The sequence below is a fragment of the Bacillus sp. PK6-025 genome (genome assembly GCF_056530265.1).
Map to the genome: position 1 here is coordinate 562,536 of NZ_CP096509.1, position 57,303 is coordinate 619,838.

Consider the following 57,303-nt stretch of genomic DNA (forward strand, 5'->3'; position numbering starts at 1 on the left):
TAGAGGAAGGCCTGATCAATAAGAAAAAAAGGTATATTCCGATCGAACGGATTCAAACGATCAACACGAGCGCTGGCCTCATTCAGCAAATATTCAAGCTGGTGAAGCTTCAAGTCGAAACGGCAAGCGGAGGAACGGAAGCGGAAGTTTCCTTGGTCGCCATTACCCAGGCAGAAGCCGAACGTATTCAGCAAGCGCTTTTCGAAAGGAAAAAAGCGGTGGAAGGCACTGAAGCCGCTGTCACGGATCCCCAGGAAGAGACTGCTGCAGAGGCGGAGGAAACAGCGGAAGAACCGCAAATGATGTACAAAATGACCGGGCAGGAGCTTTTAACTGCAGCGTCAACATCAAGCGGGATCGGCGTCATTATTTCAGGAGTATTCGCTTTTTTCACTCAAGTCGACGACTTCTTTGATTTGGACTGGCTGTATGACCGTTTTGCTTTTTTGAATAGCGCTGGAGCGACTGTCATCGCCTTAGCTGCTTTTGTTGCCCTTTTCATTGCATGGCTTCTCAGCATTGTCGGGATGCTTTTGAAATACGCGAATTTTACAGTCGTGCGTAAAGAGAAAGAAATCGTTATTTCCAGAGGGCTGATTGAAAAGCATCAAATCACGATTCCGCTGCAGCGGATTCAAGCGATTAAAATTAAGGAGAGTCTGATCAGGCAGCCTTTTGGACTTGCAGCCGTCACGATCGTCAGCGCAGGCGGAAACGTTTTGGAAGAAGATAAATCAGCCGTCCTATTTCCGATTATCAGCAAAAAAATGATCAAACAGCACCTCGGAGAACTCATTCCGGATTATGCGCCGGAAGACGATTTGAACCGCTTGCCGAAACGCGCACTGCGCCGTTATATCCTGCGCGCATCCTGGCCGGTCCTCGCCGTCGTTCCGCTTTCTATTCTGTTTCCGCCGTGGGGCTATTTGTCCGCTGTATTGATTCCTTTTTACTGGATCATCGGCTACTTATCATACCGCGATGCCGGCTGGAAGATCAGCGGCAGCAAAATCATCATGTCATCGCGTTTCATCGGCAGAACAACCGCTGTCATTCAGCGCAGGCGCATGCAGGTGTTCGAAGTCAGCCGCTCGTATTTCCAGCGCAGAAGACAGCTTGTTTCGATCCATACATCAACAAAATCATCTGCTTTAATGGAGAAGTTTTCGGTGGCTGATGTCGAGGAGAAAGATTCGGACGATATTTTTGCATGGTATTCTTATGAAAAAAGAGTGAACGGTTAAAAGCCGTTCACTCTTTTATTTAACAACGGGGGAGCCAGAGCGAGTCCGCCCAGCAGTCCGAAGATGTGCGCCATGATATTGATATTTTGGTTGACAAACGTCATCAAAACCGAAATGGCGAGGATGGTGACGATGATTTGGGAATTGGCGCTTCCCATCAGCTCTTTTCTAAACAGCACGATGTACAGGTACACACCGAACAATCCGAATATCGCTCCTGAAGCACCGACATGCATATACTCCAGCGGTTCGATGAAATACGTGCCGATATTGCCGATCACTCCTGTCCCAATATAAACGATGAGAAACTTGAGTTTCCCGAGCATTCGTTCCAGCCCGGGGGCAAATAAAAAGATCGACATCGAATTAAAGAGCAGATGGCCGAACCCGGCGTGAATAAAGATCGGTGTCACAAACCTCCACCATTCTCCATTCGCTATCCCCCAGTTAAATCCAATCAATAAATCAGACCACATCTGTACGGCCGTCAACGGAAGTAAAAAAAGAATCCAGATGGCAAGCTGCAGGGCCAGTATGGCGGATGTGACCGGGTAGAGCCTGATAAACGTCTGAAAATTTTCTGTTCTGATAAACATGCTTATGATTTAAGCCCCTTTACAATGATCTCGTACATATATAGTAACACGTTTATGAACAGGCAGCGGTGATTAGTACGGAGGAGAAAAATGATTTTGAAAGGTTGTCATGCTAGTCTGCATATTGTCTGAGACACGCTCATATATTGGGTAGTGCAATAAGGGAGACGAGTCGTTGCAGGCTTTTATGGTACGCACGCCGATACAGCCGGCCCTGTTCTTATGGCGTACCGTTAAAGTCGAACAAGCGGTTTCTTCCTTTTTACATCAATGATTAAAAAGGGGTTGAAAAAAGGTGAGAAAAAGCTTTGTTTTGCTTTTAACGGGGCTGCTTGTAATCCTTATGCTTTCTGCCTGCGGCCAAAAATCGCAAGAAGATGTTGTGACGGGGCTCGATAAGAAGGCAAAAGAATACACGTCCTATAAGGCAAAAGCGAAAATGACGATTGAAACGGGAAATGAACCGCAGGAGTACAATGTGGAAATCTGGCATAAAAAACCTTCTCTTTACCGGGTCTATTTGGAAAACCCGAAAAAAGACCAGAGCCAGGTGATCTTGCGCAATGAAAACGGCGTGTTTGTTTTGACTCCGTCGCTGAATAAAAGCTTCCGCTTCCACAGCGACTGGCCTAATAACAGCAGCCAAGTATACTTATTCGAATCGCTCGTAAAAGATGTCAAAAATGATGGGGAAGCTTCTTTTTCCGCAAAGGATTCAAAATACATTTTTGAAACGAAAACGAATTATCAGCATAATCAGATGCTGCCGACCCAGGAAATCGTTTTCCATAAAAAAAACATGGCTCCTTCATCGGTTAAGGTGATGGACACGGACCGCAAACCGATGGTAAAGGTTGAGTTTACAAGCTTTGAATTCGATAAGCCGCTCGATAAAGACGCATTTGATGAAAAGAAAAATATGACGCTGTCTCAAATTGACGTAGCGACAAGCGCGGACGTGTCAGACTCTTTCGCCGTCAAAACGCCGCTCGATGTGCCTCAGGGCGTGAAAAAACTTGAGGAGAAAGAAATGGCGACTGAAGACGGCAAACGAATCGTCATCACATACGGCGGTGAAAAGTCCTTTACATTGATTCAGGAAAAAGCCCGCGTCGCCAAAACATCTACTTCTGTGTCCATGAACGGAGAGCCGGTTGACCTCGGCTTCACGGTCGGCGCACTGACGGATAAATCGTTGTCATGGACTTATGACGGAGTCGACTATTTCATCTCATCAGAAGACCTTTCTCAAGATGAACTTCTGATGGTTGCCAAAAGCATGCAAGGCCAGTCTTCAAAATAGACTGTGCCTATCCAGCAGCCTGTTTTCCGCCCTGAAGCGGAAAGCAGGCTGTTTTTATATTTCCGGCGCAAGCGTATGTTTTCGACAGTTTTTCCGTAAAATGTATAGCGTGCCAGCAATTTTTCTCTTGTTCTGGGCAGTTGTTCCCGTACAAAATTTCCCTTTCTCCGAACTTTTTAGTATGATGGGAAGGACGATTGAAACAAGGAACAGGAAGTGTCATGATGAGCTTAAAACCATTCTATAGAAAGACATGGGCCGAAATCGATTTAACGGCTTTAAAAGAAAACGTGCGCAATATGAAGCGGCACATCGGCGAGCATGTCCACTTGATGGCCGTCGTTAAAGCGAATGCCTACGGACACGGGGATGCACAGGTAGCGAAGGCGGCTCTTGCAGAAGGGGCGTCCATTCTTGCTGTGGCTTTACTGGATGAAGCGCTTTCGCTGAGAGCGCAGGGGATTGAAGAACCGATTCTTGTCCTCGGCGCAGTGCCGCCCGAATATGCCGGCATTGCCGCGGAAAAGCGCATTACCGTGACGGGCTACTCAGCCGGCTGGCTGAAAGACGTGCTCGGTTTTCTCGGTGAGACCGAAGCTTCTCTTGAATATCATTTGAAGATCGACACGGGCATGGGCCGCCTTGGCTGCAAAACGGAAGAAGAGATCAAAGAAATGATGGAGATGACCGAATCGAGCGATAAACTCAATTGTACGGGCGTGTTCACTCATTTCGCGACGGCGGACGAAAAGGACACCGATTATTTCGACATGCAGCTTGACCGCTTTAAAGAATTGATCAGCCCTCTCCCGCTTGACCGTTTAATGGTGCATTCGTCAAACAGCGCCGCGGGTCTGCGCTTCAGGGAACAGCTCTTTAATGCCGTCCGCTTCGGCATCGGCATGTACGGTTTGGCGCCGTCAACCGAAATAAAAGACGAGCTGCCGTTTCGTCTGCGGGAAGTGTTTTCGCTTCATACCGAACTCACCCATGTGAAAAAAATTAAAAAAGGCGAGAGCGTCAGCTACGGGGCGACATATACGGCCAAACGTGACGAATGGATCGGGACAGTTCCCGTCGGGTATGCTGATGGATGGCTGAGGCGCCTGGCCGGGACGGAAGTGCTGATCGACGGAAAACGCCAAAAAATAGCAGGGAGAATCTGCATGGACCAGTTCATGATTTCCCTCGCCGAAGAATACCCTGTCGGCACAAAGGTTACCTTGATCGGGAAGCAAAAAGACGAATGGATTTCAGTCGACGAAATCGCCCAACATTTGCAGACGATCAATTATGAAATTACCTGTATGATAAGTTCAAGGGTGCCCCGTATGTTTTTGGAAAATGGGAGTATAATGGAAATAAGGAATCCGATCTTGCCTGATCAATCCTGAAAATTGATGAATTAGCGGAAAAACAACTTTGCTTGCGAAAAGAATAATGATATCATTATGGATGGAATGGATAGAGTGTTGTATCCGTAAGTTTGGTGGAGGTGTATGTTTTTGTCTGAATCCAGCGCAACAACTGAAATATTGATTCGCTTGCCAGAAGCTTTAGTATCAGAACTGGATGGTGTCGTCATGCAAGATAACGGGAGCAGAAATGAACTGATTTACCAAGCCACAAAAATGTATTTGCGCGAGCGCAAAAATCGACAAATTCGGGAATCGATGAGACGCGGTTATATGGAGATGGCCAAGATTAATTTGAACATCTCTTCTGAGGCTCAATTTGCAGAGTATGAGGCTGAAAACACAGTAGAGCGCTTAGTAAGCGGAGGATAATCATTTGATTGTTAAACGCGGCGATGTTTATTTTGCTGACCTATCTCCTGTTGTTGGCTCAGAACAAGGCGGGGTGCGCCCGGTTTTAGTGATTCAAAACAACATCGGCAATCGCTTCAGCCCAACTGCTATTGTTGCAGCCATAACAGCCCAAATACAGAAAGCAAAATTACCTACCCACGTCGAAATTGATGCGAAACGCTACGGTTTTGAAAGAGATTCCGTTATATTGCTCGAACAAATTCGGACGATTGACAAGCAAAGATTAACGGACAAAATCACCCATCTCGATGATGAAATGATGGAAAAGGTCAACGAAGCCTTACAAATCAGTTTGGCACTCATTGATTTTTAATATTGATGAAAGTTGCTCGAGGCGAAAGAGCAACTTTTTTTGTGTTCAAAAATAACAAACGATATAATGGAACTGTTAGTCCAAAAAATGTTATCAGATGTAGTTAGGGGGATGAACATGTCGAATCAAGCAGTGTTAAAATTTATCTCGGAGAACCAAAATGTACTCGCCGTGAATTTGGCGGATATTCTGAAAGAACTAAACAGCAACATGACAAACGTGAAGCTGACTGAACACATGTATGAGACGATCAGCAATGAATACATTCATATCCTTATGAATGAGTCCGGGGACGGGAATGAAAAATCGATCGACACCATCTACCAGTTTTCTTCAAAAGCCGTACAGCTCGGCGTTCCGCTGAAGCTTCTGTCGTCGGGATTATCAGCTTTTTGGAAGCACCTGTACTATGAAATGAACAAGGACGTCCCGGAAGATCAGCAATGCTATGATCTGATATGGGAAATCGATAAATTTATCGAACCGATCAACAGCGAAATCTTGAATCAGTATGCGATCTCCTGGGAGAAAACCGTCGCTCTTCAAAAGGTCGCATTACAGGAGCTCTCGGCGCCGCTGATCCCGGTTTTTGAAAATATTACGGTGATGCCTCTCGTCGGCACGATCGACACGGAGCGGGCCAAAAAGATTATGGAAAACCTGTTGAGCGGCGTCGTCAAACACCGGTCCGAAGTCGTCCTCATTGACATTACGGGCGTGCCTGTCGTCGATACGATGGTCGCACACCACATCATGCAGGCTTCCGAAGCTGTCAGACTGGTCGGCGCAAAATGCCTGCTCGTTGGAATCCGCCCGGAAATCGCGCAGACGATTGTGAATTTGGGAATCGATTTAACTCAGGTTATTACAAAAAATACCCTGCAAAAAGGAATTCAAACCGCATTAGAAATGACAGACAGAAAAATTGTTTCATTGGAGGAATAAGTTTTGAGGATACCTAACATTCCAATTTTGAAGCTATATAACTGTTTATTGGTATCCATTCAAGTGGAGCTCGATGACCAAACCGCTCTGAAATTTCAAGAGGACCTGCTGAACAAAATATATGAAACCGGTTCGAACGGAGTGGTGATCGATCTGACTTCGGTGGACATCATCGATTCATTCATCGCCAAAGTACTTGGCGATGTTATTACAATGTCAAAACTGATGGGCGCCAAAGTCGTTCTGACTGGCATCCAGCCGGCTGTTGCGGTGACATTGATTGAACTCGGCATTTCTTTGGACGAGATCGAGACGGCGCTCGATCTCGAAAAGGGGCTCGAGACATTGCAGCGGGAATTGGGGGAATAAATATGGCAGACCAATCCTGTGTGAAGATTTTGACAGAATGGGACATAGTGGCCGCCAGACAGCTCGGGCGAAATGTCGCCAAAGAACTGGGGTTCGGCACAGTGGACCAGGCCAGAATCACAACAGCCATCTCAGAGCTGGCGCGTAATATTTATTTGTATGCCGGAAAAGGCCGAATCTGCATCGAACAGGTTCAGGAAGAAGGTAAAAAGGGGTTGAAAGTCATAGCGGAGGATGAGGGGCCGGGAATCGCTGACATCAAAAAAGTGATGGAAGACGGTTTTTCAACCTCAGGCGGCCTCGGAGCGGGCCTGCCGGGGGTAAAGCGTCTGATGGACCAATTTGAATTGCATTCGGACGCGGAAAATGGAACGGATATACAAGCCATAAAGTGGCTGCGGTAGGAGGGAAGGAATGGATTTCAGGGAAGTGATTGAGCAGCGCTATCGACAGCTGCTTAGCCGTTATATATCTGAATTAACAGAGACATCCCTTTATCAGGGGCAGAAATTCAGCAGAAAAACGATTGAACATCAAGTGCCGCCGGAAGAGATTATCAGCATACACCGAAAAGTTCTGTCTGAATTATATCCGGATCTTCCGGACCATGTGTTCCATTCTCTCGATTTTTTAATTGAAGTGATGATTGGATACGGTTTGGCCTATCAAGAACATCAGACATTAAGAGGAATTCAGCAGGAAATTAAATCGGAAATCGAAATTGCCGCAAATGTCCAGCAAACGCTGCTCGAGACGAAGATCCCGAAAGTTGAAGCGCTCGAAATCGGGGCGGTCAGCGTTCCGGCTAAGCAAATGAGCGGTGATTATTATCATTTTGTACGGGACAAGGAATCGATTAACATCGCCATTGCAGATGTGATCGGAAAAGGAATACCGGCCGCGTTATGCATGTCGATGATCAAATATGCGATGGACTCTCTTCCGGATTCGGGCACATCTCCTTCACAGGTGCTGAAAAACCTGAACAGGGTCGTCGAACAAAATGTGGACCCTAGCATGTTTATTACAATGTTTTACGGTAATTATCATCTTCAAAAACACCTATTTACGTTTTCATCTGCCGGTCATGAACCTGGCTTTTATTATTCTTGCAGGGAAAATAAATTTTACGATTTAAACGCAAAAGGCCTCGTTCTTGGCATTTCATCACAATACGACTATGAGCAGTACGAGCAAAAACTGGATATTGGCGATATGATCGTTCTTTTTTCAGATGGTGTAACCGAATGCCGGACAGACAGCGGATTTTTGGAGCGGTCTGACTTGCAGAACCTGATCACTGTACATATGGAGAAACCGGCTCAGCAAATGGTTGACTGTATATACGAACATCTGCTCAAGCTTCAGGATTTTCAGCTTCATGACGATTTTACTCTCATTGTTTTCAAAAGAAAGGTTTAAAGTTTCTCTTCGCTGGGTAATAAACCAGTAGCTCATTAAGAGAACCAGAGGTGATATTGTGAATTTGGCAGTTGATACGAAAAAAAATGATCATGTGATAGAAGTAAAAGTGGCGGGCGAAATTGATGTGCATACGGCTCCGGCATTGCGGGATGAGCTGATGCCGCTCGCGGAAGAAGGAAAAGATCTCAAAGTTTCTCTGAAAGACGTTTCATATATGGACAGTACAGGGCTGGGTGTATTTGTCGGCATTTACAAAGCGGTAAACAGAACTGGGGGTTCTTTAGTGCTTGAAAATCTGTCAGAGCGTTTGATCCGTTTGTTTGATATTACAGGCTTAAAGGACATCATTGATATTTCTGGAAAGTCAGAGGGTGGATTATAATGAAGAGAGCAGCTGATTACATTGAAATGAAGTCACCTGCCAAACCTGAATACGTAGGAATCATTCGTTTAACCCTGTCGGGGATTGCAAGCAAGATGGGGTATTCTTATGATGACATCGAAGATTTGAAAATTGCGGTCAGCGAAGCGTGCACAAACGCTGTGCAGCATGCTTATAAAGCAGACAAAACTGGAGAGGTCTCCGTCAGATTCGGCGTGTTTGAAGACCGCCTCGAAATCATCGTCGCAGATCAGGGAGACAGTTTTGACATTCACGATAAACAGAAAGGGCTGGGGCCATATTCCCCTGAACATACGGTAGATCAATTGTCAGAAGGAGGGCTCGGTTTATATTTAATGGAGACGCTCATGGATGAAGTGCGTGTCCAGATTGACTCAGGCGTAACCGTCTCGATGACAAAGTTCTTAAACAGGGAGCGAGTTGATGATGGCACAACCGTCCAAAACTACGAAACTAACTAAAACCGAAGTCGACACGCTGATCAAAAAATATCAGGATCGCCAGGATGAAGACGCTCAGCTGACCCTTGTTCAGACATATAAAAATCTGGTGGAAACACTCGCCAAAAAATACTCAAAAGGAAAAAGCTTTCATGAAGATTTATGCCAGGTTGGGATGCTCGGATTGCTTGGAGCCATCAAACGCTATGATCCCGATGTTGGAAAATCGTTTGAAGCGTTTGCGATTCCGACCATTATCGGAGAAATCAAACGGTTTCTCCGTGATAAAACCTGGAGCGTCCACGTCCCGAGAAGGATCAAGGAGCTCGGGCCGAGAATTAAAATGGCGGTGGATCATTTAACGAATGAAACGCAAAGGTCCCCAAAAGTCGATGAGATTGCCGAGTTTCTTGACGTCACAGAAGAAGAAGTGCTGGAAACAATGGAGATGGGCAAAAGCTATCAGGCGCTTTCCGTCGACCACAGCATTGAAGCGGATGCAGACGGCAGCACGGTGACGATCCTCGACATCGTCGGCTCGCAGGAGGAAGGCTATGAAAAGGTGAACCAAAAGCTGATGCTTGAAAGCGTATTGCACGTACTGTCCGACCGCGAAAAGCAAATCATTGAGCTGACTTACATTCAAAACAAAAGCCAAAAAGAAACCGGTGACATGCTGGGCATATCGCAAATGCACGTCTCACGTCTGCAGCGCAAAGCTGTCAAAAAGCTGCGGGAAGCGTTGGCTGAAGATCCGTTTATGGAGCTTAAACCATGATTTGGACTGAGTCGAATGAACATATGCAAGCGCTTGTTTATCAGCTTCCTAAAGAAGGAAAAGCCGTCTGCGGAGACAGTTTTTATTTCCATGCGACTGACGAAACTATGGTGTGCGCGCTGGCCGACGGGCTTGGCAGCGGTGCGATGGCACAAGAATCCTCCGCGGTTATCAGCGAAGTTGTCGAAGAGCACGGTCATGAAGAAGTCGCAAGCTTGATGGAACGGTGCAATCAAGAGCTGAAACATAAGCGCGGCGCAACTGTGGCGATTTTAAAAGCCGACTTTCGAACAAGAACGATTGCTTACAGCTCTGTAGGCAATATCCGCTTTATCTTGTACGCTCCTTCGGACAAATATATCCACCCTCTCCCTGTGACGGGATACATGTCGGGAAAGCCGCAAACATACAAAACATTCACCTACACGTATGAAAAAGGGTCAAGATTCATCATTTATTCAGACGGATTGGAAGTACCCGCTCTCCGGTCTTATTTAAAACAGCACCACACACCTGGAGATATATCGAATCAGCTTGAATCATACACACTAATGGGAAAAGACGATCTCACCTATATCATCGGACAGCTTTTTTAAAGAAGCTGCCCTTTGATATAGGTGTTTTTCTGTTTGTTTTGGTACACTAAGAAGACAACATTCTTTTGGAGGCTACAATGGATACTTTAGCGTTAATCGTCAAACAAATCGCAAAAGAAACAGAGCTTGCGTCAAAGCATGTCGAGAGTGTCATTCAATTGTTAGAGGACGGAAACACCGTTCCCTTTATCGCGAGATACCGCAAAGAACAAACGGGCTCCATGGATGAAGTCCAAATTCAAACAATCTCCGAACGCTGGGGATACATCCAGCATTTAAATCAGCGGAAAGACGAAGTCATCCGGCTGATCGACGAACAGGGTAAGCTGACCGGACAGCTGAAGCTCGATATCGAAAAAGCGGACAAGCTCCAGGAAGTTGAAGACTTATACAGACCATTTAAACAAAAACGAAAAACGAAGGCGACGATCGCCAAAAGCAAAGGCCTTGAACCTTTGGCTGATTTCATCATCGCGCTCCCGCGCAACGAAGACGTAATAGCCGAAGCACGCAAGTACATAAATGAAGAAAAGGAAGTCATGAGCGCCGAAGAAGCGCTTGAAGGAGCAAAAAACATACTGGCTGAACGGATCTCAGACGAACCGGAATACAGAAAGTGGATCCGGCAGGAGACTTTTAAAAGAGGAACGCTGAAATCCGCGGTGAAAGACGCCGAAGCCGATGAGAAGAAAATCTATGAAATGTATTATGAATATGAAGAGCCGATTCAAAAAATCGTTCCTCATCGCGTGCTTGCGGTTAACCGCGGCGAAAAAGAGGAGATTTTGAGAGTGTCGGTCGAGCCGCCGGCAGACCGCATTCAAGCTTACTTGGAAAAACGAATTTTACAACACAAGCAAACAAGTGCTCAAGATGTGCTGAAAAGCGCAATCGAAGACGGCTATAAGCGCCTCATTCAGCCGTCCATCGAAAGAGAAATCAGAAAAGAATTGACGGAAAAGGCGGAAGATCAAGCGATTCACATTTTTGCCGAGAATCTGCGCAAGCTGCTGCTGCAGCCGCCGATGAAAGGAAAGCTCGTTCTCGGCGTCGATCCGGCATTCCGCACAGGCTGCAAGCTTGCAGTTGTCGATGAGACGGGAAAGATGCTCAAGATCGATGTCATATATCCGCACCCTCCCGTCAATAAAAAAAGCGCGGCCATTGAAAAAGTGAAACGCATCATCGAAGATTTTCAAATTGAGGTCATCGCCATCGGGAACGGAACGGCATCAAGAGAGACGGAACAATTTATCGCCGATCTTTTGAAGGACATCGACAGAAAGGTGTACTATCTGATCGTCAATGAAGCGGGAGCCAGCGTCTACTCGGCATCAGAGCTTGCGAGGGAAGAATTCCCGGATCTGCAGGTTGAAGAACGGAGCGCCGTGTCGATCGCACGCAGACTCCAGGACCCGCTCGCCGAACTTGTCAAAATCGATCCCAAGTCGGTCGGTGTCGGCCAGTACCAGCACGATGTCAGCCAGAAAAAACTAAACGACTCGCTCCGCTTCGTGGTGGAAACCGTCGTCAACCAAGTCGGCGTCAACGTGAATACGGCGTCAGCCGCGCTCTTGCAATATGTAGCCGGACTATCGAAAACAGTCGCGGCCAACATCGTCAAAAAGCGGGATGAAATCGGAAAATTCACGAGCAGGAAAGAGCTGAAAGACATTCCACGCCTGGGCGCGAAAACGTATGAGCAATGCATCGGCTTTTTAAGGGTGCCTGACGGCGGTGAACCGCTCGACCGCACAGGCATCCACCCTGAGAGCTATAAGGAGACGAGAGAGCTTCTGAAAAAGCTCGGCCTATCAACAGCCGACATCGGTACAAGAGAGCTTCAGGACAAAATCAACGAACTGAATATTTCCGAAGCAGCAGAACAGCTTGGAATCGGGGAAATCACTCTGAAAGACATTTGCGCCCAGCTGACAAGGCCTGAGCGCGATCCGAGGGATGAAGTCCCTAAACCGCTCTTAAAAACCGATGTGCTTCAATTGGAGGACTTAAAAGAAGGGATGGAACTGCAGGGGACAGTGCGGAACGTCGTTGACTTCGGGGCATTTGTCGACATCGGCGTGAAACAGGACGGGCTCGTCCACATTTCCAAGCTCAGCCATTCCTTCGTCAAGCATCCGCTTGACGTGGTATCGGTCGGGGACATTGTTACCGTATGGGTGGAAGATGTCGATGCTGCAAAAGGAAGGGTATCCTTATCAATGGTGAGGGATCGATAGTCCAGCTTGCCGGAGCTTTGTTTCTCCGGCGGGCTGATCTTTTACACTCCGATTTTTAACAGAATGCGGTGGATGACGCCAGCCACATGAGCCGGCGTCTGAACCATCCCTTCATTGATCCATTCCTCCAAAACGCCGACTACTCCTGAGACGACAAATGATATTTCCATTTCATCGCATGTAACCTCGTTTTCCGATTGCTCTATCATGCTCAATTCTTCAAAAATTTTCCTCTGGAAAAAGTCTTTAAATTTATTGATGGTCAAAATGTTTCCTTTCGGTTTCGTCAATAAAGTGAAAATCGCAGCGTTTTGATAAATATATTCGGTCGTTTTTTCGATGAAGGTGAGCAAATTGTGCGGATCTTCGCTCGGAAAATAATCATCGTAAAATCTCCCCAGCTGATCAAACAATTCATTTTCTATTTGTTCATACAAGTCAAAAATATCTTTATAATGAAGATAAAAGGTTCCGCGTCCTAAATCCGCGCGCCTCGATAAATCAGAAACGGTGATTTTATTGATTTCTTTCTCATGGAGCAGTTTTAAAAAAGCCTCTTTTATCGCTCTTTTCGTCTTGATTGATCTTCTGTCCTCCATCGTTTTGCCCTCCGTTTATAGACAAATTTTCATGTGTTGTTCATTATTGAACAGCTTAATCACGATTGCCGATTGAACATTGCTTTTGCTTCAAATTATAATGAACATGTGTTTATTAATCAATAGCTGTTCATATTTTCGAGGAGGTTTTCAATGATTCAATATCGTCTGGCTTCAGCTGATCACTTGGACGAGGTGGCACAACTGTTTCATGAGTCTTTTGACAACTATCCGTTTATGGATTTGCTTGTAAGACCCGAAAAGAAAAACCCCGAATTCTTTTATGAACTGCATAAAGTCATCACTCAGGCATATATAAATAGGCGGGGGTGCTTTATCGGTGTTGTGAATGGTGAGATCGTCACCGCGGCCCTCTTAAAACATCGGGATGATCCAGACGTTGGAGTGATGGATTATATATCAGCTGGAGGAATAAAGTTGTTTATAAAAGGGGGCCTTTCCGCGGTATGGAATATGGTGAATGTGGCGGAAGAGGCGAAAAGATCGTACAAGGGCATCAAACAGCAGAAATGGTATTTGGAGGCGTTGGGGGTCTCCTGCTTCCATCAGGGCAAAAGTTTCGGCAGCAAGATGATCAATGACTGCCTGGTCCCTTTCATCCGAAGAAACGGAGGCGGGATCCTCGCTTTAATCACCAACACGAATTTAAATCGATCGTTTTACAAAAAGAACGGATTCGATGAATTTAGTGCATTTCCCCTTAAGCGATTCGGCCGTGAAATAGGAAATTGGAGTTTCAAAAGAACAATTTACTAATGTATTAGAAAGCCGATATAAAAAGTACGACGGCTTTCATGTTGATCAGCAAAACACGAATGTTTTGTCTGACGGCAGCAACCAGCCGTCTTTTTTTAATGAAAAACCCGCACAGCTCATAGAGGAGGAATAAAACGTCAATGAGAACGATTATAAAGGCGAGATGGATTATTGCGGCGCTCTGGATTGCAATGGCCGCCGTCTTATTCATCACGGCGCCCGATATGGGGCAATTAACAAAGGAGAAGGGCCAGATCGCGGTCCCTGAAGGCTATCCGTCTTCTTACGCGAACAAGCTTCTCGAACAAATGTCAAAAGACGGGGATACGGACAAATCGGTTGTCGTCGTATTTCAGGACAAACAGCTCCTGCCGAACCGGGAGGCGGCTTTAAAAAAAGCGATCACCATTTTAGAAAAGGATTCCTCCCTTCACGTCTCAGATATTACATCATACTTTGACGCGGAGGAGGATATTCAAAAGCAGCTGTTGTCAAAGGATCGAACGACGCTGCTTGTACCTGTCACATTTGATGCGAACAAAATCAGTGCGGCCGATTTTAAAGCAAAGGTAAATGAAAAGCTCAAACCTTTAAAGCTTGACTACGAGATGACCGGACAGCCGCTCATTGATGATGATGTTATAACAAGTTCACAGGAAGGCCTGAAGAAGACCGAATATATCACGGTCGGTTTTATTTTAATCGTATTGATTCTCGTCTTCCGTTCTGCGGTTGCGCCTTTTGTCCCGCTTTTGGCGGTCGCGTTTTCCTACCTTGTGAGCCAGTCCGTCGTCGCCTATCTTGTCGAATACGCTGATTTTCCGCTGTCCACGTTTACGCAAATTTTCATGGTGGCGATCATGTTCGGAATCGGGACGGATTACTGCATTCTTCTTTTAAGCCGTTTTAAGGAAGAGCTTGCCCACGGGAAAGACAAGATTGAAGCTATCCTGACAACGTATAAAACGGCGGGAAAAACCGTTCTGTTCAGCGGATTCGCCGTTTTGATCGGTTTTACTTGCATCGGCTTCGCCGAATTCCAGCTTTACAAATCTGCGGTCGCAGTAGCGGTTGGTGTCGCAGTCTTGATTTTGGCGCTTTTGACGATCGTGCCGTTTTTTATGGCTGTTTTGGGAAAAGTGCTGTTTTGGCCCGTCAGAGGGAATATCGGGCATCCGCAGTCAAAACTATGGGAAACCGCCGGCCGTTTCGCATTCAGTAAGCCGCTGATCAGTCTGTTGATCGTAGCGGCCGTGGCCGTTCCGCCGATCTTAATGTATAAAGGAACGCTTTCCTACAACAGCCTTGATGAAATCGGAGATCAATACGAATCCGTCAGTGCATTCAACACCATCTCCGACAAGTTCGGGCCTGGGGAATCTTTACCGGTAACGGTCGTCCTCAAAACATCGGATGCGCTCGATACCAATGACGGGCTGATCGCAATTGAAAAAATCAGCCGCGCCATTGAACAGACAAATGGCGTCAGCAAAGTTCGCAGTGCGACCCGTCCGGTCGGAAAAGGACTGAGCGACCTGTATGTCAAAACACAGGCAAACGAACTGAATAAAGGGCTTGAGAGCGGCAATAAAGGTCTGAAAAAGATCAAAGACGGGCTTGCCGAGGCGAGCAAGTCGATCGCGGATCAGAAGCCGCAAATCGAAGCGTCCGGAAAAGGAATCAATCAGCTGATCAAAGGAACCGAATCGATTAAAGCCGGCATCAGCGACGTTGAAGCCAATATGAGAAAGCTGAAGGACGGTACAGACCAAAGCAAAGAAGGCGTCGCCCGGGCGAAAAAAGAAATTCAAGCTGCGAAAAAACAGCTGACGGCGCAGGTCGATCAATTAAATGGACAAATCGAAAACTACAAAGAAATATCGAAAGTCTTGAAAGCAGCATTGTCACAAGCAGAAAGTGCCCAAGGCATAACGGCTGACGTGCAAAAGATGATCGAGCAGACAAATCAAAATTTCAAAAATCTTGAAAACGAAATTCCCGAAGTGAAGGAGAATCCTTCTTATTTAGCGATCAAAGGCTCTTACACAGAGCTTGCATCGGCAATCAAGCAGGGATCGCAGAAAGCGGCCGTTTACACGAAGCAGGCGGCAAACGCGAAAAAGCAGCTTGAAGCAGCAGATGCATTTATCGCAAAAGCGCAGGAAGAGCAAAAAGTGTACACAAGCAAAATCGATGCTCTGATCAACGGCCTCGGCCAAATCGAAAAAGGACTTGAAGAGACATCGAAGGGGCAGGGACAGCTCGCCGATTCGCTGCCTAAGCTCGAATCAGGAGCGGGCGATGTCGCTGAAGGCCAAAAGCAGATGAAGGAAAAAGTCGGAGAATTCGCCGGCCAGCTCGATCAATTAACAAAAGGTTTGAATTCAAGCGTGGACGGCCTCGAAAAAATTTCAAGCGGTCTGATGGGGGCAGGCGACTACCTGGATCAGCTGAAAAACGCATCGGATCAAGAAATGTCCGGCTGGTTTGTCCCTAAAGAAGTCCTGAAAAACAAGCAGTTTCAGCAGGTATTTAATTCCTATATGTCAGACGACCGCCATATCACGACGATCGATGTGATATTGGAAGGCAATCCGTACGGAAACGGAGCAATTGCTAATGTTAAAGATATTGAAGCGTCCGTAAAACGGGCTCTTCCCGATACGCATTTGAACGATGCATCATTTGGCGTCGGCGGCGTTTCCAGCATCAATGCCGATCTGAAGCAGCTGTCAGACCAGGATTTCAGCAACACGGTGATCTATATGATGATCGGAATTTTCCTGATCCTCGTCCTGCTGTTCCGTTCTATTGTCATGCCGGTGTATTTGGTCGGATCGTTGATCTTGACGTACTTTGCATCCATCGGTATAACCGAGTTTATTTTCACGGCGTTTTTCGGCTATCCCGGCCTCAACTGGGCGGTGCCTTTCTTTGGATTCGTGATTTTAATGGCGCTTGGTGTGGACTATTCGATCTTCCTGATGGAACGCTTTAACGAATATCGGGGAACGGATATTAAAACGGCGATGATTAAATCGATGAAAAATATGGGGTCCGTTATTATTTCAGCTGCTGTCATTTTGGCGGGAACCTTCGCGGCGATGCTGCCGTCCGGCGTTTTATCGCTTCTGCAAATCGCCACCCTAATACTGACGGGTCTCTTGCTGTATGCATTCGTCATGCTGCCGCTGTTCGTCCCTGTGATGGTTCGGATCTTCGGCTCAGCCAACTGGTTTCCGTTCAAAAGAAAAGAATAAACGGCTCGTCCATCCACAGAAGAATCATTCGCCCATGCTCCCCGAAATCGGGCGGTCAGCTCCATTTGGGGAGTAACGGGCGCCATTGTGTGAGATGATAAAAGGACCGGTGAAGATGATGAGGAAACAGAAGAAATTCCGTTCGGGCTCCGATGAACACTGTCTATCAGCAGTGTTTTTTTCTGTAAAAATACCAGCACTGATTCAGCAATTTAATCTGGTAATGATCTTTTTCATAAAAAGCTCTCTGCATCTGGCTTTTGAGCCAATTCGGCATTGCTCATCCCTCCTCAGGCTCTTATCATAAGAGTATGGGTGTTGTGTATTAGTTTATGCCGCCCGGAATTTGTCCTGTTCAATGTTTTTAAAAATGAGGTGGACCGAAGCAATGGACGAACAACAACTGCAGCAGCTGACAGAACAGCTATCGCTCACATATTTTAAAAAACCGTTCCGGCACCGCGCTTACTTCAACAACCGCCTGAAAACGACCGGAGGCAGGTATTTGCTGAATTCCCACAATATCGAACTGAATAAAAAATACCTGACAGAGCACGGGCAAAATGAGCTTGAAGGCATCATCAAGCATGAATTGTGCCATTACCACCTCCATCTTGAAGGAAAAGGCTACAAGCACCGCGACAAAGATTTTAGAACGCTATTAAAGGAAGTCGGTGCGCCGCGATTCTGCACGCCGCTCGCAGGAGAGAAAAAGCCGCAAAGAAAAGTACGCACATACAAGTGCGAAGCATGCGGACAAACGTTTCTCCGAAAGCGGAAAATGGATACAAGCCGTTACGTTTGCGGCAAGTGCGGAGGGAAAATAAAAGAAATCATAAAAAAGGGTTGACTGATCAGGCTTGTCTATGATAAATTATAAAAGCCGTCGCAAGACGAGACACAAAGACAAATTGTTCTTCTTGACACATTTTGTCGACATATTTATAATAAAATGAGTCTGATCATTCCACAGTAGCTCAGTGGTAGAGCTATCGGCTGTTAACCGATCGGTCGCAGGTTCGAATCCTGCCTGTGGAGCCAATGGAGAAGTACTCAAGTGGCTGAAGAGGCGCCCCTGCTAAGGGTGTAGGTCGCGTAAGCGGCGCGAGGGTTCAAATCCCTCCTTCTCCGCCATTAGGAAAATATGATGCTGACTTCATATGGCCCGTTGGTCAAGTGGTTAAGACACCGCCCTTTCACGGCGGTAACACGGGTTCGAATCCCGTACGGGTCATTTCTCATATGTTGGGCTATAGCCAAGCGGTAAGGCAACGGACTTTGACTCCGTCATGCGTTGGTTCGAATCCAGCTAGCCCAGCCATTATATTTGAGCCATTAGCTCAGTTGGTAGAGCATCTGACTTTTAATCAGAGGGTCGAAGGTTCGAGTCCTTCATGGCTCACCATTGTTTTTTCACGCGGGTGTGGCGGAATTGGCAGACGCGCTAGACTTAGGATCTAGTGTCTTTACGGCGTGGGGGTTCGAGTCCCTTCACCCGCACTTTAAAAACAACATATCATGCGGTCGTGGCGGAATGGCAGACGCGCTAGGTTGAGGGCCTAGTGGGTGAATAACCCGTGGAGGTTCAAGTCCTCTCGGCCGCATTATAGGAATACCAAGGGTTTAAGCGCCCTTGGTATTTTTTATATTCATCTAGTTTTTTGTCTCCTGTGCCCACACCGTGCCCACTTACTTAAAATAAGTCGTCTAACTTGTCCGTCATTTCTTTCTGTTTATTGGGATATAGGTGTCCGTATACATCTATTGTTGTTTTTACAGAAGTATTTAATTTTACGACTGAAAATGTCCTTTGATGATGGAGTGTCTTTATATTGAAAAATATAGGACTCATCTGAATGAAGAATATTGAGTTTTTTAAATAAATCCTCTTGTTTCTCTCTCCAATAGTCTAGGAGAGAGAAAAGTTTTCTATTAATGCTTATGCGCCGAATAGAATTTTTTGTTTTGGGTAACGTCACTATAAACTCTTTGTTTAAATATGTTGCAGATTTGCGAACATCTATTTCCATTAATATTCGGTCTATGTCTTTCCATTGGAGGGCTAACATTTCACCGCACCTCATTCCGGTGAAAAAGGCTAGTGCATAAAATGTTTTAAAAATGACTTGATCATCAGGAATTAAGTTGATAAATTTTTTAAATTCCTCCGGTCTCCAAAATTTCATCTTTTTTCGATCAAGAGGGAGTTGTTTGATTTTGCTGCATGGATTGTTTTGAATAAATTTTTCATTTTGGGCTGTCTCGAATATTTTATTTAAAGTGGATATGATATTATTTACGGATTTATTGCTCAGTTTCTTATCGAGTAAGTGATTTCTAAAATCGATGATATGGGTGTGCGAGATCTTTTGTAGATCAGCATTTTTGAAATATTCTCGAATGTGTTTATTTATTGTGTATTGCTGAATTTAGTAATAATTTGGCTTGCTGTCGACCTTGCAGTTTTTTAAATGCTGATAAACTCTCTGTTCCTATAGCTGTAGCATTATAATGAAATTTTGAAAATCCAAAACAAAGATTATGTTGCATTTATTGATGCTGAGGAAGGAACATGTCACTTTAAAGACAGGATTTTTTTGATTCAATAAAACCTATTTATCTTGAGCAGAATGGAAACACCATCCACGCAATACTTGATTACTTAAAGTAAAATTAGCTGTTGATTTTCATACCATATATTGATATATTTGGAATAAAAATAATTAACTAGGAGGTCAAATATGGCGAAAAAGTTTATTAAAACTATTGTCTCACTTTTGGTCTTTGTGTTGGTTATGGGTGTTCTAAGTCCATTATCTCAAGCAATTGAAGAGGGGAAAGAGGATGAAAGCATTGATTTCAACTCAACTCTCAATACATTGAATGAGATTTTTCCAAAAAACATTGATGGAATATCATCAATTTCAACAATCAATAAAAAGGACATTCAAAGTTTGGATAATGAAAAGTTTGAAAAAGAGTTTGATTTTTTAATAGAAGACCCAGTATTTCAGCAGTTAGAACAGGTGCTTGCCAAACAAGAGATTAAGGACGCTGAAATAAAGCCGATGTGGGTGCCAATTGTTGCTACAGCTTTAAGGGTCTTAATTAGCAAAGTTGGCAGGTCTGGAATGAAAAAAGGTTGGGCAATCGCGAGACCATATGTTGAAAAAGCTTTAAAGGCGCCGAGTAAATATAAGATTGATGGCCCCGGTGGTGGTGGCAGAATTATTCAAGTTCGTTTAAAATCTACCGGAAAACCAATTTTCAGATTAGATTATTATCCAGTTAAGACGGGAGGCCCCTATAAACTTCATTACCATGTGCCGCCTAACATGAAAAAACATCATATCATTTTCTAAAGGGAGGGTTTCCTAATGAATTATGATGAAACGCAACATCTACATATTAGTTACGATAAAAATGGATTAGATCTTGAAGCAGTAGGATTAAAGAGACTAGATGTTGATGTTTGGGACGTGTATTTTAACTTTCAGGATCATGCAATGGATGAGCCGTCTTTGAAGTTTTCAAAAATCGATCCATTCGGTTGTAAGATATTCTCGATAACAAGTAAAGATTTAAGTGAAGATGAAGCTACTCAATACTTCGAACTTTGGATTAAACATGAGTTAAATAAAGCTCTCTAATTTAAGCTCCTTTGCTACGAGGGAGCTTTATTGTACGCTAAGAAAGAATAAGCACAGCATAGCAATATGTATCTTGAGCAGAAGGGAAGAGGTAGCGCTTATTCTTTATTCAATGCCTCAACAAAACGCCACCCGTACAATTCTTTTCTCATTTCAAGGTCATCAGTACCATCACCACCTTGGCTTAAAAGAATCAATTCAGCAGAAAACCACTCTTCAAGAACCTCTTCAAATATTTCACAATAGTTTTTCGAGGACTTTTCACCTATTCTTTGGTGTATTAATTCTTGTTCATGAAAAAAAAAGGGGGGATTTATTCTATGCAGGATGCGCTCTATTTGCTTGATGAAGCAGAACAGGCTTTAGAGGATACATGATAAAGCTTTAACTTCTGAAGATTTGCAACATACCTTCGCCTTTAAAATTAAAAAATCTTTAGCTGCTTTAAACATGGATAGACCTTGTTAAATAAAGAGGGAATAGAGAACCACTTTGGTAAGTTCGTACTCCATTTTTACTCCATAATTAATAAAAAACAATCAAATTTTGTGTAATCAACGATGTAATGAAAATAAGCTTTCATAAGCAGTGATAAGCTTCCACTTTATTGAGGGCCTAGTGGGTGAATAACCCGTGAGGTTCAAGTCCTCTCGGCCGCATCATAGGAATACCAAGAGTTTTGACACCCTTGGTATTTTTTGTTTTGTTGTTGTATTTTTACTTTAATGAAAAATAGGCTCAATAAATACATATTCATCAGATTCAGACTTTACTTGTTTCATAGAGTGGAACTTACTTCGTTCTGCATGTGGCATGAATTCCATAAACCCAGCTGCAGTTCTATCGGGATGGGGAAAATTTTATATCCGTTTTGGTGTGCCGGTAATAACGACTTCGGTGTAATGATAATTGATCACTTTCAGCCAATAATGAGAACGTGTATTAATTTCATCAGGCGAGTCAGCTTTCTTGAGCACGATTCCCTCTGAAATTTTTTCTTTGACCAAGGCAAAGTAAGCTAGTCCGTTTCCTTGAATTCCTTCGATAGGATGATTCAGTTCAAGTGAATTCAGAACTGTCTTACGCCACAGTGAGCGGCTTGTTGGCGATTGACCGACTGTCTTTGTAGAAACATCGAAAACACAGTAAACAATCTGATGAGCTGACTTTTTGGACATGAAACGTTCCATTACAGCTTCAAAGTCAGGAGCACCACCTGGGGCAGCTACAATGACTTCACAATCTCTCATGTATATCTCCTTTATACGAAATGGTATAAATAGTTATTAATTACAAATATTAATCCGTCAGATTTATGATTCTGCGAAAAGAGGATAAGGCTATAGTTTTACAAGAACACTTATAATGTGATTTTTTAGGTCTTTGTAATTAAATTACATTTATTTATGATATTCACTCATGAATTCATGGTATTATATTGAAGAGAACGATCAAAAACTTTGGCATTAGTAATTAATAATGTTTTAAATCTATACGGGTGCTACCTCATGTCAAAGTCAGAATAATTATTATAGGAGGTAACATATGTTTAAGTTTAAAAGGAATTTCTTAGTTGGATTAACGGCAGCTTTAATGAGTATTAGCTTGTTTTCGGCAACCGCCTCTGCAGCTAGTCCAGACTACTGGCAAAATTGGACTGATGGCGGCGGAACAGTAAACGCTGTTAATGGGCCTGGCGGGAATTACAGCGTTAATTGGTCTAATACCGGAAATTTCGTTGTTGGTAAAGGTTGGACTACAGGTTCGCCATCTAGGACAATAAACTATAATGCCGGAGTTTGGGCGCCGAATGGCAATGGATATTTGGCTTTATATGGTTGGACGAGAGCACCGCTCATAGAATATTATGTAGTGGATTCATGGGGTACTTATAGACCTACTGGAACGTATAAAGGTACTGTAAAAAGTGATGGCGGCACATATGACATATATACAACTACACGTTATAATGCACCTTCCATTGATGGCGAAAAAACTACTTTCACGCAGTACTGGAGTGTTCGCCAGACGAAGAGACCAACTGGAAGCAACGCTAAAATCACTTTCAGCAATCATGTTAGAGCATGGAAGAGTCATGGAATGAATCTGGGTAGTATTTGGTCTTATCAAGTCTTAGCGACAGAGGGATATCAAAGTAGTGGAAGTTCTAACGTAACAGTGTGGTAACAGATCATCTTTAATCAGGGGTAGCGGCTGTTGATCGTTCCTTGAGACATTTTATAATCATTGTTAATGTGAGTGACTAAGAGGCGATGGTCTTTTAGTTGGGATTCCAATGTATTCCTCGGAGTGGGGAAAACGATTGTTTAGGCCTTGATAGGAAAACACTGGATTAAAGGGAAAGCAAGGTTATAGAATTTGAACCAGTATAAATTTTAAAGCAGGCATATGCCTGCTTTATTTTAATGCGCTATTAATGATTTTTGCATGTATTCCATCTAATTTGTACCCTAAAAGTATTTCCTCAGTTGCTTCATTCGTAAAGTGAGGAATTCCTTTTATTTCGGCTAATTTTTCTCTGAAATTTCAACCGAAGAGCAAATTGAAAAATACAAAGAACGAGCAAGAAGAACAGAATATGATCATTGGAAGGATTGAATTATATTTAGACTTTTCTGTTGTGAAGGCACGAGCTTTTACAACAAATATAAAAGGGTTCAATCGAGGATTCCGTCAAATAAAAATAACTCCAGGATATTGGTCGAGGGTCCGAATTAACGAAAAAAAAAGACAATAGTGAAACCTTTTTTTTGTTATCAATCTCATGGATAGACCATTTTAAAAAACAAAAAAATCTTAAGAACCACTTTGGTAAGCTTTACGAAATTCGTTTGAAAAGCTTACTCCATTTTTACTTCATCATTCTTAAAAACAATGAAGTTTTATGTAATTGGTGTAAAGAGATACCATGAAAACAAGCTTTCATAAATCGTGATAAGCTTCCACTTTATCGAGGGCCTAGTGGAGGCAACCCCGTGAGGGTCAAGTCCTCTCGGCCGCATACCAATCATACCGAGGGTTTAACTACCTTTAGTATTATTTTTTTGCAGAAAATACGGCAATAAATGTACCGTGTGGTGAAGTATGCAAGTATATTTGGCACTAAAAAAGTGCTGACCTCTGCACAAAACCGTTGTGCGAGTCTGCACTTTTATTTTGCAAGATACACTGCCTGCTATCATCGATTATGGGGAGTTGTTTAATCCGTTCTTAGGTGTGCTGATATTTGGTTTTTAGAAGCTTTTTTTAAGTGGCTAAAACCAACAAATTTTTTGCTTTCTTCATCCCACAGGCGGAACTTTAATGACTTAAGACTTGTTGCCAGTGTAATGGTCGGAACGTTTTGCAATGGTTTAATGTTGTTATGCACTTCTTCAAGCTTATAGTTTGGGACTCTCGGGCTTAAATGATGAACATGATGGAAACCGATATTGCCTGTTAGCCATTGCATGACTTTTGGAAGCTTATAAAAAGAGCTTCCTTCAACTGCTGCTTTTACATATTCCCAATGCTCATCTTCTTCAAAATAAGAATCCTCAAACGTATGCTGAATATAAAACATCCAAATTCCGAGAGATCCCGATATCATAAAAATTGGCGCCTGAACCAGCAGGAAGTTTTGCCAGCCAATAGCCCAGCATAAAAGTGCTGTCAAAGCGACGATTCCCACGTTCGTTACATACGTATTCATCCGTTCTTTGCGTTTTGCCCCTTTACGATTAAAACGATTGGTAATCCCGAAGACGTAAATCGGCCCAATCATAAACATAACAAACGGATTTCTGTACAAACGGTACATTATTTTTGTCTTAGTTGAGGCTTCCTTATATTCTTCAACGGTCAGTACCCAAATATCGCCTGTACCGCGTTTGTCCAAGTTGCTGCTTGTCGCATGGTGGACAGAATGGTCGCGTCCCCAGTGATCAAAAGGATGCAAAGTCAGAATTCCTGTAATTGTTCCAAGGATTCGATTCGCCATTTTGTTTTTAAAAAAGGAGTAGTGGCAGCAATCATGAAAGATTATGAAGGTTCTCACTAAAAAACCTGCCGCAACAACAGAAATCGCTAATGTAAGGAAATAAGAAATCGACAAGCTCTTATATGCCAAACACCATAACAGGAAAAATGGCACCAATGTGTTAATGATTTGAGAAATACTTTTTTGTAAATCGGACTTTTCATAAGGTGTAACCAGTTTTCTCAAAGTCCTTAGGTTTTGCTCATTCATTTTTTAATGTTTCCCTCCTATGATGATCTAGAAAACGTTTTATTGCCTTTGAAGTCCCTGCGTCATCCACTATAAATGACAAGTATCTTTCCTATTCTTCTATAAAATCATTGGAAATGAGAAGCTGATTTCCAGCTCGATTAAATGTTTATTAGCAGAGCCAGCCGGGATACAAATGCGTATGAAAATTATACCCGGCTCTTTATCGGGCCAAACGCTCTCCCTGCTCCCCTAGGGAATCGGTTTATTTAGTCCGTGAGCATTGATTGTTTGAGGACATTACTAGTAAGGTTTGAAGACACTCTGATTCATTTTCACGGTGTTTTTAAACCATGGTTATTAGACCTGTTAGACATGTTATAAATTCAATGCAGAATTATTGAGACTCCGCTTCTGCACTGACATCCACATTTAGGAAATAATGCCATGAATAAAACAAAAATATGAATTGCAATTATTTCCGTTTCCTGCTATGATAAAGAAGAATTATTTTTGTTCGGTGTAAAGGATAGTATGAATATCGACTTTTCGTCTTGATGATACTTTGGGCAAGGATAGTAATACAATGTGTGGTAACGCACTAGGAGGCAACAAAAATGGAACAAGGTACAGTTAAATGGTTTAATGCAGAAAAAGGTTTTGGCTTTATCGAACGTGAAAATGGAGACGATGTATTCGTACACTTTTCTTCAATCCAAGGTGACGGATTCAAATCACTAGACGAAGGTCAAAAAGTAACATTTGACGTTGAGCAAGGTGCTCGTGGAGCTCAAGCTGCTAACGTTCAAAAAGTTGCTTAATTTTCAATCGTTTATACAAGCAGGCTCTTTATATAGGGCCTGTTTTTTTTATGTTCTCTGTATAATGCTTAATAAAAAACCCTACTCAACGTTCGAGTAGGGAGGTAGTAAAAGGTAATAGAAAAAGATTTAACGCTTCAAAGGTTGTTTACAGTATAACATACTGGATTGACAATATGCGGAATGTATATAAAATATTTATTTTTTTTTCGAATGCAATTACTTTTTATTTTTTTTCACTAACTTGCTCGTTAATTTAAGTACAAGACTTCGCAATCTAAGTCCTACAAATCACTGGCATCAAACATCAAACAAAAAGGATCATCCCTTTTCGTAAAGAATCATCCTTTTCTTCGTTCATTCAACAATTTTTAGATATTTTGGATCAATGAAAATAACAGCTGGTCCATCTACAAGAATTCTGCCAACTTCAATTTTTACATAAGACTCAATCTTAATAGAAGTAATCTAGTTATAGAAATTCCATCATTTTTTATTGTTGTCCATATATTTAGATGTTACCAACTCGCGTATCTCTTTTATGAAAGGAAGATAAACGATTCACTGCCGAAGTGAATAAAAAAAATTCTTAAAGATAAAGGTGAGATTGATTGTTCTTTCTTCTAGAAATCATCACTTAGATATACCTAAAACAATGGAAGCCCTGCCTCTCTTCCATCCTTACGGCTCCTTGTCCGTGCCAGTGTGAATCAGGATTACAAAAATCAAGTGACGATTTAATCGAGTTTTTTGATAAACTGTAAATGTTCTGTAGAAGAAATTTAAGTTATAAAAATGGATTAATTGTAGGAATAACAAAAGAGGTTAATGTTCTAAAAATAAGTTGAAGAAGTTAAACGTCTTTGAAATGATTTACTTTTAATTATCATAATGTTACCGGAAATTACAGGATGTTTTTTTGGATGCAATATATTATCTATAATGAACTTTAACTGAAACTTTTTATTTGATTTTCAGTGATTCCTTTAATTACTTCCAGTTCACTAATCAAAAATTCATATGCATTATCCAACATTTTTTTTTCGCTTGCATTAAGTGCTTTTTCTTTATTCATACGCATTAAATCACGTACAACTTCAGCGCCTTCTTGTATTTTACCCGTTTTTATTTTGTTCGTGTTTACTTTAAACCTTTGTTTCCACGGCAGTAACCGATCTGATTCTCCATGCTGGAAAATGTGTATAATGTGTTTTAATGCAAGTATATCAGTAACAGGTCGTATACCTGAACTCAATATTTTACCCGTTGGAATCATAACTTGCATATTACTGATTGACATTTTTATGACATAATACTGTTGTTTTTCCCCTAAGAATTCTTTTTCTTCTATGGCTTCAATTATACCTGCTCCTTGCATTGGATAAATAATGTTGTCGCCAATTTGAAACATATCATCCACCTCCATATATGGTATCCTTCTTAAGATTACCATATATTCGATTTTTCATCAAATATTTAATAATAACATGATCATATTTTTGATGTCAATAAATTTCTTTAAAAAATCAGATTAAGCAAAAACAACAAAGCAATAGTGAACGTGTCGTATCGCAAAAAGGAAAGGTCACCTCGTTCTTTTCTCTATTTGCTTGTCTATTTTTATATTTTTCGCCTGTATATCTTCTACAGTTTCTTTTTTAACCTCATTACGAAGTTTAAATTTATCAGCAGAAACCTCTACCTGCGATAAAATTGGTGAAATTTTTGTCAGCTTTTTTACATAACGTGACTGGTGGCAAGTCTATTAAAATAACCAACTTTAATTAGCTTTTTGTTCCTTTATGAAAGAATAGTTGCCACCTTTCACTTTCGGTACTTCCATATTAAGCTATGCAATGTTTCTGTTTTCTTGAGTCATCATTGATCATATGTAGTCAGATCAACGTCAGGAGCTAACATATGCGCAGTCATCTCCTTCACCGAGGAAGAAGTACACAGTATCCCGTTCGGAATTGACCTCGGATTTGTATTTATGGAACTGTATTTTGTTGAGCTCGATCGACAAAAGGAATGGGGCAATTGCATTTTCTCCTCCCACATCTCGAATTTGTTAATGAAAATCAATCAAGTGTTACATCTTCTTCTTCACTGCAAAGTTCAACAGTATTTTTCCATTCAAACCCGGCTGTTCATAATGCTTCAACGCATCATAAAAATCTTCAAAATCATATATTTTTTCTGGGGCATTGATGACCATTCTTCCGCTCTCAACGAGCTTAATCACCTCCGAGAAGCGATTGCGGTATTCAGAAACGGAATGTCTCTCATTCCAAAGTCTTAAGGCGAATAATTGCGGTGATACATGGTATACATCGTGAAGCTTTCTCCAATCGTTTGGTATACCTGACAACAGACCATAACTGACAAACGTTCCTTCAGGTTTTAACGTCCTCGCCAGCAGTTCGCCGCTTTCTCCTCCAATAGAGTCAATTGCATGGTCAACACCGATGTCGCAAGCATCAGAAATCTGTTCATATATAGAACCGTTGGAAGCGTCGATGACTCGCCATGCCCCAAGTTTTTGAAGTTTTTCTATCTTGCGGCTGTTTCTTGTAATGACAATTAAACGGAATCCCAGTATAGTAGAAATTTGCGCAAACAAACCTGCAATAGATGTACCTCCGCCATTCATTAACACAATTTCATTCGGCTGAACACACAATGATTCCGTACAAATTAGCCAGGCTGTTAATGGATTAATATACAGTTGACTGGCGTCGTTATCACTTATTGATGGAGGCAGCTCTATTGCATAATCAGCTTTGGTGGTTACATATTGTTGCCAAGTTCCCTCTCCTCTTACAGGGAGGACCCTTTTTCCAATCAATGATGGTGATACATCTTTGCCCTGATCTATGACAATTCCCACACCATCATATCCTGCAACAGCCGGCAGCTTAATTCTATGAGAATAGGCCCCTCTAATTGGAAGCAAATCTGATGGATTAATTGGACTGGCAATCATTTTGACAAGAATTTCATTTGGCTGAAGAGGAAGCTTTTCTCCGGTATATAGCTGTAATTTTTGAAGCGGATCACCAAATTCCTTATATATTAATGAAACATTATTCATGATTTGTTATTGGCTCCTTAGTTTAATACTTCTATAAATAAACTTGCACTCTTTTGAGATTATGTCAATATTGTCTTTGTTTTTAGCTCCTAGTGTAAGTGCAGCTTCTACTACAGCGCAGACACAACAAAGAAATATCACCCAGACTGTTAGCTATCCATCTGTAGGACAACTGTCTCAAAAAGAAATTCATATCATGGCGCTCATGATAATCCTAAACATCAAAGAGTTTCCATACTCAGCACTGGGCTTCGGCGTTAGCCAAAAAATTAGCTTAACAAGCACTCCGGTACATACTTGAAAGAGCCGTGATTGCTAAAAAATTATGCCAAAAAGGCGAAAAACGGTTTTTATAAAGTAGCAAACTACATTGAAAAAGTCCAACATTCAAGAAAAATGAATTGTTGCAATTTTTATAAAAGCCGGACTTCCACCTGATGTTTCGATTTAGTACCTATTACTTAAAGTCGCAGTCTAACTTGTCCGTCATTTCTTATAATTGTTTTATAAACAGCACAACCATATAATAGAACGAAAAAAGGATGGCGTATCATGCCGATCAATTCTTTTGAAAACTATCCGATGAGCTGGAAGCCATCGATTGATAAAACTGAAAAGCCCATTTATAAAGCACTTGCAAGGCAATTGGAGCAGGATATAGTAAACGGAGTTTTATTGCCTGGAACAAAGCTTCCTCCTCAGCGGGAACTGGCTGATTATTTGGATTTAAATTTGAGTACCATTTCAAAGGCGTTTAAAATGTGTGAGTTAAAGGGCCTGTTAAGTGCAACTGTTGGGAGCGGCACATTTGTATCGTATGATGCGTTATCGAATGCGTATTTACTTGAGGATACAAAGCCAAAGCTCATTGAAATGGGCGCAACACTGCCGGATCATGCTTCTTACGAGCCGCTCATGCTCCATTTGAGCAGCATGCTGCAAGAGACAGATTATGAAAAATGGTTTGGTTATGGCCGGGCGGGCGAAAGCCTTTGGCAAAAGGATGCAGCTGTAAAGCTAATTCGAAGAGGCGGTTTTGAAACAACCGTTGAGCACATTTTATTTGCAAATGGGGGACAAAATGCGATCGCTGCCGCATTGGCGGGTCTTTGTAAGCCTGGAGACCGCATTGGTGTTGATCATCATACATATCCCGGATTAAAAACTGTTGCATCAATGCTAAGTGTGCAAATCGTACCGATAAAATCCGAGAACGGTGAAATGAAGCCGGAGTCACTTGAATATGCTTATAAAAATGAAAACATTACAGGCATTTATTTGATCCCGGATTACCATAACCCGACAGCTTCCTTTATGTCTGTAGAGAATCGAAAGGTCATCGCAGAAATTGCAAAAAAGTATAATTTGTTTGTTATTGAAGATGCATCGTACCATCTTCTTGGCAAAAATCCACTTCCAGCCCTTGCATCATTCGCGCCGGAACAGGTGATCCATATCGCAAGTTTATCTAAATCATTGGTACCGGGGCTGCGACTGGCGTATGTTGCAGTGCCGTATCAATTTAAGGAGCCGGTTTCGAGGGCGCTTTATAATTTAAATATAACGGTTTCCCCGCTATTAGCAGAACTTGCTGCGCGCACGATTGTATCAAATCAATTTGAAGTCTTAATTGAGGGGCATCGTGAACAAACGATTTGCAGAAACCAAATCGCAAATCGATATTTTGCTGACTATACGTGTTTAGGTGGTGAAACAGGCATCTTTCGGTGGTTGTTGTTACCGGGTGGGATTACAGGTGCTGAATTTGAAAAATTAGCTGCTGAACATGGAGTGCAAGTGTATGCGGCTGAACGCTTCGTAGTTGGGAATAGTTGTCCGGAAAGGGCGGTAAGGGTTTCTGTATGTGCACCAGAAACGCTCGAAGAGCTTGAAAAAGGATTAATAATCCTTAGGCGCTTGCTAAACGATCTTGCCTAATTATTGTCCGCCATACAATTTCAATATTGTATGGTTTTTTTGCGCGTGTTATGATGATTCAAATCTAGTTGGAGGTTGATCAAGGAAGGCAGGTTAGATCATGCTGCACAAAGAAAGTGTAAAATCGTTAGACGTTCAATCAGCTTCATTACAAAGCTACATTGGTTCCCCAGAAAAACAAAAAACGTTATACAAGCGTACATTATTTGTGGTAAGTGTTTCACAAATTTTTGGCGGTGCAGGGCTGGCGGCAGGAATTACTGTCGGTGCCCTTATTGCTCAGCAAATGCTCGGAACGGATGCTTACGCAGGGGTCCCGACAGCTTTATTTACTTTAGGATCAGCGGGGGCAGCCTTATTTGTAGGCAGACTTTCTCAACGCTATGGTCGTCGTGCAGGCCTTTCAGCCGGTTTTGTGATTGGCGGTCTTGGAGCAATAGGAGTTATCATTGCAGCAATCATAAATAGTATTTTCTTGTTATTTGCTTCATTGCTTATTTACGGTGCTGGAACAGCGACAAATTTACAAGCTCGTTATGCGGGTACGGACTTGGCAAATCGTAAGCAGCGGGCGACTGCTGTCAGTGTGACGATGGTTATGACAACATTTGGCGCGGTTGCGGGTCCGAATTTAGTGAATGTGATGGGGGGTTTCGCCCATTCTATCGGTGTTCCGTCATTAGCGGGCCCTTTCATTTTAGCCGCGGCGGCATATATCTTAGCAGGTGTTGTCCTATTCATCATGCTTCGTCCAGATCCATTAGTTATCGCAAGAACAATCGAATCGAGCAAGCAAGAGCCAAGTGATAAAGGACATTTGACAACAACTGAACACACAGAAAACAAAAGAGGTGTAATCGTTGGTGCGGCAGTTATGGTTCTTACCCAAATTGTAATGGTCGCTATTATGACAATGACACCAGTTCATATGAGACATCATGGACATGACTTGGGTGCTGTCGGTCTTGTTATTGGCTTTCATATAGGCGCCATGTATCTCCCTTCACTTGTTACAGGGGTTCTTGTTGATAAGTTGGGACGTACTGCAATGGCAATTGCATCTGGAACTACGCTGCTTCTGGCAGGCTTAATAGCAGCATTTGCACCGGGAGATTCTATGGTTCTTATCGTAATTGCTCTTTCTTTGCTGGGATTAGGGTGGAATTTTGGTTTGATAAGCGGGACTGCACTGATAGTTGATTCAACTGAAACGGCCACACGGGCGAAAACACAAGGTACGGTGGATGTTCTGATTGCGTTGTCAGGAGCTGCCGGCGGAGCATTGTCCGGAATGGTTGTGGCAGGCTCAAGTTATCTAACATTATCACTTACTGGAGGAATTTTATCCTTATTACTCATTCCTGTGGTGGCATGGTCTCGTGGAGGTAAAAGATAAGCCGGATGCATTCAATTCGGGAGTCCAAGACAAAAACTTAGTATAAATCCCTCATTCGTTTCGATAAGAACACATTCATGTTGCTTGAACAGTAACATTTTATGCCCAAAATACAAATTTCAAATGCTTGAAATAACTTTTGTAACGGACAAAATACTTTCACTTTTATTGAAGTCCTTATGGGGGAACCCCCCATGAAGGTTCAAGTTTTCTCGGCAGTATCACCGAATACCAAGGGTTATGAGTCCTTGGTATTTTTTTCTTTTTTGTTTTTAACTATGTTAGGCTTTTGTAAAAGGTCGAATAGATAACAAGGAGGCGCAAAATGGGGAAACTCTCAACTTATCTATTGAAAGTTTGGCTCGCAATACCTAGATGGTTCAGAATGTTTACTTTAAGTGCAATCACCATATATGTTTTATGGTCATTGTTCATTAATGGAGTGAAAAATATATTTAGATTATCTCTCTCTTCCTTGATTGTAAGTCTAATAGCTTCCGGAATCATATTGATAATTTTCAATAAAAGTTCTGTGAAAAAGTAGGGAGTGGCATTAAAAACATTTCTTATCGTAATATACGAGCGTCTGTAAAGCGGCCTAATACTTTTCCAGCAAACGGCATAAAAAAATGAAGAACAAGCCCTCCTAAACAAACGGTTAATAAAGTTCCGATGCCAATCGGTCCTTTTAAGATGACGGCCGCTGTCAAGAAGACGAGGTAAATGATGGTTCTCGAAACAAATATGTTGGTTCTCGTTAATTCTTTTATGATGAATGTGAATCGGTCAATTGGCATCGGAGCAAAATTTGTGTATAAGTATGTCGCGGTTCCTAAACCTGTAACAACCAAGCCGATTCCAAAACAAATCACTTTGCTCCACCATTGTTCTGGTGTGATAAAAAAGTGCAGGAAAAAAAGCCACATATCAATGCCGATCCCCGTTATAAACGCCGTTAGCATCCCTGAAACTTCCGGTCTTTGGCTTTTTAAAAAAGAATTGCAGCCTATGAATAGCAAAGCAATGATGACTTCCCAACTTCCCACAGTAAGCCCCACATGTATGGACAGTCCCACCAAAAGTGCGTCAAAAGGCGAAGCGCCAAGATCTGATTGAATCGTAAAAGCAATCCCAAGGGTTAAGATTAAAATTCCTAATACATAAAAAACATATTTCACTTAACTCGCCCTCTTTATTTTTATTGCAAATACAACAAAATTTCGGTATATTTAATGTACGCCATTTATGTTGTATTTGCAACAAAAACATGTTCGAAAGGAGTTTATGATGAAGGATATTCTTCGTGAAATTGGAATGATTGCCCGGGCTTTGGATTCTATAAGCAATATCGAATTTAAAGAACATGACCTGACAAAAGGGCAATATTTGTACCTTGTCCGAATATGCGAAAACCCGGGAATCATTCAGGAGAAGTTAGCTGAAATGATTAAAGTGGACCGGACCACCGCAGCCCGCGCTATAAAAAAACTTGAAATGAAAGGCTTTATTGAACGGAGAGATGATGAATATAACAAAAAAATAAAAAAACTCTTTCCGACGGAAAAGGGGAATGAGGTATTTCCTTTTATAAAAAGAGAAAATGATCATTCGAATTGTGTGGCATTAGAGGGGTTTTCCGAGGGGGAAGCGGAGACCATCTTCAATCTTCTTCAAAGAGTAAGAAAAAATGTAGAAAAAGACTGGGAGTTTGTGAAAAAGGGGAACAAGAGAAATTATTGACGGCATAAAGGAGCGGCAGATTGAAATGACAGTAAATATAAAAAGGTGCACCCTTGAAGACTTACAAAAGCTTCAAGAAATTGGTTGTGAAACATTTAATGAGACATTTAAGCATCAGAACTCGCCGGAAAATATGAAGGCCTATTTGGAAAAGGCGTTTCACTTAACACAATTAGAAAAAGAACTATCCAACAGCGCTTCGCAATTCTTTTTTGTCTATTGTAACAATGAAATCGCTGGATATTTAAAGGTCAATACTGATGAGGCCCAAACTGAAAAAATGGGTGATGAATCACTTGAAATTGAGAGAATTTATATCAAGAACGAGTTTCAAAAACATGGGCTTGGCAAATATCTGTTCAATAAAGCTATGGAAATTGCGAAGGAACTGAATAAAAAGAAAATCTGGCTGGGCGTATGGGAAAAAAACGAAAACGCAATTGTTTTTTATAAGAAAATGGGGTTTGTTCAAACCGGTGCTCACTCTTTTTATATGGGAGATGAAGAACAAACGGACTTGATCATGACCAAAACACTCCTATAACTTTTTTGAAAGGAGGATGACGATGTATATTCCAAAATATTTTAAAGTCGAAAATGTTGATGAAATTTTGGATTTTGTCCAAAAAAACTCTTTTGGCACGATTGTTACGACAGAACAAGGGAAGCCAATCGCTACTCATTTGCCTTTGGGGTTCAATAAAAAAGGTGATGATTACTATATCACCGGCCATGTCTCTTTTGGAAATCTGCAGTGGAGAACTTTTGAAACCTGTCAAGATGTGCTTGTTATGTTTCAGGGGCCGCACGCATACATTTCTTCTTCCTGGTATGGGCATGAGGAAGTGCCGACATGGAATTATCAAGCCATCCATATATACGGTCAAGCAAGCATTCTAGAGAGAGATGAATTAATAGAAGAATTAACAATTATGATGGGAAAATACGAAAAACACCGAGAAAATCCAATTTTATGGGATAACCTTTCTCCTCAACTTTTAGAAAGACAACTGAAAGCGATTGTCGGGTTTAAGATTAAGGTGGAAGACATTCAGGCTGCATATAAATTAAGTCAAAACCGAAATGATACAGACTACATGAACATCATTGATCAATTGCAAAATGAAGGAGATCCCAATGCGGAGCAATTGGCGGCAGTGATGAAAAAGAGGCTGGAAAATTAAATATAAATCCACCTTCAACCCCATGCAGGAGTTAAAGGTCGGAATCAGAGCCGTCATTTATGCAGCATCTTAAAGATCGAGCGGGAAATAAAAAGGCAGGCCGAATGGTTAGGCCGAATCATCTTTGTCGAAGACTTAATGGGGTCGCAGCCCGCGAAAGTTCAAGTCTCTCGGCCGCATCATAGGAATACCAAGGGTTATGACCCCTTGGTATTTATTTATGGAGGGTTACCGACTCCATTAATTTGTTGTTGTCCCGTTTATGAAATTATTGATTTAAAATAGGGATTTCACTAAGCAATTTCTTCAAATGAATAGAGTCCCACGGCAAATGTTCGGTTATACCTAATCCAACTACATCTGTTTCGGAAGAGAGTTCTTTCAGAAGATGAAGCAGGTGCGGCATTTGCATTGTTCCCTCAGGAGAAAAAGTTACAGGTGCTTCAGGATTGGCGAATAATAAAGAACGAAACGCCTTCGGATCAAGCACGTCTAAATCAAGGTGTATGGCCAGATACTTGATGTTGCTTTCTTTTATCCATTCTTTTATAGAATTGGTACTGGTCATTAACTCTTTAGTTCCGGCAGTTCTAATCCCAAGTCTTTGAATCACTTCAGTGTCTGGTTCTGTGGGAACTATACCTTGTCTTTGAAGTGCTTTTGATATCGCGTTTGTTTCTTCTTCTGTAGGAGCTGCTAATCCCGCGATAAAGACATTTTCAGGTTTAAGGGGAATGTTCACATGTTTTGCGAACTCTTCATCTCCTTCTCCCAAAAGGTTCCCGAGCGGTAAAGTATGACCGTTATCATATCCTGCATATCTAACTAAATCGCTGTGAGCGTCAATCCAAATTAAACCTAAGTCCCCGCCGTATCGTTCGTTTAAATAAGCAAATGGTGCTTGTTCGACTAAGCAGTCACCGCCAAACATGACAATGCGATCCGGCTTATGGGCATGAATGATATGCTGAGCAGCCTCCAATTGTTCCAGCAGTTGTTTTCTCCCGTTTATTCCGTTTTCGTTTTCAAGTGGAGTTCCATCATAAGTTTGAACCGGAACATGAATAAGGGGCTGATCATTTTCAGGAGCCAGCCAAGCAAGCAGTTCCGCTCCAAAAGAGTAGTTGGGATTGTTTCCCCCTTGCCATTGCGGCATCAACAGACGTATCGTTTTTTTAGCCATGTTATCGTCTCCTTTACTTCAAATTACGGTTAGTATAAAATGAACGCAAACAAAAAAACAGTACGCACTTTTTTGATAGGTACTATCCGAAAGGGAAGTGTTAATATGAGTATGGCTGAATATAAAGGCAAAGTTAAAAATATTCAAGATACACCTTTTGGCTACACATTGTCCGTGATCGGCGGCAAATGGAAAATGGTTATTATTTATCTCCTCGCGGAAAATCAACCGGTTCGCTTTAATGAGCTGAAAAGACAAATAGGGGCTATTACTTATAAAACATTGAGTTCACAACTTAAAGAATTGGAAGCGGATGGTCTGGTGAAGCGGGAAGAGTACCCTCAAGTTCCCCCAAAGGTCGAGTACAGTCTCACTGGTAAAGCGGAATCACTATTGCCGGTTTTAGAAGGGTTATGTGAATGGGGGGTGAAAAACCAATAAAGTTAAGGATTCATTCATCTTGGAGAGAGAAGAATCAAATGCTTCGTTCTATTGCCGACAATCCTTTTGTCTGGCCGGAAAATGTCCATAAACATTAGGGCCTTTATTGGTTATTCACCAGTTGCGGAAACGGGGTGCTTGCAAAATAGTTCCAACCACTGGCACATGAATGTTCCAAGTCTAAAAGGGTTACCTTAATCCAATGTAATGATCGGTATTTGCAGCAGCCGCTCAAAAAACGTGATTGAACTTTTGAACCTAGAAAAACTGTTATGGTATATTTAAATATAACGTAAAATTTGAAATGAGGAATGGCATGAATAAAATCGAAAAACATAAGAAATTTAAAGCGAAAATGATTTTCAAAGTTATAATGGTCATGATCGGAGGAATCATAGCGGCCTATGGATTGGAAACAGTGCTGATTCCTAACAATGTATCTGATGGCGGAGTGACAGGACTCAGCATTGTTGGTTCACAACTATTTGACTTGCCGCTTGGTATACTTATCGCAGCTCTAAACATCCCGTTTGTCTGGCTGGGATATAAGCAAATCGGGAAAAGCTTTGCGTTATTATCGATTATCGGAATCGCATCACTTGCAGCAGGTACAAGTTTTATGCACCACACTCCGGCTATAATCGAAGGGGACACTTTGTTAGTCACTGTTGTCGGAGGGATCATCCTTGGTTTTGGAATGGGGCTGGCGCTGCGTAATGGCGGAGCATTGGACGGAATTGATATGCTTGCTGTGCTGTTATCGCGCAAATTGCCATTTGGAACGAGCGATCTCATTCTATTCTTTAACCTTTTTGTGTTTATTTTTGTTTCCGCTGTATTTGGCTTGCAAGGGGCATTGCTATCAGTCATCGCCTACTATATTGCGTCCAAAGTCATTCATGTTGTCGAGGAAGGATTAAGCGGTTCTAAAACCTTTCAAATTATTACAACAGAACCTGAGTTGATGGTGGAGACAATTCGCGATCAATTGGGCCGAAGTGCTACATATAAAGAAGCTTACGGTGGTTTTTCCCACGAAAAGTTTAAAGAAATTACATGTGTCATCAACCGTTTAGAAGACACCAAATTAAAGGAAATCATTAATGAAGTTGATAAAAATGCTTTTGTCACTGTATATGACGTAGCTGAAGTCAAAGGCAGTAATTTTAGAAAACCTAATATTCATTAATTAGGGATTTCCTAAGAAAAAACATACCAAAGCTTGTTGGTATGTTTTTTTATATCATGTCGGTTTCCGAACATGACCATCAAGCTAACATCCACAACATTTGGAGTTTAACCTTTTTTACAAGAAAACGGTTTATATGTTCGTTTAAAACCTCGCTACATTTAAAAAACACCACTATCGCCGAAATAAAAGAGCGGTTTTTTCGAAGCTCTAAAAATGCAGATGATGTACAGATGAATCGACCACAAATTGGACAAAACGTGTTAGTTGAAGGAAATGACTTCTGCGGTTATACATCCAGTAAAGTCGTTGCGTTGGGTCAAATTTATAATAACTAGAATCAACTGGTAAGTAAGACTTAAAATGTGCTAACACTTTTGGTTACTGTAGGAGTTGTTGTCGATCCAACAACTAAGGCATCTCTGGCAGCGATCATGCAATGGAATATGAGAAACCGCAAAAATAATCCTTACTTTGATGGAACCAATCTATATGAAAGAGGAGGATACTGGATACCTCCTCTTTCATTACTTTATTTTATTCACCTTTAACTTTTTCTTTTTTATTTGAATAACACAAGATTGCTGTATTTTAGTCTGGACAAATTTCTAGTAGATCAAAAAACAATGCATTCTCTACTGTTACTTGTGATCCAAAAAACGTGACATCTTTTTTAAAATCCAGCCCGCATACAACCTCGTTCATCTCCGAATAGGATAATTCAATGAACTCTTTCTTTGAAAAATATTCTTTTACACAATCTTCAAATTCTTGTTGTTTAGTGTTATAAGGTTGAGTATCAAAACCCTCAAGAGTTGGGACAGTTCTATTCACATCTCTGTTTTCAACTTGAAATTCGTGCTGAAGATAAAATAAAGGTGCAAGCTTAGATAGCATTAAAATGGTACTATAAGTAACTTCAAATTCCCCTTTTGTGTAGTCTTCATACTCAAATATTAATTTTGACGACGGCCATATTTCACCAAAATTTACGTCTGTGATTATCATATTATTATTCTCGGAAAATTTTTTTATTGCTTCTGGTATTACAAACTGCTCGCGGCATTTAGTAAGATAATCTGATTCGTTATTGTTTCTGTAGTATTTATCTATAGTTTCGTAGACTAGATCGTTCATTTTAATTTTCACTTCCTTAGTTCATTTTTAAATCATGACGTCCCGATTTGTCAGCTGGTTTAGTTTCGTTTAAGTTAAAGTTAAAGTCCACTTCTCCTTGATGTTTCCCTCTTTTATTAACAACTTCAAATCTACCATGTTGGGTGTCCACTGCATAGTATTTGCCTGTTTTCGAATCCAAATACACATCTCTTTGATTAATTTTAGTTAATTTTGAATCCTTTTTCCAATTTCTTTGCTTAGCAAAATCAGCAGCAGTGGCTCTAACCAATGGAATTTTTTCATTCAAATTCATTTTAGCTATCTTTTTTTCAAATAATCCAATACTATCCTCCTTTATATAAAATCACCAAGAAATTATACAGGTATATAAACTGTTATTAAAGAAAAATAAACCATTTAAACTTTAAATATATAATAAAGTTCTTTTTCTCTCCTTTGTTTCTACATAAAAAACCCATCTCACAAAGAAATTAATTGATCTAAATTTCATATTTAATTCTTTTTTCAAATAGATTAATCAGCAAGGACTTTTTTAGAGAAATCTAGGATTACTGTGTCTTATTCCAAGGAATCCCCCTACTCATCCTCATTTGACTGATAGCTTTCTCTGCCTAAGACTAATGATAAAAAAGATCAATTAAGAATACTGTTTAAGTAAACTTAATTGATCTTATAATACGATGTAACCTCCCTGGGCCGCTAAACTTTTAAGGAGGTCTATGTATATAAACCTTTGGGGCTAACTTTTGTCGAGCTCGCTTTTGTACATGTTTTTAGGATAACAATTTTCTCAAGCTTGATCAGCATGTGCAAGGACCATGTAAATAAAAGATATACGGTTCCTACTCATTTTTTAAGAGTACTTTTTTACCGGTCTTTGCCGACTTCCGAATGGCGTCTAACAACCGGTGCAGTTTGACAGCGTCATGAAAGTTTGGGATTTGATTTTTATGTTCAAATATATCTTCCGCTAAAATAGTATAAGCAGTTTCAACATAGCCTCTTGCACCATGATCCTTTACTGGGGAAATTTTTACTTCTTCAGAATAAACATCTTCAGCATTTAACAAATTATGAGGATGTGTAATCTTTTTGACTTTGAGATTGCCAAATTGTACGTGTCCTGAGGAATGATGCTGTGTTAAACGCAAAACACCTTTTTCCCCTCTAATCTCTAATTGAAAAGCTGGATAAACTCCGCCCTGAATATGGACAGAGGCTGAAGCGCCATTAACGAGCGTCCCCTGGATTAAAATTTGGTCAGCTGTGTTTTTTGGTATTTTCATCCCTGTTTCTTGTATAACGGCTTCTGTATAATGACTGTTCATTGCAGCTGATAATTCTTTAAAATCACCCAGGATATGACAAAGAACATCAAGCGAGTGACCACCGTTGATTGTAAGAAGGTTCGCCCCATTTTCTCTTTTTAAAAGGTAACTGCTTTTTTCATCTGTTATTCTTCCCTTTCCTTGTGTTGCTACCTGCATCGTGCAGGAGATGACCTTGCCGATCTCCCCCTGTTTGATTGCCCGCTTTAAATAATTGACTTCTGGAGATTGCCTTCCCTGTAATCCAATCGCATGATGAATGTTTGCGTCATCTGCCAATTTTGCCAGTTTTTCAGCCTGCACAGTATCTTTGCCTAAAGGCCATTCACAATATATATGTTTATTTTCTTCTATGGCTGCAAGCGAAGCTTCATAATGGAAAGGAACCTTTATACTGACGACTACCAAATCAACATCTTTTGATTGTGCTAATTCCTTATAATCTGTAAAAGCAGAGGCAGCCTTAAGCATCATAGCGCTTTTTTTTGCGGTTTCCATTTTTGATGTTCCAATCGCCGTTATTTCATAAAAAGGATTTTCCTTCAATACCGGAATATGTGTTTGACTAGCCCATTGATTATTCAAAGATCCGCCTATAATCCCTGCTTTTATCACGTTGTTCTTCATTAGCTATCCCTCCAAAACTCTTTAAACCGAGTATAATTAAAATTAGAGATCATTTTAAATGTTAAGTTATGATGGTTATATCACTTTTTTTGATGGGGGTTGAAATATGAATGGATATTGAAAACATGAAAGCTTTTGTTTCAGTGGCGGAATTAAAAAGCATATCTGCTGCTGCAATTAAATTGAATCACCTTCAATCCAATATGACTGCGAAAATAAAAAAAATCGAAACTCATTATCATCAACAACTGTTTATCAGAAATTCAAAAGGAGTCAAACTAACGAAAGAGGGAGAAAAATTATATCATCAATACAAGAAAATCTTGTTCGTTTGGGAAGAAACCGAAAACATCATGAAAAAACACGATGAAAAACTCCGTATTGGCACGATGATATCTGTTGGTGGAACTCAATTCTCAAGTGCTTTAAATAAGCTTTATCATACATATCCTGATTTATCGGTAACATTAAAAACAGGTTCAACAGAATATATTGAAAATCAAGTTCTCCTTGGAAAAATCGATGTTGCTTATACGATTGGATCGCTAAACAATAAAAAGATAAGTTATCAAAAAGTGGGATATGAAGAATTGGTGATCATAGGCCAAGGTATAGATCAATATACGAGATTTGATGATTATATAAACGGAAAAAACGTACTTGTATTATCAGATAAGTGCTTGTATCTAACATTATTATGTCATATTTTTGAAGATTCGAACATCCAACAGGGGGAAATCATTGAAGTGGGCGATCCAGAATCCTTAGTGCAATTTGCATTGATGGGTATGGGAATTTCCTTAGTATCAAAGCGCATAGCAGATCGCTACAATATCCTTAATTATTTAGAAGTTCCCTCATCTTATCGAAACGTCGATTTGTATTTCATTACAAGACTAAATCATAAATTTACACCTATAGAGAAACAGTTTATTGAATTAAATAACTCGCTTAGCGACATCATTAAAGGAATGTAAGGTTGATAAAAAAGTTATGCTCTCTTAAAACCAATACAAAAGGTGTACCCTTATGCGTGAAACATATATCAATGAAAGGGATTCATTTCTTTTGGGAACTTGGTTAGGTAATATCCCTGATCTAAATTAGAGATGATTCATTTTGAAGCTTTAAGTGCTAAGCTTTCACAAGAAACATAAGCCGCGCTTTCATTCAAGTGCCTTCAACAAAGCTATATTATACACATTTTCAATTGGCATGACGTAACAGACCACTTCAAAACAGGGAACTTTGGCATCGATTTTTTCCACACTTATTAAGAAATTGGAGAAGGGCGGCTTCTAAGCCCTTTGCCGCCCTAAAATCCGAATATCCTTTATTGTTTTTAGCAAGTTTCTTTTGAGAAATAGGAGTTTAAAACATCATAAACAATCGGCAAAGAAGTAAATCCGTCAGTTTCTAAAAAGTGCCCCCCGTGTTGAACTTCGTAAAGCTTAGCGTCAATTTGTTGCGCCAGATCTTTGCTCCAATCAAATGGCACAATTTGATCGTCTCTAGAGGCAATGACAGCACGATGCTTAGCTGACTCAATGATGTTTTGAAAATCAAACGATTCCTCGGTAAATTCATCTAACATCTTTAAATCGGGCAGTGACTTGGCAAAGCCGGAAACGAGCAAGATTCCGCCAAGTGGTTGACGCAATTGCGTTTGTTCCAAAAACCTCAAAACGGCGGCGCACCCCAGGCTGTGTGCAACCAGATAAGTATGTTTATTTAATGTGTGCTTATTTAAAGAGAGCGTATCAAGCCAATCTTTAAGCCTTGGCTGGTGAGGATTAGGCATGTCTAAAATTTCTGCGTGTATTCCGTCTGCAAGCAGACGTTTTTTTAGCCAAGGAAACCAGTGGTTGGTTGAGGAGGCTCTGTAGCCATGAATGATATAAATTTGTTTTGTCATCCTGTTCTCCTTACAAATAATTTTTATTCAGTATAAAATCCCTCCCGTCGGGAAACAAGTACGCACTTTTTAGTAAGTACTTTTTACTCATAAGGCAAACCTTCTCTTTGTCCCCATCTGCACATTTCATCTATGAGAGGGTATAAAGACAGTCCTCTGTCTGATAACGAATACTCCACTCTGAGGGGATTTTGAGAAATCTCCACCCGGTGAATCAGACCGTCAGTTTGCAACTCCTTCAGCTGGGAACTTAACATTTTATGGGTGATTAACGGCATAGCCCGTTTGAGCTCCCCGTATCTCATCGTTTTTTCACACGCCAGCTCATAGAGGATTCTCATTTTCCATTTACCACCTATAAGAGATAAGGTGTATTCAAATGGAGCTTGTTTGCTGCGGCATAAGGTATTCATGGTAATCAAACCTCCTTTTTTAAGATCATAACAAAAATCAATATTGAGCCTGGCTTCAACATGAATAGCAAAAGATTCACTTGTTTTCCTTATTTTGTTGAGGAGATGTGATATGATACAAAAAAAGGGAGCGGATTTCTTCTGAAAAAGGGCGGGAATACTTTTGCGCGAATTTGCCCTCAAGTTTTTCAAACGATAGGGATTATTGGTTTTATTTTAGCTTTTGTCCAGATTCCAATCGGCTGGTTTATCGGATTTTTCTTTTCCGGTTTGTTCTTCATGATGTTGAAATCAAACAATGAAAAATCGGGAACCTTCAATGTGATGGCTGGAGCCGCGTGTTTCTTGTATTCATTTCATTGTTTGTTTACGCAAGTGTTGTGACTGAATATAACACAAAAATAAAAGCAGGCTGATGTCTGCTTTTATTTTTGTTATCTGTCTAGCCGGCATCCCCACAAACGAAAAGCTGCTGACGTTCTTATGCGTTTTCACCGCTAAGAATCGCAACCGGGCGCGCCCAGCCGGCAGACGCTTTTTCAACTTTTACCGGAAAAGCCATGACGTAAAATCCGGTGGAAGGCAATTGATCAAGGTTGGCGAGCTTTTCAATTTGGCAGTAAGGAATGGTGCTGCCTGAATAATGACCTTCCCAAATAATGGATGGGTCTTTTTCCTGTTCAAAGCGCTTGGCGGTCATGCTGAATGGAGCGTCCCAGCTCCAGGCGTCAGTTCCGACAAGGCGTACGCCGCGCTCCGTTAAAAATAGAGTTGCTTCACGCCCCATCCCGCAGCCGCTGTGCAGGTAATCGTTTTGTCCGTATTTGGCGCCAGCCGACGTATTCACAAGAACAATGTCGCCGGGCGCGAGTTTATGATTGATGCGGTGAAGCTCCTGTTCGATTTCTTCAGGGGTAACGATATGCCCGTCTTTCAAATGTCTGAAATCCAGCTTAACGCCAGGGCCATGAAACCAGTCAAGCGGCACTTCATCAATTGTCATCATCCGCTTGCCGTCGTCTGTAACAGAACGGTAATGATATGGAGCGTCGATATGCGTTCCGGCATGCGTAGACATCTTCACTTTTTCCAGCGACCAGCCTTCTCCCCCGGGAAGATCTTGCGAGGAAAGGCCGGGAAAGCTCTGGACCATCTGTTTAGCTCCTTGCTTATGATCCGCATATTCGATTTCAGGGACAAACCCCGGCGGATCAGACGGTATATCACCTCTTAACGATACCGACAAATCTACAATTTGATTGATTTTCATCTGTTTTCCCCTTTCTGCCTAAGCGGCTGACCATTGAAATTGTAGGCGATCAAGCTGTTATCTTTTTTATTTTACATGATGAGCCATACAAAAAGCCTGCAGAACATTTTGCAGGCGATTCGCATTTTTCTACACTTGCTGTGACTTAGGTTTCCTCAGCTTGTAAATCGCGATCAGCATGATAAACCAAACCGGCGTGACAAATAAGGCAACGCGGGTGTCCTGCGCCAGTGCAAGGACGATGAGGATAAACGTAAGAAAACCGAGAACTACATAATTTGAAAACGGGTAAAGCGGCATCTTGAATTTGTTTGTTTTCGCTAAATCCGGTCTTGTTTTGCGGTATTTCAAATGGCAAATGACGGTGATTCCCCAAATAAAGATGAAGCATATCGTCGAGATGCTTGTAATCAGCGTAAACACTTGTTCAGGCATGATATAGTTCAGCATGATGCCAATCAGAATCACGACCGCTGAGAAAAACAACGCATTGCTCGGCACTTTGCGGGAGGTCAGTTTGGTCATAGCGCCGGGCGCATTATGTTCTTTCGCAAGCGAGTATATCATCCGGCTCGTGCTGAAGACTGCGCTGTTGCTTGCCGAAGCCGCCGATGTCAGCACCACAAAATTGATGATGCTTGCAGCCGCAATGATGCCGACCGCTGCAAAGACTTGGACGAACGGACTCTCATTTGGGTTGATGACATTCCACGGATAGATGCTCATGATCACAAGGAGAGCACCGATATAAAACAGCAAAACACGGACGGGGATATTGTTGATCGCTTTAGGAATGACCTTTTTCGGATCTTTCGTTTCCCCCGCTGTCAGTCCCACAAGTTCGATGCCAACAAACGCAAAGACAACCATCTGGAATGAAAGGAGAAAACCGTGCAGTCCATTTGGAAACATGCCGCCGTGGTTCCAAAGGTTGTGAAAGGCGGCAGCGCCCGAATGGGTGGAAAATCCTTTGAAAATCATGAAAAGGCCGATCACGATCAGCGCCAATATCGCAATGACTTTGATTAATGCGAACCAGAACTCCAATTCTCCAAAAAGCTTGACGGTCGCCAGGTTCATGATCAGCAAAATGAGCAGGGCGATCAATCCGGGCAGCCATTGCGGTACATCAGGCAGCCAGTATTGGGTATAAAGCCCGACCGCGGTTAAATCGGCCATCGCGAGCGAAATCCAGCAAAACCAGTATGTCCAACCCGTTATAAATGCCGCCATGTCGCCTAAGTAGTCCCTGACAAAGTCGACAAACGAATGGTATTCCAAATTGGATAAAAGCAGTTCTCCAAGAGAACGCATAATGAAAAAACAAATGATTCCCGTAATCAGATAAGCAAATAAAATCGACGCTCCTGCAAAATGGATTGATTTCCCCGAACCAAGAAACAGCCCCGTTCCGATCGCTCCGCCGATGGCGATGAGCTGAATATGCCTGTTTTTCAGGCCTCTCGATAATTTTTGTTCGTGTATATCGTTGTCAGTTACATCTTCTGTCACTTTATGTATGCCTCCATTTTTATTTTTTAGGCCCGATCCCCGCATGTTTTAAAATCTATAATAACATTAAAATTTGAAGTAACAGATAAGATTCGCCTGATGCGTTTGTAAAGAGGTGGTTTGCGTGGAAGTAGACTGATCCTTCTTTTTGTAACCAGATCTTTATAGAATGGTCGTTGTTCATTAATCATATTTGGTTCGGAATAAGAAGCGGGAATGAATCCGTCCGTAAGTATTGTCATACCTGCTGCAAAATACATATCCGTCTGTTTGGACAGCGTGCTGAGGCAACTCCTTGAAATTGTTGAAGCCATTGTCATCGACTCGCGATTTCAGCAGAGACATCATTCAAAAGTATGCCGCAAAAGATGACAGAATTATTCCGGCTTTCCAGAAAAACGGGAGGCCCGAGCCAAGCAACAAATCGTACTTGGCCTGTTTTTAATGGGGAAGGTTTTGTCATTGAGGGCTTGATATGCCAAGCTGCTGCGCACGTCCGCTTTCGTGATACAATATAGGTATTTCAGAGAGCATGATGTATTAGGAGGAACGAAAGCTGAACAAAAGGAAATTTCAACGCAGTCAATCGGTTTTTTCGGCAATGCTGATCGTAATCGCGGTGTATGTTCTGTATACCTTGTTTGAAAATTTAATTCTTGATCCGCAATCAACATCTTTTCTCAGCCATAAATCTCACCTGCGGGACTCCTTTCATCTCCCGGTCTGGCTGAAGGTGATGTATGTTCACGTTGTTGCCGCTTGTTTGGCGATGGCTTCGGGCGCTGTCAACTTCTCCAGCGCCTTGTTGACCAAAAGCCGCAAGATTCACCGTTTTAACGGCTGGCTCTACGTCGTTTGCGTGCTGATTGTGACGCTGTCGTCAGGCTATATGGCACCGCATTCTACCGGTGGGAAGGCCGTCAGCATAGCCTTTAACATGGTGAATATGTATTGGCCTGCCGCCACGGTTATTTCCGTCATCAAAGCCCGGCGTAATCAGTTTATCAAGCACCGGAATTGGATGATTCGCAGCTATCTATTCTGTTTTACCAATATGTTCATTCACTTGATCACTTTCGTGTGCCATAAAGGACTCGGCCTGATATATGACATCAGCTACACGATAGGCGTTTTCGGAGCGATTGTGCTTTGCATCGCGTTGGCCGAATGGATCATTCGGTTCGCCTTTAAAAAGCCGGCGCAAATTTTTTATACAAATCACAGGGGCTTTTAAGCCCCTGCTCTTTTTCCTGAGGATTCCATATAGATCAAGGAGGCGAGTATTCTCATTGAATACGGGAAAGGAGTGTGAAGCAGTTTTGCTTTTGCTTGGGCTGTTTGATTCAGCTCATAGAGTAATAGAAAAAGTGATCTGGCTCACAGTTTTCATCACGCACCTCCTGTAAAGTAAATGATAGTTTTTTGCCGGCGAAAATAAAGAAAAACAGGGGATGTGTCAACCGATGAAAAGAACTGATCTGCCTCTAGTGTATTCGTGCTCCGGATGTTCCTCGGCCGCGCAAACGGCCAATATGATTGCCATTAAAATGGATCGGGAGAAAACGGCCGAAATGTCGTGCATTGCCGGAGTCGGCGGCGATGTGAAACCGCTTGTCAAAACAGCAAAATCCGGGCGGGATATCATTGCGATTGACGGCTGTCCTTTATGCTGTGTCAAGAGCTGTTTAGCTAAGCATGATGTTCAGCCGAAGCATCATTTTGTATTATCGGATTTTAACGTGCCGAAGAAAAAAGGAGCAGATCCCGACCCTGTCCTTTATATGAATGCGTATGAACAAATTTTGCAGCTCTTAAAATGCTAAGCCTTTTGGGAATGTTTATTTAGGGTGCTGTTTAGAGCATCAGTGAACGGATGCATTTGAATTGAAAAATCGAATGTCGATTACAGGCCATACGCTTTCTGCGAACGGCGGATTGATTTAAAATACCGAGGGTTTCATCCCTTGGTATTTTTGTTGTTACATCTTCTAAAAACCATGTCCAGCTTTTCGGCAAATTCCTCCGGGTATAAAACGCATCCCACATGATTGCCTGGAAAATCGACTACTTTCGTTTTCAAATGATCAGCCAATGCTTTTGCATACCTGTACGGGAGACAGCCTTGCGAATCAATGCCGCCGGCAGGAACGACTGTAACCGGTGAAGCTTTAAGCCTGCCGATGTCGGGTGAATATTCTCTTAAACCCGGCACCTCGGACAGGATAAAATAGTCAATGTTGGCCATGAGCTGCTCCGTCCGGGTTTTTGGACGGTCCGGCTGAGCTGTGGACGTAATGCCCATCGCTTTCGCGAATGCTTCTAAAGCCTGTAATCCGCTTCGTTTGTATTGTTTTTCAAGGTTCTCCAAGCTCTCGAACCCTTTGGTGCGGTCACTGCCGGCCAACAATTGCGGAATCGGAGGCTCGTGTGCGACCAACATGCGGATTTGTGCAGGATGGCGGATGGCAAGATCAAGGCCGATGACCGCGCCGGAGCTGCAGCCGAATACATGGGCCGGTTCATCCGTCAGAGCGGCCAGCAGCCGGCTCGCATCATCGCTGTGTGCGGAAACCTGGTAATTTTCATTCGGATCTTCCAGCCTGCTGCGGGAATGCCCGCGGCGGTCGTATGTGATAACCGTGTAACGGTCGGATAGGCGGTCTGTAATCGGGTATGATTCTGCATCGCCGTTGCCCCCGTGAATCATAAGCAAGATAGGCCCAGAGCCGCGCACTTCGTAGTAGAGCTTTGCTCCGGGTACTTCCAATACACCGTGTTTCATGACAATATTCTCCTCTCGTTGCATGATCACTTTTACATTACATGACGGAGAAAGCATAGAAAATGCAGAAATCAGCTAATAAACAAACTCGCCATATTAAAAAGCACCGATCACAAGGATCCGTGCTCCAGTTTATTTTGTGTAAACGATTTTTTTAATCGTTTCGATGGAAAGATGATGTTCCGCTGCTAAGTGCTCAATCGTTTCGCCATTTTTAAAGGCCCTTTTTATCGCGGTGTTGCGATCATCGATCAGCTTTCTTGCTCCTGAACGTGCACCCCATTTTTTGTGGGCGGATTCAGTCTTGGGAATGTAGATCGTTTCCCCTTGAACATACTTTTGAATTTCCGATAGCAGCTTTTCAGGTAGAACAGCGGCAGCCTTTACGTATGCCATGTTTGCCAGCTCCTTATTCCTTTGATTGTAAAATAAGGGGCAAAGCCAATTACCAGAAAAGCTTACTTCAGGCGATTTTATTTGTCCACCCCATGCAAAGTATCGCCTTTTCCGATAACAGGCTTTGCATGAGACGCTGCATGATCCGGCATTCTGATGCTTGCCATGTGATCACCTCCTTCGAATTTGCTATTCATTATAAATGAAATCGAGATTGGCGGCACTTGATGATAAAATATTTTTAAAAAGAATGACCAGTCCGCAAACTATTTTTCACGCTCCCGCGTCTATCCTAATGTAACAGCCGTATATACGTATATTCAAAAAAGGAGTTCTTTATTGCAATGAAGAAACAAGCAGCCAGAGCGTCTCTTGTCGCTTGCATAACAGACCGGAAAGAAGACTTTTACCGGCTGGCGTACAGCTATGTGAAAAATCAAGAAGACGCCTTAGATATTGTCCAGGAATCAATCAAAAAAGCGCTCGATTCCGTCGATTCTGTTCGCAATCCGGATACGATTAAAAGCTGGTTTTACAAAATTTTGGTGCGGACGGCAATCGATTTTTTGCGCAAACGGAAAAAACTAAAGGTTATGGATGATCAAACGATCGAATTTTTAAGCAAGGGCAAGGAAGATATCTACCGGGATACAGACCTTCATGAGGCGCTTGACGAGTTGCCGCATCCCTACCACACCATTATTGTTCTGCGATTTTTTGAGGATCTCAAACTGGAAGAGATTGCGGAAATCACAGGCGAAAATTTGAATACGGTCAAAACGCGCCTTTACAGAGGATTGAAGCTTATGCGCATCCAATTGACGAAGGAGGATCTTTCTTAATGGAAAAGAAATTGGAACAGCTGAGAAAAGCATATCAAAACGTCCCCATTCCGAAGGAACTGGATCAGGTTGTCGAAACTGCGCTTCAGCATAAATCGAAGAAGAAGAGAAGGCTGGTGGTATGGCCTGCATCAACGCTTGTCGCGGCGGCTGTACTATTGGCTGCCGTCGTGAATATCAATCCCGGAGCAGCCCAGGCCATGTCGCGTTTACCCGTCATCGGCAAGGTCGTTAAGGCCATCACATTCACCGAGATCAAACAGAAAGATGGAGAATCGAGTATTGACGTGAAAACACCGGCTCTGTCCGGCTTGAATAACCGGGAGCTTGAAAATGGCATTAACGAGAAATATGTAAAGGAAAGCCGTCAGCTTTACCGGGAATTCATGAAGGAGACGTCCCGGAATAAAAAAGGGCATCTCAGCATCTACAGCGATTATGAGACAGTCACGGATACGAAGGATTTGATTTCGATTCGGCGAAGCGTCGAAAGAACGGAAGCGTCCAGCTATACCGAACGGCGCTATATCACCATTGACAAAAAGAATGAAATTCTGCTTACCTTGAAGAGTTTGTTTAAAGATGACCGGTATATTACGGCCATCAGCGAAAACATTAAAGAACAAATGAAACAGCAAATGAAAGATGATCCTGATAAAATATATTGGATCAATGACGAGGAAGTCGAGCCATTCAAACGAATCAAGGCCGACCAAAATTTTTATATTACAGAGAATCATAAACTCGTGATTTCGTTTGACGATTATGAAGTCGCACCCGGATATATGGGCGCGGTAGAGTTTGAAATTCCGACTAAGGCGATTTCGAGCCTGCTGATCGGCGACCGCTACATCCGCTAGTCAAAAAATCCATGATTCGCTGAAATCATGGATTTTTTACTTTTTACAACTTTGTAACACCATATTCAGCTTGAAACTTTTATACTAGAGAGACGGCATCATTCAGGGTAGATAAAAATGACGATTTTTTGAAACAAAAAACGGTCCTGACTTCGTCTATAATATCGGAGCCGTAAAAGGCGCGAAACATAAAGAAGAACCGTACGTACATATCATTGGAGGAATACCATGCGAGATCAGACACAACAACACCGTTACATACCGGGGTTAGACGGGCTTCGGGCTTTTGCCGTTTTGGCGGTTATCGCTTACCACCTCAACATGAGCTGGGCCGACGGAGGCTTTATTGGCGTTGATATCTTTTTTGTTTTATCAGGATATTTGATTACATCGATTATCCTGCCGGCGTATGGAAATGACATTTCCCTCACATTCAGAGATTTTTGGGTGCGCCGGATACGGCGGCTGCTTCCAGCGGCGACGCTCATGATTTTCGCAACCGTCATATGGGTCGCTTTGTTTAACAGAGAGCTGATGCATACCGTACGGGGAGATGCGATCTCCTCTCTTTTATATGTCAGCAATTGGTGGTTTATCTTTCACGACCTCTCATATTTTGATAGTTTCGGATCGCCGTCTCCTTTAAAAAACTTGTGGTCACTGGCGATTGAAGAACAGTTTTATTTCATCTGGCCGATCATTTTGCTGTTGGGCATCTACATATTTAAAAAGCGGGAGAGGCTGGCTGCGGCGGTTGTGCTGTGTGCGCTTTGTTCAGCCGTATGGATGAGCATCCTGTACATCCCTGGCGGCGATCCGAGCCGCGTATATTACGGGACTGATACGCGCGCCTTCGAGCTGTTGATCGGATGCGCATTAGCCCTTGTGTGGCCGATGAAAAGACTATCTGGGAACAGGCTCCCAAGCAGCCTGAAGCACGCGTTGCACGGAACTGAGCTTGCCGCTTTCGCGCTGCTTATGATGAGCATTTATTTTGTCGATGAATTCAGCCCGTTTCTCTATCACGGCGGAATGCTTCTGATCAGCATAATCGCAGCGATTTTGATTGCATGCGTCAGTCATCCGAGCAGCTTCTTGGGCTTTGTCCTTTCCGTGAAGCCGCTGCGCTGGATCGGGAAAAGGTCGTACGGCATTTATCTTTGGCACTATCCCGTCATCGTGCTGAGCACACCTGTTCAAGAGATTGGAAATCCGGTGTTCTGGCATGTTGCGATTAAGGTCGCTGTTACGTTTATTCTGGCGGAACTTTCGTATCGCTTTATCGAGAAGCCAATCCGACAAGACGGTTTTAAACCGTTTGTCAGCCGGGTTTTTCTGGATAAGATCACGGAATGGAAAACCGCTTCCGTTCCCAGCAAAATATCAATCGGACTGATGTTTGCCGCACTCCTCATTTTTGCAGGAGGCCTGTCGGGATTGGCCGACGAAAAGAAACAGCCGCAACAGGCCTATTCCAAATCTTATGAGGAAGCAAGCGCCTCAGCGGATCAGCCGGCTGACAAAAGTGAAGAACGGAAGGATGATAAGAAAGCACAAGCTGAAAGCGGGAAAGATGATGAAACTAAAAGCCGGCAGAAAGCCGGCGGGGATGAATCGTCAAATACAAAAGATGAGCAGTCTGCGGAAAAAGGGCCTGATCATATCGAGAAAGAGGTATTGGCTGTCGGGGATTCGGTCATGCTTGACATTGCTTCCAGCCTGCGTAAGAAAATTCCGGGAATCACAATCGACGGTCAGGTTGGAAGGCAAGTGAGGGAAGCGCTTCAATTGACATCAACCTACGCTTCCTTTAATCATTCGGACAAAGCCGTCGTGATTGAACTGGGAACAAACGGCTATTTTACGGACAGTCAGATGGACGCTTTGCTTGATGCGTTCTCAAACGCTGATGTCTATCTCGTGAACACGCGCGTCCCCCGTCAGTGGGAGAGCAAGGTGAATGAATCGCTTCGGAAGCAAGCGGACAGCCGTCAAAACGTGACATTGGTCGATTGGCATACTGAAGCCCTGAAACATCCCGAATATTTCACCGCTGACGGCGTACACCTGATGCCGAAAGGGACCGAAGCTTTGGCATCGCTTATCGTCAAAGCGATGAAATAATGCTTAAACATAAAAAGAGGCTGTTATTTCTTGAATTTCGTGATAAATCTAATCAAATAAGGTGTTTTTAAAGTTTCTTTTACTAGTTTGTTATGATGTTTTGTAAAATTTTTTATTTGTTTTCTTCTATGGGGAACCATTAACAAAGGTAATCTATCTTTGCGAAACCATCCGATTTTTGCTGTTTCTGGCCCTTGTTTAATGGGTTCCCCACCTAGTAATTTTCCTGAATAGATGTACTGTATGTCATGATATTGCGGTTGATCGTACTCTCCTATTTTGCACATAATAGAAATACGGTAGCCTGTTTCTTCTACCATTTCCCTCATGGCGCATGTTTCCGGCTGCTCGTGCTTTTCCATTCTGCCTCCTGGCAAGTCCCAGACAGGATAATCTTTTCTTTTAACCAGAAGTATTTTTCCTTTGCTATTTTCCACAATTGTAAAGCAACCTACAGTGTTTACTGCATTCAAGTTAAGATAACTCCTTCCTGTGTTTCACTTCAATTATAAATCATCTGACCGATTCGATCTCCGATCTTAACCGGTCATGAGCAATCCTCTTTCACAGCCAAAAAAATATGTTACAATATACAAATGTTTTGCGATCCTCCAGTTTATTTCATGATGAAACAATATATTTTACTAGCTTGAAAGAAAGGTTTGATACTATGCTCCATAATCCAACAGGAAAGGAACGCCTTGCATTGGCTTTTCTGCTCGGCATGCTTGCGATATTGGGCCCGCTGAATATCGATATGTATTTGCCAAGCTTTCCCGAAATTGCCGATGATTTATCAGCTGGAGCCTCGCTCGTACAGCTAAGCTTAACAGCGTGTTTGATCGGGCTTACGTTTGGTCAGCTCGTTATTGGGCCGGTCAGTGATGCACAAGGAAGACGGAAGCCCTTATTAATATCCATCTTTTTATTTGCGTTGTCTTCTTTGTTTTGCGCGCTTTCCCCGAACATTATTATGCTGGTCATTGGTCGTTTTTTACAGGGTTTTACCGCTTCGGCGGGAATTGTGCTGTCGCGCGCCATTGTACGGGACGTGTTTACAGGCAGAGAGCTTTCTAAATTTTTCTCGCTTTTAATGGTGATCACCGCGGTTGCGCCAATGGTCGCACCAATGACGGGGGGAGCCATCCTGCTTTTGCCGTTCGCTACTTGGCATACGATTTTTTATACTCTATCATTGATCGGATTGTTCCTAGTGCTCGTTATCTCAATGAAATTGACTGAAACATTGCCGCCTGACAAACGGATTCCAAGCTCAATCGGTTCGTCTCTCAAAACGATGGGAAGCTTGTTGAAGGACCGGTCTTTCATCGGCTATGCGCTGACTGTCGGTTTCATTCACGGAGGCAGCTTTGCATACGTGTCCGGAACCCCTTTTGTATATCAGGACATCTATGGGGTTTCTCCTCAAGTGTTCAGCGTGCTGTTCGGCATTAACGGCCTCGCTATTATTTCGGGAAGCTTTATCATCGGGCGTTTCGGGGGAATCATTCATGAGAGGAAGCTCTTGCGGATCGCGGTTATTACCGCTGTCATCGCGACATCCGTTCTCCTGACGATGACGATTTTGAAAGGACCGCTTGCAGCGATTGTCATTTCCATCTTTATCTACATGATAACCATCGGAATGACGTTGACAAGCACATTTACGCTGGCGATGGAAAACCAGGGACACCGTGCGGGCAGTGCAAGCGCGATGCTCGGCATGCTTCCGCTTCTGCTCGGTTCGATCGTTTCGCCTCTCGTTGGAATGAATGAAACAACGGCCGTTCCAATGGGTGCGATCATGTTTATTACAGCTGTGATCGGATCTTTCACCTTTTTTGCCTTAACACGGGAAAGACAGGGGGAGCGGTAAAGATAAGGACGGAATCACTTGATTCCGTCCTTTTGTTGTTATAGAGAAGCCCGGAGAATGGCGAGTACGTCATCTTTGTTTAGTTTTTGGAAATTGGCGAAGCCGCCGTGCTCGATTTCTTTAGCGGCGATGTCTGCGATCAGATCGAGCTTTTCTTCGCCGATGCCGTAGTCGGCAAGGCGGGAAGGAGCGCCAAGGCTTGTCCAGAACGCGGACAGCTTATCGATTCCTTCAAGCGCGATGTCTTTATCGGTTTTGCCTTCTGTTTCAATGTCAAACATGTTCAGCATAAGGGCTTTGAAGCGGCTGACATTCGTATCAAGCGTATATCTCATCCAGTTCGGGAACAAGATCGCAAGGCCGCCCGCATGCGGAATGTCGTAAACGGCCGAAACGGCGTGCTCCATTGTATGGGAAGCCCAATCGCCGAAATAGCCCATTTGCAGCGTGCCATTCAAAGCGATTGTGCCTGCGTATAAAATGGTTTCCCGGTGCTCATAGTTTTGCAGGTCTTCCAACAGCTTCGGTGCCGTTTCGATGACCGTTTGCAAAACGGAAAAGCACAGTCTGTCCTGAAGCGGCGTGTTTTTGACATTATGAAAATATTGTTCAAACACATGGCTCATCATATCAACAATGCCGTAAACCGTTTGGTTTTCCGGGACACTGAACGTATTTTCAGGGTCTAAAATGGAGAACTTCGGATGCGTGACATCGCTTCCCCATACATATTTTTCATTCGTTTCCCAGTTTGTAATGACGGAATCGGGGTTCATTTCAGATCCGGTTGCAGCTAAGGTTAAAATCGTACCGAACGGCAGGGCGTCTTTTGCTGTCGTTTTTTTGCTGAAGATATCCCAAGGGTCGCCGTCGTATTTTGCTCCGGCAGCAATCGCTTTTGTGCAGTCGATGACGCTTCCTCCGCCGACAGCGAGGAGAAAATCGATTTCATGCCGGGCACACAATTCGATCCCTTTTTTAACCGTAGCAAGACGCGGATTTGGTTCTACTCCGGAAAGCTCGTGCATGTCAGCGCCTTCTTCTTTCAACACGCGCGTAACTTCGTCATAAAGGCCGTTCTTTTTAATACTGCCGCCTCCATAAACAAGCAATACATTTTTTCCGTATTCCTTTAATTCTTTTCTTAACTGTTCAAGCTGGCCTTTTCCGAAGATCAATTTCGTTGGATTGTAATAGCTGAAATTTTCCATTGATGAACAAACCTCCTATGGTATATGTAAAAACAGTTTTCTACTATAACATATTGAATCGTATAGAAAAAGAGGCCGTGTTCTTACAAAGGACAGGGTCAAATTGTACAGAGGGGAGGAAGCACACACCTGATTTACTGCGTAAAAAAGCTTGCCGACTTTGCCGGCAAGCTGAGGAGGCCGTTCTGTCTTCAGGTTAAAACCTATACTGAGACGTCCGCCGATTCGTTGATAGAAATGACCATTGAGACAGCGGTTCCGTCATCCGGCGCACTCTCGATATTCAGTTCGCTCCCGCAGAAGTGCTTCAGTCTTCGGTTGATATTTTTCATACCGACGCTATGAGTGAAATGAGAGGAAAAGATATCGTGTTGTTTTTCCGGCGGCATGCCGATTCCATTGTCCTCTATCTTGATATAATAGCGGTTTTCGCTTTCTTTTTTTGCCGTCAGCTTGATCCAGCCTCCGCCTCTTTTTTTGCTGATCCCGTGGTGGACGGCATTTTCGACAAGAGGCTGAATCATTAATGGCGGAAGGGCAAAGTCAATGTCTTCGTCAATATCGTAAATGACGTCCAGCCGATCGCCGAAGCGCGTTTTTTCAATAGAAAGATACGAATTCACAATCGACAGTTCATGTTTGAAAGAACTCATCCCTGATGTATTTTGAAAATCAAAACTCATTCTTAAGTAGTTTGTAAAATCAGCCGTTACTTCGCGCGCTTTTTCAATATCCAAATGACTGAGCGCGATAATTGTATTTAATACGTTGAAAAGAAAGTGCGGCTTGATCTGCGACTGGAGGAATGCCATCTCCATATTGGTCGCTTGGGCTGCCGTATCTTTCATCATGATCAGGTTTTTAACGCGGGCTGCAAATTCAGTGTAGTTGTACGGTTTTTGCAAAATGTCATTTGCCCCGGCGTGAAAAGCCTTGTATTTATCATGATCGATGATGGCTGCCGTAATAATGAGAACCGGAAGTTCCACCATTGTGAATCTTTCACGGATTTTCATAGAGACTTCA

At 42.4% G+C, this 57,303-nt stretch carries 56 protein-coding genes, 7 tRNA genes and 3 pseudogenes (2 of these 66 running past the window's edge); 43 read left to right on the plus strand and 23 right to left on the minus strand.

What is annotated here, in order from left to right; all coding sequences use genetic code 11:
- Positions 1–1,244, plus strand: the 3' portion of a protein-coding gene (locus M1D67_RS02835; RefSeq protein WP_039073238.1) for a PH domain-containing protein. 241 nt of this gene lie to the left of the window's left edge; only the last 1,244 of its 1,485 coding nucleotides appear in the window; the start codon falls outside the window, past its left edge; its stop codon occupies positions 1,242–1,244.
- On the opposite strand, the gene M1D67_RS02840 is transcribed toward M1D67_RS02835, so the two are convergent.
- Complete coding sequence (locus M1D67_RS02840; protein WP_023857867.1) at positions 1,241–1,840, minus strand: rhomboid family intramembrane serine protease; 600 nt, start codon at positions 1,838–1,840, stop codon at positions 1,241–1,243. The genes M1D67_RS02835 and M1D67_RS02840 overlap by 4 nt on opposite strands.
- A gap of 343 nt (positions 1,841–2,183) precedes the next feature.
- Between M1D67_RS02840 and M1D67_RS02845 the strand changes: the two genes are divergently transcribed.
- From M1D67_RS02845 to M1D67_RS02905, 13 genes are all read left to right on the plus strand, one after another.
- The gene (locus tag M1D67_RS02845) at positions 2,184–3,143 is read left to right on the plus strand and encodes a LolA family protein (RefSeq protein WP_164468292.1); all 960 of its coding nucleotides are present in this window, start codon (positions 2,184–2,186) and stop codon (positions 3,141–3,143) included.
- Positions 3,144–3,367: 224 nt separating this feature from the next.
- Positions 3,368–4,537 (plus strand): alanine racemase, encoded by a 1,170-nt coding sequence (alr, locus tag M1D67_RS02850; RefSeq protein WP_048349920.1) that lies wholly within the window; start codon positions 3,368–3,370, stop codon positions 4,535–4,537.
- A gap of 111 nt (positions 4,538–4,648) precedes the next feature.
- Positions 4,649–4,930: a CopG family ribbon-helix-helix protein gene (locus M1D67_RS02855; protein WP_006638778.1), complete on the plus strand. Its 282-nt coding sequence runs from the start codon at positions 4,649–4,651 to the stop codon at positions 4,928–4,930.
- 4 nt (positions 4,931–4,934) lie between these two features.
- On the plus strand, positions 4,935–5,285 hold the full coding sequence (gene ndoA / locus M1D67_RS02860) for a type II toxin-antitoxin system endoribonuclease NdoA (RefSeq protein WP_003179128.1): 351 nt from the start codon (positions 4,935–4,937) through the stop codon (positions 5,283–5,285).
- A 117-nt stretch (positions 5,286–5,402) separates the two neighbouring features.
- Positions 5,403–6,230, plus strand: coding sequence for an RsbT co-antagonist protein RsbRA (locus tag M1D67_RS02865; RefSeq protein ID WP_095292561.1), 828 nt, complete (start codon positions 5,403–5,405; stop codon positions 6,228–6,230).
- Positions 6,231–6,233: 3 nt separating this feature from the next.
- Positions 6,234–6,599 (plus strand): STAS domain-containing protein, encoded by a 366-nt coding sequence (locus M1D67_RS02870; protein ID WP_031305225.1) that lies wholly within the window; start codon positions 6,234–6,236, stop codon positions 6,597–6,599.
- Positions 6,600–6,601: 2 nt separating this feature from the next.
- Positions 6,602–7,003, plus strand: coding sequence for an anti-sigma regulatory factor (locus tag M1D67_RS02875; RefSeq protein ID WP_023857861.1), 402 nt, complete (start codon positions 6,602–6,604; stop codon positions 7,001–7,003).
- Positions 7,004–7,013: 10 nt separating this feature from the next.
- A complete protein-coding gene (locus tag M1D67_RS02880) occupies positions 7,014–8,021 on the plus strand; it encodes a PP2C family protein-serine/threonine phosphatase (protein WP_020450261.1) in 1,008 nt (335 codons plus the stop codon).
- Between the two features lie 58 nt (positions 8,022–8,079).
- Positions 8,080–8,406 (plus strand): anti-sigma factor antagonist, encoded by a 327-nt coding sequence (locus M1D67_RS02885; protein WP_020450262.1) that lies wholly within the window; start codon positions 8,080–8,082, stop codon positions 8,404–8,406.
- The gene (gene rsbW / locus M1D67_RS02890; protein WP_020450263.1) at positions 8,406–8,888 is read left to right on the plus strand and encodes an anti-sigma B factor RsbW; all 483 of its coding nucleotides are present in this window, start codon (positions 8,406–8,408) and stop codon (positions 8,886–8,888) included. Before M1D67_RS02885 ends, rsbW begins: the two co-directional genes overlap by 1 nt.
- Positions 8,854–9,645 carry an RNA polymerase sigma factor SigB gene (gene sigB / locus M1D67_RS02895; protein WP_026580590.1) on the plus strand — a complete coding sequence of 264 codons (792 nt, stop codon included), beginning with the start codon at positions 8,854–8,856 and terminating at the stop codon, positions 9,643–9,645. The genes rsbW and sigB overlap by 35 nt, the downstream gene beginning before the upstream one ends.
- Positions 9,642–10,241, plus strand: coding sequence for a PP2C family serine/threonine-protein phosphatase (locus M1D67_RS02900; protein WP_023857857.1), 600 nt, complete (start codon positions 9,642–9,644; stop codon positions 10,239–10,241). Before sigB ends, M1D67_RS02900 begins: the two co-directional genes overlap by 4 nt.
- 77 nt (positions 10,242–10,318) lie before the next feature.
- The gene (locus tag M1D67_RS02905) at positions 10,319–12,481 is read left to right on the plus strand and encodes a Tex family protein (RefSeq protein WP_026580592.1); all 2,163 of its coding nucleotides are present in this window, start codon (positions 10,319–10,321) and stop codon (positions 12,479–12,481) included.
- 41 nt (positions 12,482–12,522) lie between these two features.
- On the opposite strand, the gene M1D67_RS02910 is transcribed toward M1D67_RS02905, so the two are convergent.
- Entirely contained in the window at positions 12,523–13,080 is a 558-nt protein-coding gene (locus tag M1D67_RS02910; protein WP_020450267.1) for a TetR/AcrR family transcriptional regulator, read from the minus strand.
- Positions 13,081–13,233: 153 nt separating this feature from the next.
- Between M1D67_RS02910 and M1D67_RS02915 the strand changes: the two genes are divergently transcribed.
- Positions 13,234–13,857, plus strand: coding sequence for a GNAT family N-acetyltransferase (locus tag M1D67_RS02915; RefSeq protein WP_023857855.1), 624 nt, complete (start codon positions 13,234–13,236; stop codon positions 13,855–13,857).
- Positions 13,858–13,997: 140 nt separating this feature from the next.
- Positions 13,998–17,117: an MMPL family transporter gene (locus tag M1D67_RS02920; RefSeq protein WP_479831578.1), complete on the plus strand. Its 3,120-nt coding sequence runs from the start codon at positions 13,998–14,000 to the stop codon at positions 17,115–17,117.
- Between the two features lie 166 nt (positions 17,118–17,283).
- On the opposite strand, the gene cmpA is transcribed toward M1D67_RS02920, so the two are convergent.
- A complete protein-coding gene (gene cmpA / locus M1D67_RS02925) occupies positions 17,284–17,394 on the minus strand; it encodes a cortex morphogenetic protein CmpA (RefSeq protein ID WP_023857852.1) in 111 nt (36 codons plus the stop codon).
- A gap of 111 nt (positions 17,395–17,505) precedes the next feature.
- Here cmpA and M1D67_RS02930 point away from each other — a divergent pair, with 111 nt between their 5' ends.
- The 8 genes from M1D67_RS02930 (at position 17,506) to M1D67_RS02965 (ending at position 18,721) form a co-directional block, all read left to right on the plus strand.
- On the plus strand, positions 17,506–17,967 hold the full coding sequence (locus tag M1D67_RS02930; RefSeq protein WP_479831579.1) for a SprT family protein: 462 nt from the start codon (positions 17,506–17,508) through the stop codon (positions 17,965–17,967).
- A 116-nt stretch (positions 17,968–18,083) separates the two neighbouring features.
- A tRNA-Asn gene (locus M1D67_RS02935) sits at positions 18,084–18,158 on the plus strand.
- Between the two features lie 2 nt (positions 18,159–18,160).
- Positions 18,161–18,251, plus strand: a tRNA-Ser gene (locus tag M1D67_RS02940).
- A gap of 28 nt (positions 18,252–18,279) precedes the next feature.
- A tRNA-Glu gene (locus tag M1D67_RS02945) sits at positions 18,280–18,351 on the plus strand.
- A gap of 12 nt (positions 18,352–18,363) precedes the next feature.
- A tRNA-Gln gene (locus M1D67_RS02950) sits at positions 18,364–18,438 on the plus strand.
- Between the two features lie 8 nt (positions 18,439–18,446).
- Positions 18,447–18,522 (plus strand) — tRNA-Lys (locus tag M1D67_RS02955).
- A 12-nt stretch (positions 18,523–18,534) separates the two neighbouring features.
- Positions 18,535–18,617: transfer RNA gene (locus M1D67_RS02960), tRNA-Leu, on the plus strand.
- Between the two features lie 20 nt (positions 18,618–18,637).
- Positions 18,638–18,721, plus strand: a tRNA-Leu gene (locus M1D67_RS02965).
- An 89-nt stretch (positions 18,722–18,810) separates the two neighbouring features.
- Here M1D67_RS02965 and M1D67_RS02970 read toward each other — a convergent pair.
- Positions 18,811–19,591, minus strand: a pseudogene (locus tag M1D67_RS02970) (tyrosine-type recombinase/integrase); the annotation flags it as partial.
- Positions 19,592–19,858: 267 nt separating this feature from the next.
- Between M1D67_RS02970 and M1D67_RS02975 the strand changes: the two are divergent.
- Both M1D67_RS02975 and M1D67_RS02980 read left to right on the plus strand, forming a co-directional pair.
- Positions 19,859–20,479, plus strand: coding sequence for a hypothetical protein (locus tag M1D67_RS02975; RefSeq protein WP_105980731.1), 621 nt, complete (start codon positions 19,859–19,861; stop codon positions 20,477–20,479).
- 15 nt (positions 20,480–20,494) lie between these two features.
- Complete coding sequence (locus M1D67_RS02980) at positions 20,495–20,767, plus strand: DUF3986 family protein (RefSeq protein WP_023857848.1); 273 nt, start codon at positions 20,495–20,497, stop codon at positions 20,765–20,767.
- Between the two features lie 731 nt (positions 20,768–21,498).
- On the opposite strand, the pseudogene M1D67_RS02985 reads toward M1D67_RS02980, so the two are convergent.
- A pseudogene (locus M1D67_RS02985) lies at positions 21,499–22,011 on the minus strand (ATP-dependent DNA ligase); the annotation flags it as partial.
- A 301-nt stretch (positions 22,012–22,312) separates the two neighbouring features.
- Between M1D67_RS02985 and M1D67_RS02990 the strand changes: the two are divergent.
- The gene (locus tag M1D67_RS02990) at positions 22,313–22,954 is read left to right on the plus strand and encodes a glycoside hydrolase family 11 protein (RefSeq protein ID WP_035337139.1); all 642 of its coding nucleotides are present in this window, start codon (positions 22,313–22,315) and stop codon (positions 22,952–22,954) included.
- 1,033 nt (positions 22,955–23,987) lie between these two features.
- Here the strand turns inward: M1D67_RS02990 and desA are convergent.
- Complete coding sequence (gene desA, locus M1D67_RS02995; RefSeq protein ID WP_106071074.1) at positions 23,988–25,016, minus strand: Delta(5) desaturase DesA; 1,029 nt, start codon at positions 25,014–25,016, stop codon at positions 23,988–23,990.
- A 596-nt stretch (positions 25,017–25,612) separates the two neighbouring features.
- Here desA and cspC point away from each other — a divergent pair.
- Complete coding sequence (gene cspC, locus M1D67_RS03000) at positions 25,613–25,816, plus strand: cold shock protein CspC (protein ID WP_023857842.1); 204 nt, start codon at positions 25,613–25,615, stop codon at positions 25,814–25,816.
- A gap of 357 nt (positions 25,817–26,173) precedes the next feature.
- Here cspC and M1D67_RS03005 read toward each other — a convergent pair whose 3' ends face one another.
- From M1D67_RS03005 to M1D67_RS03015, 3 genes are all read right to left on the minus strand, one after another.
- Positions 26,174–26,284 carry a BC1881 family protein gene (locus tag M1D67_RS03005; protein WP_095323767.1) on the minus strand — a complete coding sequence of 37 codons (111 nt, stop codon included), beginning with the start codon at positions 26,282–26,284 and terminating at the stop codon, positions 26,174–26,176.
- 481 nt (positions 26,285–26,765) lie between these two features.
- Positions 26,766–27,227 (minus strand): CarD family transcriptional regulator, encoded by a 462-nt coding sequence (locus M1D67_RS03010; protein ID WP_023857841.1) that lies wholly within the window; start codon positions 27,225–27,227, stop codon positions 26,766–26,768.
- A 681-nt stretch (positions 27,228–27,908) separates the two neighbouring features.
- Positions 27,909–28,910, minus strand: coding sequence for a zinc-dependent alcohol dehydrogenase family protein (locus M1D67_RS03015; RefSeq protein WP_219192361.1), 1,002 nt, complete (start codon positions 28,908–28,910; stop codon positions 27,909–27,911).
- A 552-nt stretch (positions 28,911–29,462) separates the two neighbouring features.
- Here M1D67_RS03015 and M1D67_RS03020 point away from each other — a divergent pair.
- Positions 29,463–30,848, plus strand: a complete 1,386-nt coding sequence (locus tag M1D67_RS03020) for an aminotransferase-like domain-containing protein (protein WP_479831580.1) — start codon at positions 29,463–29,465, stop codon at positions 30,846–30,848.
- A gap of 97 nt (positions 30,849–30,945) precedes the next feature.
- Positions 30,946–32,244, plus strand: coding sequence for an MFS transporter (locus tag M1D67_RS03025; RefSeq protein ID WP_105980734.1), 1,299 nt, complete (start codon positions 30,946–30,948; stop codon positions 32,242–32,244).
- Positions 32,245–32,810: 566 nt separating this feature from the next.
- Here the strand turns inward: M1D67_RS03025 and M1D67_RS03030 are convergent.
- Positions 32,811–33,422, minus strand: coding sequence for a YczE/YyaS/YitT family protein (locus M1D67_RS03030; protein ID WP_050820807.1), 612 nt, complete (start codon positions 33,420–33,422; stop codon positions 32,811–32,813).
- A gap of 109 nt (positions 33,423–33,531) precedes the next feature.
- Between M1D67_RS03030 and M1D67_RS03035 the strand changes: the two genes are divergently transcribed.
- Genes M1D67_RS03035 through M1D67_RS03045 form a run of 3 tightly spaced genes read left to right on the plus strand, consistent with a single transcriptional unit; the run spans position 33,532 to position 35,168 of the window.
- Positions 33,532–33,984: a MarR family winged helix-turn-helix transcriptional regulator gene (locus M1D67_RS03035; RefSeq protein ID WP_023857834.1), complete on the plus strand. Its 453-nt coding sequence runs from the start codon at positions 33,532–33,534 to the stop codon at positions 33,982–33,984.
- Between the two features lie 25 nt (positions 33,985–34,009).
- Entirely contained in the window at positions 34,010–34,528 is a 519-nt protein-coding gene (paiA, locus tag M1D67_RS03040; RefSeq protein ID WP_039073244.1) for a spermidine/spermine N(1)-acetyltransferase, read from the plus strand.
- Positions 34,529–34,550: 22 nt separating this feature from the next.
- A complete protein-coding gene (locus tag M1D67_RS03045) occupies positions 34,551–35,168 on the plus strand; it encodes an FMN-binding negative transcriptional regulator (RefSeq protein WP_105980735.1) in 618 nt (205 codons plus the stop codon).
- 268 nt (positions 35,169–35,436) lie between these two features.
- Here the strand turns inward: M1D67_RS03045 and M1D67_RS03050 are convergent, their stop codons facing one another.
- A complete protein-coding gene (locus tag M1D67_RS03050) occupies positions 35,437–36,351 on the minus strand; it encodes an arginase family protein (RefSeq protein WP_105980736.1) in 915 nt (304 codons plus the stop codon).
- A 105-nt stretch (positions 36,352–36,456) separates the two neighbouring features.
- Between M1D67_RS03050 and M1D67_RS03055 the strand changes: the two genes are divergently transcribed.
- Both M1D67_RS03055 and M1D67_RS03060 read left to right on the plus strand, forming a co-directional pair.
- Positions 36,457–36,792: a winged helix-turn-helix transcriptional regulator gene (locus M1D67_RS03055; RefSeq protein WP_105980737.1), complete on the plus strand. Its 336-nt coding sequence runs from the start codon at positions 36,457–36,459 to the stop codon at positions 36,790–36,792.
- Positions 36,793–37,108: 316 nt separating this feature from the next.
- A complete protein-coding gene (locus M1D67_RS03060; RefSeq protein ID WP_025810048.1) occupies positions 37,109–37,981 on the plus strand; it encodes a YitT family protein in 873 nt (290 codons plus the stop codon).
- Between the two features lie 591 nt (positions 37,982–38,572).
- Here the strand turns inward: M1D67_RS03060 and M1D67_RS03065 are convergent.
- The 3 genes from M1D67_RS03065 to M1D67_RS03075 form a co-directional block, all read right to left on the minus strand.
- Positions 38,573–39,118 (minus strand): hypothetical protein, encoded by a 546-nt coding sequence (locus M1D67_RS03065; RefSeq protein WP_039073246.1) that lies wholly within the window; start codon positions 39,116–39,118, stop codon positions 38,573–38,575.
- 16 nt (positions 39,119–39,134) lie between these two features.
- Positions 39,135–39,413 carry a colicin E3/pyocin S6 family cytotoxin gene (locus M1D67_RS03070; RefSeq protein WP_039073247.1) on the minus strand — a complete coding sequence of 93 codons (279 nt, stop codon included), beginning with the start codon at positions 39,411–39,413 and terminating at the stop codon, positions 39,135–39,137.
- 550 nt (positions 39,414–39,963) lie between these two features.
- Complete coding sequence (locus tag M1D67_RS03075) at positions 39,964–41,076, minus strand: Gfo/Idh/MocA family protein (protein ID WP_105980738.1); 1,113 nt, start codon at positions 41,074–41,076, stop codon at positions 39,964–39,966.
- A 110-nt stretch (positions 41,077–41,186) separates the two neighbouring features.
- Here M1D67_RS03075 and M1D67_RS03080 point away from each other — a divergent pair, with 110 nt between their 5' ends.
- On the plus strand, positions 41,187–42,053 hold the full coding sequence (locus tag M1D67_RS03080) for a LysR family transcriptional regulator (protein ID WP_095292658.1): 867 nt from the start codon (positions 41,187–41,189) through the stop codon (positions 42,051–42,053).
- Positions 42,054–42,219: 166 nt separating this feature from the next.
- A pseudogene (locus M1D67_RS03085) lies at positions 42,220–42,378 on the plus strand (ISL3 family transposase); the annotation flags it as partial.
- Positions 42,379–42,418: 40 nt separating this feature from the next.
- On the opposite strand, the gene M1D67_RS03090 reads toward M1D67_RS03085, so the two are convergent.
- The 4 genes from M1D67_RS03090 to M1D67_RS03105 form a co-directional block, all read right to left on the minus strand.
- Positions 42,419–42,991, minus strand: a complete 573-nt coding sequence (locus tag M1D67_RS03090; RefSeq protein WP_411202778.1) for an RBBP9/YdeN family alpha/beta hydrolase — start codon at positions 42,989–42,991, stop codon at positions 42,419–42,421.
- A gap of 83 nt (positions 42,992–43,074) precedes the next feature.
- On the minus strand, positions 43,075–43,404 hold the full coding sequence (locus tag M1D67_RS03095; protein ID WP_023857826.1) for a winged helix-turn-helix transcriptional regulator: 330 nt from the start codon (positions 43,402–43,404) through the stop codon (positions 43,075–43,077).
- Positions 43,405–43,885: 481 nt separating this feature from the next.
- Positions 43,886–44,674 carry a cyclase family protein gene (locus M1D67_RS03100; RefSeq protein WP_025810039.1) on the minus strand — a complete coding sequence of 263 codons (789 nt, stop codon included), beginning with the start codon at positions 44,672–44,674 and terminating at the stop codon, positions 43,886–43,888.
- 129 nt (positions 44,675–44,803) lie between these two features.
- Positions 44,804–46,186, minus strand: a complete 1,383-nt coding sequence (locus M1D67_RS03105; protein WP_105980741.1) for an amino acid permease — start codon at positions 46,184–46,186, stop codon at positions 44,804–44,806.
- 601 nt (positions 46,187–46,787) lie between these two features.
- On the opposite strand from M1D67_RS03105, the gene M1D67_RS03110 reads away from it, so the two are divergent.
- Together M1D67_RS03110 and M1D67_RS03115 are read left to right on the plus strand one after the other, a co-directional pair.
- The gene (locus tag M1D67_RS03110; protein WP_020450305.1) at positions 46,788–47,420 is read left to right on the plus strand and encodes a DUF2306 domain-containing protein; all 633 of its coding nucleotides are present in this window, start codon (positions 46,788–46,790) and stop codon (positions 47,418–47,420) included.
- 229 nt (positions 47,421–47,649) lie between these two features.
- Complete coding sequence (locus M1D67_RS03115; RefSeq protein WP_020450306.1) at positions 47,650–48,009, plus strand: putative zinc-binding protein; 360 nt, start codon at positions 47,650–47,652, stop codon at positions 48,007–48,009.
- A gap of 134 nt (positions 48,010–48,143) precedes the next feature.
- On the opposite strand, the gene M1D67_RS03120 is transcribed toward M1D67_RS03115, so the two are convergent.
- Positions 48,144–48,968 carry an alpha/beta fold hydrolase gene (locus M1D67_RS03120; protein ID WP_049937921.1) on the minus strand — a complete coding sequence of 275 codons (825 nt, stop codon included), beginning with the start codon at positions 48,966–48,968 and terminating at the stop codon, positions 48,144–48,146.
- A gap of 132 nt (positions 48,969–49,100) precedes the next feature.
- On the minus strand, positions 49,101–49,364 hold the full coding sequence (locus M1D67_RS03125; RefSeq protein WP_020450308.1) for a CD3324 family protein: 264 nt from the start codon (positions 49,362–49,364) through the stop codon (positions 49,101–49,103).
- A gap of 344 nt (positions 49,365–49,708) precedes the next feature.
- Here M1D67_RS03125 and M1D67_RS03130 point away from each other — a divergent pair, with 344 nt between their 5' ends.
- The 3 genes from M1D67_RS03130 to M1D67_RS03140 all read left to right on the plus strand — a co-directional run bounded on the left by M1D67_RS03130 (position 49,709) and on the right by M1D67_RS03140 (position 53,190).
- Positions 49,709–50,206, plus strand: coding sequence for an RNA polymerase sigma factor (locus M1D67_RS03130; RefSeq protein ID WP_020450310.1), 498 nt, complete (start codon positions 49,709–49,711; stop codon positions 50,204–50,206).
- On the plus strand, positions 50,206–51,066 hold the full coding sequence (rsiV, locus tag M1D67_RS03135; protein WP_214485252.1) for an anti-sigma-V factor RsiV: 861 nt from the start codon (positions 50,206–50,208) through the stop codon (positions 51,064–51,066). The genes M1D67_RS03130 and rsiV overlap by 1 nt, the downstream gene beginning before the upstream one ends.
- 228 nt (positions 51,067–51,294) lie before the next feature.
- Positions 51,295–53,190, plus strand: a complete 1,896-nt coding sequence (locus tag M1D67_RS03140; protein ID WP_326455602.1) for an acyltransferase family protein — start codon at positions 51,295–51,297, stop codon at positions 53,188–53,190.
- Between the two features lie 23 nt (positions 53,191–53,213).
- On the opposite strand, the gene M1D67_RS03145 is transcribed toward M1D67_RS03140, so the two are convergent.
- Positions 53,214–53,663, minus strand: coding sequence for an NUDIX hydrolase (locus M1D67_RS03145; RefSeq protein WP_026580609.1), 450 nt, complete (start codon positions 53,661–53,663; stop codon positions 53,214–53,216).
- A 197-nt stretch (positions 53,664–53,860) separates the two neighbouring features.
- Here M1D67_RS03145 and M1D67_RS03150 point away from each other — a divergent pair, with 197 nt between their 5' ends.
- Entirely contained in the window at positions 53,861–55,066 is a 1,206-nt protein-coding gene (locus M1D67_RS03150; RefSeq protein ID WP_023857816.1) for a Bcr/CflA family efflux MFS transporter, read from the plus strand.
- Positions 55,067–55,104: 38 nt separating this feature from the next.
- Here the strand turns inward: M1D67_RS03150 and M1D67_RS03155 are convergent, their stop codons facing one another.
- On the minus strand, positions 55,105–56,277 hold the full coding sequence (locus M1D67_RS03155; protein ID WP_075213095.1) for an iron-containing alcohol dehydrogenase: 1,173 nt from the start codon (positions 56,275–56,277) through the stop codon (positions 55,105–55,107).
- Positions 56,278–56,480: 203 nt separating this feature from the next.
- On the minus strand, positions 56,481–57,303 hold the 3' portion of the coding sequence (locus M1D67_RS03160; protein WP_224067391.1) for a response regulator. It continues 188 nt past the right edge of the window; only the last 823 of its 1,011 coding nucleotides appear in the window; the start codon falls outside the window, past its right edge; its stop codon occupies positions 56,481–56,483.

Excerpts from the sequence above, each read along its gene's own strand:
- M1D67_RS03115 (WP_020450306.1), top strand. The coding sequence starts at position 47,650 with ATGAAAAGAACTGATCTGCCTCTAGTGTATTCGTGCTCCGGATGTTCC.
- sigB (WP_026580590.1), top strand. The coding sequence starts at position 8,854 with ATGGCACAACCGTCCAAAACTACGAAACTAACTAAAACCGAAGTCGAC.
- M1D67_RS03090 (WP_411202778.1), bottom strand. The coding sequence starts at position 42,991 with ATGACAAAACAAATTTATATCATTCATGGCTACAGAGCCTCCTCAACC.
- M1D67_RS02905 (WP_026580592.1), top strand. The coding sequence starts at position 10,319 with ATGGATACTTTAGCGTTAATCGTCAAACAAATCGCAAAAGAAACAGAG.
- M1D67_RS02840 (WP_023857867.1), bottom strand. The coding sequence starts at position 1,840 with ATGTTTATCAGAACAGAAAATTTTCAGACGTTTATCAGGCTCTACCCG.
- M1D67_RS03070 (WP_039073247.1), bottom strand. The coding sequence starts at position 39,413 with ATGAATTTGAATGAAAAAATTCCATTGGTTAGAGCCACTGCTGCTGAT.
- M1D67_RS02975 (WP_105980731.1), top strand. The coding sequence starts at position 19,859 with ATGGCGAAAAAGTTTATTAAAACTATTGTCTCACTTTTGGTCTTTGTG.
- M1D67_RS03015 (WP_219192361.1), bottom strand. The coding sequence starts at position 28,910 with ATGAATAATGTTTCATTAATATATAAGGAATTTGGTGATCCGCTTCAA.
- M1D67_RS02900 (WP_023857857.1), top strand. The coding sequence starts at position 9,642 with ATGATTTGGACTGAGTCGAATGAACATATGCAAGCGCTTGTTTATCAG.
- M1D67_RS03055 (WP_105980737.1), top strand. The coding sequence starts at position 36,457 with ATGAGTATGGCTGAATATAAAGGCAAAGTTAAAAATATTCAAGATACA.
- M1D67_RS02910 (WP_020450267.1), bottom strand. The coding sequence starts at position 13,080 with ATGGAGGACAGAAGATCAATCAAGACGAAAAGAGCGATAAAAGAGGCT.
- rsbW (WP_020450263.1), top strand. The coding sequence starts at position 8,406 with ATGAAGAGAGCAGCTGATTACATTGAAATGAAGTCACCTGCCAAACCT.
- rsiV (WP_214485252.1), top strand. The coding sequence starts at position 50,206 with ATGGAAAAGAAATTGGAACAGCTGAGAAAAGCATATCAAAACGTCCCC.
- M1D67_RS02845 (WP_164468292.1), top strand. The coding sequence starts at position 2,184 with ATGCTTTCTGCCTGCGGCCAAAAATCGCAAGAAGATGTTGTGACGGGG.
- M1D67_RS03140 (WP_326455602.1), top strand. The coding sequence starts at position 51,295 with ATGCGAGATCAGACACAACAACACCGTTACATACCGGGGTTAGACGGG.
- cspC (WP_023857842.1), top strand. The coding sequence starts at position 25,613 with ATGGAACAAGGTACAGTTAAATGGTTTAATGCAGAAAAAGGTTTTGGC.
- M1D67_RS03095 (WP_023857826.1), bottom strand. The coding sequence starts at position 43,404 with ATGAATACCTTATGCCGCAGCAAACAAGCTCCATTTGAATACACCTTA.
- M1D67_RS02930 (WP_479831579.1), top strand. The coding sequence starts at position 17,506 with ATGGACGAACAACAACTGCAGCAGCTGACAGAACAGCTATCGCTCACA.
- M1D67_RS02875 (WP_023857861.1), top strand. The coding sequence starts at position 6,602 with ATGGCAGACCAATCCTGTGTGAAGATTTTGACAGAATGGGACATAGTG.
- M1D67_RS02865 (WP_095292561.1), top strand. The coding sequence starts at position 5,403 with ATGTCGAATCAAGCAGTGTTAAAATTTATCTCGGAGAACCAAAATGTA.
- paiA (WP_039073244.1), top strand. The coding sequence starts at position 34,010 with ATGACAGTAAATATAAAAAGGTGCACCCTTGAAGACTTACAAAAGCTT.
- M1D67_RS03120 (WP_049937921.1), bottom strand. The coding sequence starts at position 48,968 with ATGAAACACGGTGTATTGGAAGTACCCGGAGCAAAGCTCTACTACGAA.
- M1D67_RS03080 (WP_095292658.1), top strand. The coding sequence starts at position 41,187 with ATGGATATTGAAAACATGAAAGCTTTTGTTTCAGTGGCGGAATTAAAA.
- M1D67_RS03150 (WP_023857816.1), top strand. The coding sequence starts at position 53,861 with ATGCTCCATAATCCAACAGGAAAGGAACGCCTTGCATTGGCTTTTCTG.
- M1D67_RS03155 (WP_075213095.1), bottom strand. The coding sequence starts at position 56,277 with ATGGAAAATTTCAGCTATTACAATCCAACGAAATTGATCTTCGGAAAA.
- M1D67_RS03020 (WP_479831580.1), top strand. The coding sequence starts at position 29,463 with ATGCCGATCAATTCTTTTGAAAACTATCCGATGAGCTGGAAGCCATCG.
- M1D67_RS03035 (WP_023857834.1), top strand. The coding sequence starts at position 33,532 with ATGAAGGATATTCTTCGTGAAATTGGAATGATTGCCCGGGCTTTGGAT.
- cmpA (WP_023857852.1), bottom strand. The coding sequence starts at position 17,394 with ATGCCGAATTGGCTCAAAAGCCAGATGCAGAGAGCTTTTTATGAAAAA.
- M1D67_RS03130 (WP_020450310.1), top strand. The coding sequence starts at position 49,709 with ATGAAGAAACAAGCAGCCAGAGCGTCTCTTGTCGCTTGCATAACAGAC.
- M1D67_RS03050 (WP_105980736.1), bottom strand. The coding sequence starts at position 36,351 with ATGGCTAAAAAAACGATACGTCTGTTGATGCCGCAATGGCAAGGGGGA.
- alr (WP_048349920.1), top strand. The coding sequence starts at position 3,368 with ATGAGCTTAAAACCATTCTATAGAAAGACATGGGCCGAAATCGATTTA.
- M1D67_RS02990 (WP_035337139.1), top strand. The coding sequence starts at position 22,313 with ATGTTTAAGTTTAAAAGGAATTTCTTAGTTGGATTAACGGCAGCTTTA.
- M1D67_RS03110 (WP_020450305.1), top strand. The coding sequence starts at position 46,788 with ATGCTGATCGTAATCGCGGTGTATGTTCTGTATACCTTGTTTGAAAAT.
- desA (WP_106071074.1), bottom strand. The coding sequence starts at position 25,016 with ATGAATGAGCAAAACCTAAGGACTTTGAGAAAACTGGTTACACCTTAT.
- M1D67_RS02980 (WP_023857848.1), top strand. The coding sequence starts at position 20,495 with ATGAATTATGATGAAACGCAACATCTACATATTAGTTACGATAAAAAT.
- M1D67_RS02915 (WP_023857855.1), top strand. The coding sequence starts at position 13,234 with ATGATTCAATATCGTCTGGCTTCAGCTGATCACTTGGACGAGGTGGCA.
- M1D67_RS02880 (WP_020450261.1), top strand. The coding sequence starts at position 7,014 with ATGGATTTCAGGGAAGTGATTGAGCAGCGCTATCGACAGCTGCTTAGC.
- M1D67_RS03065 (WP_039073246.1), bottom strand. The coding sequence starts at position 39,118 with ATGAACGATCTAGTCTACGAAACTATAGATAAATACTACAGAAACAAT.
- M1D67_RS02920 (WP_479831578.1), top strand. The coding sequence starts at position 13,998 with ATGAGAACGATTATAAAGGCGAGATGGATTATTGCGGCGCTCTGGATT.
- M1D67_RS03125 (WP_020450308.1), bottom strand. The coding sequence starts at position 49,364 with ATGGCATACGTAAAGGCTGCCGCTGTTCTACCTGAAAAGCTGCTATCG.
- M1D67_RS03045 (WP_105980735.1), top strand. The coding sequence starts at position 34,551 with ATGTATATTCCAAAATATTTTAAAGTCGAAAATGTTGATGAAATTTTG.
- M1D67_RS03100 (WP_025810039.1), bottom strand. The coding sequence starts at position 44,674 with ATGAAAATCAATCAAATTGTAGATTTGTCGGTATCGTTAAGAGGTGAT.
- M1D67_RS03060 (WP_025810048.1), top strand. The coding sequence starts at position 37,109 with ATGAATAAAATCGAAAAACATAAGAAATTTAAAGCGAAAATGATTTTC.
- M1D67_RS03075 (WP_105980738.1), bottom strand. The coding sequence starts at position 41,076 with ATGAAGAACAACGTGATAAAAGCAGGGATTATAGGCGGATCTTTGAAT.
- M1D67_RS03010 (WP_023857841.1), bottom strand. The coding sequence starts at position 27,227 with ATGTTTCAAATTGGCGACAACATTATTTATCCAATGCAAGGAGCAGGT.